Annotated in this window: 57 protein-coding genes and 1 pseudogene (1 of these 58 only partly in view); 28 read left to right on the top strand and 30 right to left on the bottom strand. The window is 65.4% G+C overall.

Features of this window, described 5'->3' with window-relative positions; genetic code table 11:
• From trbL to V7Q42_RS13385, 6 genes are all read left to right on the top strand, one after another.
• On the top strand, window positions 1–895 hold the 3' portion of the coding sequence (trbL, locus tag V7Q42_RS13410; protein ID WP_333824596.1) for a P-type conjugative transfer protein TrbL. Its footprint begins 263 nt before the window's first position; only the last 895 of its 1,158 coding nucleotides appear in the window; the start codon falls outside the window, past its left edge; its stop codon occupies window positions 893–895.
• A gap of 20 nt (window positions 896–915) precedes the next feature.
• Entirely contained in the window at window positions 916–1,578 is a 663-nt protein-coding gene (locus tag V7Q42_RS13405; protein ID WP_333823958.1) for a conjugal transfer protein TrbF, read from the top strand.
• A gap of 23 nt (window positions 1,579–1,601) precedes the next feature.
• Window positions 1,602–2,426, top strand: a complete 825-nt coding sequence (gene trbG / locus V7Q42_RS13400) for a P-type conjugative transfer protein TrbG (RefSeq protein WP_333824595.1) — start codon at window positions 1,602–1,604, stop codon at window positions 2,424–2,426.
• A 2-nt stretch (window positions 2,427–2,428) separates the two neighbouring features.
• Complete coding sequence (locus V7Q42_RS13395; RefSeq protein ID WP_333824594.1) at window positions 2,429–2,881, top strand: conjugal transfer protein TrbH; 453 nt, start codon at window positions 2,429–2,431, stop codon at window positions 2,879–2,881.
• Between the two features lie 11 nt (window positions 2,882–2,892).
• Window positions 2,893–4,182 carry an IncP-type conjugal transfer protein TrbI gene (trbI, locus tag V7Q42_RS13390; RefSeq protein WP_333824593.1) on the top strand — a complete coding sequence of 430 codons (1,290 nt, stop codon included), beginning with the start codon at window positions 2,893–2,895 and terminating at the stop codon, window positions 4,180–4,182.
• 203 nt (window positions 4,183–4,385) lie between these two features.
• Window positions 4,386–5,452 (top strand): IS630 family transposase gene (locus V7Q42_RS13385; RefSeq protein WP_333824592.1). Its coding sequence is split into 2 segments (ribosomal slippage): window positions 4,386–4,872 and window positions 4,872–5,452, totalling 1,068 coding nucleotides; the frame shifts between segments, so codons are not numbered across the junction.
• Between the two features lie 465 nt (window positions 5,453–5,917).
• On the opposite strand, the gene V7Q42_RS13380 is transcribed toward V7Q42_RS13385, so the two are convergent.
• The 5 genes from V7Q42_RS13380 to V7Q42_RS13360 all read right to left on the bottom strand — a co-directional run bounded on the left by V7Q42_RS13380 (window position 5,918) and on the right by V7Q42_RS13360 (window position 15,229).
• A complete protein-coding gene (locus V7Q42_RS13380) occupies window positions 5,918–6,901 on the bottom strand; it encodes an IS110 family transposase (RefSeq protein ID WP_333824591.1) in 984 nt (327 codons plus the stop codon).
• A 505-nt stretch (window positions 6,902–7,406) separates the two neighbouring features.
• Window positions 7,407–9,035 carry a long-chain-fatty-acid--CoA ligase gene (locus tag V7Q42_RS13375; protein ID WP_333824590.1) on the bottom strand — a complete coding sequence of 543 codons (1,629 nt, stop codon included), beginning with the start codon at window positions 9,033–9,035 and terminating at the stop codon, window positions 7,407–7,409.
• A 355-nt stretch (window positions 9,036–9,390) separates the two neighbouring features.
• Complete coding sequence (locus V7Q42_RS13370) at window positions 9,391–11,121, bottom strand: aldehyde dehydrogenase family protein (RefSeq protein ID WP_333824589.1); 1,731 nt, start codon at window positions 11,119–11,121, stop codon at window positions 9,391–9,393.
• The gene (locus tag V7Q42_RS13365; RefSeq protein WP_333824588.1) at window positions 11,118–12,827 is read right to left on the bottom strand and encodes a GMC family oxidoreductase; all 1,710 of its coding nucleotides are present in this window, start codon (window positions 12,825–12,827) and stop codon (window positions 11,118–11,120) included. Before V7Q42_RS13365 ends, V7Q42_RS13370 begins: the two co-directional genes overlap by 4 nt.
• Before the next feature lie 140 nt (window positions 12,828–12,967).
• Window positions 12,968–15,229, bottom strand: a complete 2,262-nt coding sequence (locus V7Q42_RS13360; protein WP_333824587.1) for a fatty acid desaturase — start codon at window positions 15,227–15,229, stop codon at window positions 12,968–12,970.
• A gap of 167 nt (window positions 15,230–15,396) precedes the next feature.
• Here V7Q42_RS13360 and V7Q42_RS13355 point away from each other — a divergent pair, with 167 nt between their 5' ends.
• On the top strand, window positions 15,397–16,404 hold the full coding sequence (locus V7Q42_RS13355; RefSeq protein ID WP_333824586.1) for an AraC family transcriptional regulator: 1,008 nt from the start codon (window positions 15,397–15,399) through the stop codon (window positions 16,402–16,404).
• 48 nt (window positions 16,405–16,452) lie between these two features.
• Here V7Q42_RS13355 and V7Q42_RS13350 read toward each other — a convergent pair whose 3' ends face one another.
• Window positions 16,453–16,596, bottom strand: coding sequence for a hypothetical protein (locus tag V7Q42_RS13350; RefSeq protein WP_333824585.1), 144 nt, complete (start codon window positions 16,594–16,596; stop codon window positions 16,453–16,455).
• Window positions 16,593–17,150: a TetR/AcrR family transcriptional regulator gene (locus V7Q42_RS13345; protein ID WP_333824584.1), complete on the bottom strand. Its 558-nt coding sequence runs from the start codon at window positions 17,148–17,150 to the stop codon at window positions 16,593–16,595. The genes V7Q42_RS13350 and V7Q42_RS13345 overlap by 4 nt, the downstream gene beginning before the upstream one ends.
• Before the next feature lie 108 nt (window positions 17,151–17,258).
• Between V7Q42_RS13345 and V7Q42_RS13340 the strand changes: the two genes are divergently transcribed.
• The 6 genes from V7Q42_RS13340 to V7Q42_RS13315 are packed head-to-tail and all read left to right on the top strand — an operon-like array spanning window position 17,259 to window position 22,758.
• A complete protein-coding gene (locus V7Q42_RS13340; protein ID WP_333824583.1) occupies window positions 17,259–18,047 on the top strand; it encodes an SDR family NAD(P)-dependent oxidoreductase in 789 nt (262 codons plus the stop codon).
• Window positions 18,048–18,097: 50 nt separating this feature from the next.
• Complete coding sequence (locus V7Q42_RS13335) at window positions 18,098–18,967, top strand: alpha/beta fold hydrolase (protein ID WP_333824582.1); 870 nt, start codon at window positions 18,098–18,100, stop codon at window positions 18,965–18,967.
• A gap of 33 nt (window positions 18,968–19,000) precedes the next feature.
• Window positions 19,001–20,422, top strand: coding sequence for an NADH:flavin oxidoreductase/NADH oxidase family protein (locus tag V7Q42_RS13330; protein ID WP_333824581.1), 1,422 nt, complete (start codon window positions 19,001–19,003; stop codon window positions 20,420–20,422).
• Between the two features lie 29 nt (window positions 20,423–20,451).
• Window positions 20,452–21,297 (top strand): alpha/beta fold hydrolase, encoded by an 846-nt coding sequence (locus V7Q42_RS13325; RefSeq protein ID WP_333824580.1) that lies wholly within the window; start codon window positions 20,452–20,454, stop codon window positions 21,295–21,297.
• A gap of 30 nt (window positions 21,298–21,327) precedes the next feature.
• Window positions 21,328–21,696: an SCP2 sterol-binding domain-containing protein gene (locus V7Q42_RS13320; RefSeq protein ID WP_333824579.1), complete on the top strand. Its 369-nt coding sequence runs from the start codon at window positions 21,328–21,330 to the stop codon at window positions 21,694–21,696.
• 60 nt (window positions 21,697–21,756) lie between these two features.
• Complete coding sequence (locus tag V7Q42_RS13315) at window positions 21,757–22,758, top strand: NADP-dependent oxidoreductase (protein WP_333824578.1); 1,002 nt, start codon at window positions 21,757–21,759, stop codon at window positions 22,756–22,758.
• Between the two features lie 94 nt (window positions 22,759–22,852).
• Here the strand turns inward: V7Q42_RS13315 and V7Q42_RS13310 are convergent, their stop codons facing one another.
• Both V7Q42_RS13310 and V7Q42_RS13305 read right to left on the bottom strand, forming a co-directional pair.
• The gene (locus V7Q42_RS13310) at window positions 22,853–23,443 is read right to left on the bottom strand and encodes a TetR/AcrR family transcriptional regulator (protein WP_333824577.1); all 591 of its coding nucleotides are present in this window, start codon (window positions 23,441–23,443) and stop codon (window positions 22,853–22,855) included.
• A gap of 67 nt (window positions 23,444–23,510) precedes the next feature.
• Window positions 23,511–25,904, bottom strand: coding sequence for an MGDG synthase family glycosyltransferase (locus V7Q42_RS13305; protein WP_333824576.1), 2,394 nt, complete (start codon window positions 25,902–25,904; stop codon window positions 23,511–23,513).
• 559 nt (window positions 25,905–26,463) lie between these two features.
• Between V7Q42_RS13305 and V7Q42_RS13300 the strand changes: the two genes are divergently transcribed.
• Window positions 26,464–27,168, top strand: a complete 705-nt coding sequence (locus V7Q42_RS13300; RefSeq protein ID WP_333824575.1) for an autoinducer binding domain-containing protein — start codon at window positions 26,464–26,466, stop codon at window positions 27,166–27,168.
• Between the two features lie 10 nt (window positions 27,169–27,178).
• Here the strand turns inward: V7Q42_RS13300 and V7Q42_RS13295 are convergent, their stop codons facing one another.
• Both V7Q42_RS13295 and V7Q42_RS13290 read right to left on the bottom strand, forming a co-directional pair.
• The gene (locus V7Q42_RS13295) at window positions 27,179–27,523 is read right to left on the bottom strand and encodes a transcriptional repressor TraM (protein WP_333824574.1); all 345 of its coding nucleotides are present in this window, start codon (window positions 27,521–27,523) and stop codon (window positions 27,179–27,181) included.
• Between the two features lie 313 nt (window positions 27,524–27,836).
• Window positions 27,837–28,049: a helix-turn-helix domain-containing protein gene (locus tag V7Q42_RS13290; protein ID WP_333824573.1), complete on the bottom strand. Its 213-nt coding sequence runs from the start codon at window positions 28,047–28,049 to the stop codon at window positions 27,837–27,839.
• Here V7Q42_RS13290 and V7Q42_RS13285 point away from each other — a divergent pair.
• Entirely contained in the window at window positions 27,969–28,391 is a 423-nt protein-coding gene (locus tag V7Q42_RS13285; RefSeq protein ID WP_333824610.1) for a hypothetical protein, read from the top strand. The genes V7Q42_RS13290 and V7Q42_RS13285 overlap by 81 nt on opposite strands.
• An 85-nt stretch (window positions 28,392–28,476) precedes the next feature.
• Here the strand turns inward: V7Q42_RS13285 and V7Q42_RS13280 are convergent, their stop codons facing one another.
• Genes V7Q42_RS13280 through V7Q42_RS13240 form a run of 9 tightly spaced genes read right to left on the bottom strand, consistent with a single transcriptional unit; the run spans window position 28,477 to window position 35,297 of the window.
• Window positions 28,477–30,555 carry a heavy metal translocating P-type ATPase gene (locus V7Q42_RS13280; protein ID WP_333824572.1) on the bottom strand — a complete coding sequence of 693 codons (2,079 nt, stop codon included), beginning with the start codon at window positions 30,553–30,555 and terminating at the stop codon, window positions 28,477–28,479.
• Window positions 30,552–30,902, bottom strand: a complete 351-nt coding sequence (locus tag V7Q42_RS13275; RefSeq protein WP_333824571.1) for a YtxH domain-containing protein — start codon at window positions 30,900–30,902, stop codon at window positions 30,552–30,554. Before V7Q42_RS13275 ends, V7Q42_RS13280 begins: the two co-directional genes overlap by 4 nt.
• A complete protein-coding gene (locus V7Q42_RS13270; RefSeq protein WP_333824570.1) occupies window positions 30,847–31,200 on the bottom strand; it encodes a hypothetical protein in 354 nt (117 codons plus the stop codon). Before V7Q42_RS13270 ends, V7Q42_RS13275 begins: the two co-directional genes overlap by 56 nt.
• Entirely contained in the window at window positions 31,197–31,553 is a 357-nt protein-coding gene (locus V7Q42_RS13265; protein ID WP_333824569.1) for a hypothetical protein, read from the bottom strand. The genes V7Q42_RS13270 and V7Q42_RS13265 overlap by 4 nt, the downstream gene beginning before the upstream one ends.
• 16 nt (window positions 31,554–31,569) lie before the next feature.
• A complete protein-coding gene (locus V7Q42_RS13260) occupies window positions 31,570–31,917 on the bottom strand; it encodes a cation transporter (RefSeq protein ID WP_333824568.1) in 348 nt (115 codons plus the stop codon).
• Window positions 31,914–32,438, bottom strand: a complete 525-nt coding sequence (locus tag V7Q42_RS13255; protein WP_333824567.1) for a hypothetical protein — start codon at window positions 32,436–32,438, stop codon at window positions 31,914–31,916. The genes V7Q42_RS13260 and V7Q42_RS13255 overlap by 4 nt, the downstream gene beginning before the upstream one ends.
• 16 nt (window positions 32,439–32,454) lie before the next feature.
• Window positions 32,455–32,712 carry a FeoC-like transcriptional regulator gene (locus V7Q42_RS13250; RefSeq protein WP_333824566.1) on the bottom strand — a complete coding sequence of 86 codons (258 nt, stop codon included), beginning with the start codon at window positions 32,710–32,712 and terminating at the stop codon, window positions 32,455–32,457.
• A gap of 9 nt (window positions 32,713–32,721) precedes the next feature.
• Window positions 32,722–35,064 (bottom strand): Fe(2+) transporter permease subunit FeoB, encoded by a 2,343-nt coding sequence (feoB, locus tag V7Q42_RS13245; RefSeq protein WP_333824565.1) that lies wholly within the window; start codon window positions 35,062–35,064, stop codon window positions 32,722–32,724.
• Complete coding sequence (locus tag V7Q42_RS13240; RefSeq protein WP_333824564.1) at window positions 35,061–35,297, bottom strand: FeoA family protein; 237 nt, start codon at window positions 35,295–35,297, stop codon at window positions 35,061–35,063. Before V7Q42_RS13240 ends, feoB begins: the two co-directional genes overlap by 4 nt.
• A gap of 393 nt (window positions 35,298–35,690) precedes the next feature.
• Here V7Q42_RS13240 and fldA point away from each other — a divergent pair, with 393 nt between their 5' ends.
• The 3 genes from fldA to V7Q42_RS13225 all read left to right on the top strand — a co-directional run bounded on the left by fldA (window position 35,691) and on the right by V7Q42_RS13225 (window position 37,929).
• Complete coding sequence (gene fldA, locus V7Q42_RS13235; protein WP_333824563.1) at window positions 35,691–36,173, top strand: flavodoxin FldA; 483 nt, start codon at window positions 35,691–35,693, stop codon at window positions 36,171–36,173.
• Window positions 36,152–36,553, top strand: coding sequence for a DUF2023 family protein (locus tag V7Q42_RS13230; protein WP_333824562.1), 402 nt, complete (start codon window positions 36,152–36,154; stop codon window positions 36,551–36,553). The genes fldA and V7Q42_RS13230 overlap by 22 nt, the downstream gene beginning before the upstream one ends.
• 236 nt (window positions 36,554–36,789) lie before the next feature.
• Window positions 36,790–37,929, top strand: coding sequence for a DUF2325 domain-containing protein (locus V7Q42_RS13225; protein ID WP_333824561.1), 1,140 nt, complete (start codon window positions 36,790–36,792; stop codon window positions 37,927–37,929).
• A 100-nt stretch (window positions 37,930–38,029) separates the two neighbouring features.
• Here the strand turns inward: V7Q42_RS13225 and V7Q42_RS13220 are convergent, their stop codons facing one another.
• On the bottom strand, window positions 38,030–38,185 hold the full coding sequence (locus V7Q42_RS13220; protein WP_333824560.1) for a hypothetical protein: 156 nt from the start codon (window positions 38,183–38,185) through the stop codon (window positions 38,030–38,032).
• A gap of 130 nt (window positions 38,186–38,315) precedes the next feature.
• Here V7Q42_RS13220 and hemP point away from each other — a divergent pair, with 130 nt between their 5' ends.
• From hemP to V7Q42_RS13190, 6 genes are all read left to right on the top strand, one after another.
• Window positions 38,316–38,498, top strand: a complete 183-nt coding sequence (hemP, locus tag V7Q42_RS13215) for a hemin uptake protein HemP (RefSeq protein WP_333824559.1) — start codon at window positions 38,316–38,318, stop codon at window positions 38,496–38,498.
• 38 nt (window positions 38,499–38,536) lie between these two features.
• Window positions 38,537–38,863 (top strand): antibiotic biosynthesis monooxygenase family protein, encoded by a 327-nt coding sequence (locus tag V7Q42_RS13210; RefSeq protein ID WP_333824558.1) that lies wholly within the window; start codon window positions 38,537–38,539, stop codon window positions 38,861–38,863.
• 297 nt (window positions 38,864–39,160) lie between these two features.
• Window positions 39,161–39,883 (top strand): ABC transporter ATP-binding protein, encoded by a 723-nt coding sequence (locus V7Q42_RS13205; protein ID WP_333824557.1) that lies wholly within the window; start codon window positions 39,161–39,163, stop codon window positions 39,881–39,883.
• A complete protein-coding gene (locus tag V7Q42_RS13200; protein ID WP_333824556.1) occupies window positions 39,880–40,098 on the top strand; it encodes a hypothetical protein in 219 nt (72 codons plus the stop codon). Before V7Q42_RS13205 ends, V7Q42_RS13200 begins: the two co-directional genes overlap by 4 nt.
• 195 nt (window positions 40,099–40,293) lie before the next feature.
• Complete coding sequence (locus V7Q42_RS13195; protein WP_333824555.1) at window positions 40,294–40,602, top strand: hypothetical protein; 309 nt, start codon at window positions 40,294–40,296, stop codon at window positions 40,600–40,602.
• Window positions 40,599–41,138 carry a hypothetical protein gene (locus V7Q42_RS13190; RefSeq protein WP_333824554.1) on the top strand — a complete coding sequence of 180 codons (540 nt, stop codon included), beginning with the start codon at window positions 40,599–40,601 and terminating at the stop codon, window positions 41,136–41,138. The genes V7Q42_RS13195 and V7Q42_RS13190 overlap by 4 nt, the downstream gene beginning before the upstream one ends.
• Before the next feature lie 168 nt (window positions 41,139–41,306).
• Here the strand turns inward: V7Q42_RS13190 and katG are convergent, their stop codons facing one another.
• Window positions 41,307–43,481 (bottom strand): catalase/peroxidase HPI, encoded by a 2,175-nt coding sequence (gene katG, locus V7Q42_RS13185; protein ID WP_333824553.1) that lies wholly within the window; start codon window positions 43,479–43,481, stop codon window positions 41,307–41,309.
• A 174-nt stretch (window positions 43,482–43,655) separates the two neighbouring features.
• Between katG and V7Q42_RS13180 the strand changes: the two genes are divergently transcribed.
• Entirely contained in the window at window positions 43,656–44,567 is a 912-nt protein-coding gene (locus V7Q42_RS13180) for a hydrogen peroxide-inducible genes activator (protein ID WP_333824552.1), read from the top strand.
• 547 nt (window positions 44,568–45,114) lie between these two features.
• Here the strand turns inward: V7Q42_RS13180 and V7Q42_RS13175 are convergent.
• The 8 genes and pseudogenes from V7Q42_RS13175 to traA form a co-directional block, all read right to left on the bottom strand.
• Complete coding sequence (locus V7Q42_RS13175) at window positions 45,115–45,525, bottom strand: hypothetical protein (protein WP_333824551.1); 411 nt, start codon at window positions 45,523–45,525, stop codon at window positions 45,115–45,117.
• Window positions 45,522–45,791, bottom strand: a complete 270-nt coding sequence (locus V7Q42_RS13170) for a type II toxin-antitoxin system prevent-host-death family antitoxin (protein WP_333824607.1) — start codon at window positions 45,789–45,791, stop codon at window positions 45,522–45,524. The genes V7Q42_RS13175 and V7Q42_RS13170 overlap by 4 nt, the downstream gene beginning before the upstream one ends.
• Window positions 45,792–46,047: 256 nt before the next feature.
• A complete protein-coding gene (locus tag V7Q42_RS13165) occupies window positions 46,048–46,455 on the bottom strand; it encodes a DUF2442 domain-containing protein (RefSeq protein WP_333824550.1) in 408 nt (135 codons plus the stop codon).
• Window positions 46,448–46,687, bottom strand: a complete 240-nt coding sequence (locus V7Q42_RS13160; RefSeq protein WP_333824549.1) for a DUF4160 domain-containing protein — start codon at window positions 46,685–46,687, stop codon at window positions 46,448–46,450. The genes V7Q42_RS13165 and V7Q42_RS13160 overlap by 8 nt, the downstream gene beginning before the upstream one ends.
• A gap of 215 nt (window positions 46,688–46,902) precedes the next feature.
• Window positions 46,903–47,544: a TraH family protein gene (locus V7Q42_RS13155; RefSeq protein WP_333824606.1), complete on the bottom strand. Its 642-nt coding sequence runs from the start codon at window positions 47,542–47,544 to the stop codon at window positions 46,903–46,905.
• A 14-nt stretch (window positions 47,545–47,558) separates the two neighbouring features.
• Window positions 47,559–48,698, bottom strand: a complete 1,140-nt coding sequence (locus tag V7Q42_RS13150) for a conjugal transfer protein TraB (RefSeq protein WP_333824548.1) — start codon at window positions 48,696–48,698, stop codon at window positions 47,559–47,561.
• Between the two features lie 79 nt (window positions 48,699–48,777).
• Window positions 48,778–49,248: pseudogene (gene traF, locus V7Q42_RS13145) on the bottom strand (conjugative transfer signal peptidase TraF); the annotation flags it as partial.
• The gene (gene traA, locus V7Q42_RS13140) at window positions 49,245–52,553 is read right to left on the bottom strand and encodes a Ti-type conjugative transfer relaxase TraA (protein ID WP_333824605.1); all 3,309 of its coding nucleotides are present in this window, start codon (window positions 52,551–52,553) and stop codon (window positions 49,245–49,247) included. The pseudogene traF and the gene traA, both read right to left, overlap by 4 nt.
• A 253-nt stretch (window positions 52,554–52,806) precedes the next feature.
• On the opposite strand from traA, the gene traC reads away from it, so the two are divergent.
• The 3 genes from traC to traG all read left to right on the top strand — a co-directional run.
• Window positions 52,807–53,076 (top strand): conjugal transfer protein TraC, encoded by a 270-nt coding sequence (traC, locus tag V7Q42_RS13135; protein ID WP_333824547.1) that lies wholly within the window; start codon window positions 52,807–52,809, stop codon window positions 53,074–53,076.
• 4 nt (window positions 53,077–53,080) lie between these two features.
• Complete coding sequence (gene traD / locus V7Q42_RS13130; RefSeq protein WP_333824546.1) at window positions 53,081–53,296, top strand: type IV conjugative transfer system coupling protein TraD; 216 nt, start codon at window positions 53,081–53,083, stop codon at window positions 53,294–53,296.
• On the top strand, window positions 53,283–54,876 hold a 1,594-nt coding region (gene traG, locus V7Q42_RS13125), incomplete at its 3' end, for a Ti-type conjugative transfer system protein TraG (protein WP_333824545.1). The genes traD and traG, both read left to right, overlap by 14 nt.

The raw sequence follows: 54,876 nt of genomic DNA, 5'->3' as shown, positions 1-54,876 counted from the left end.
GATCCTGTTCATCGGCCTCTTCGCCTTCGTGCTCGAACAGGGCCCGAGCTTCGCCAAGGCGGTCGTCGACAGTCTCTACCAGATCGGTGCCGGTGGTGGATCGGCGTCTCCTGCGAACGTCTTCAACGCCGGCCTGAAGGTCGCCGCGACCATGTCCGACAAGGCCAAGTTCGGCCTCTTCGAGGACAACTCGCTGGCGATCGCCGCCGTCTTCGCCATGGTCGTGGTCGTCGTCTGCTTCTCGCTGGTCGCCGCGGTCTTCGTCGCCGTGATGGTCGAGATGTATGTCGGGCTCCTCGCCGGCATGATCATGCTCGGCCTCGGCGGCTCCTCCTACACCAAGGATTTCGCGGTCCGCTATCTGACCTATGCCTTCTCCGTCGGCATGAAGCTGATGGCGCTGGTGATGATCGCCCGCATCGGCTCCGACGTCCTCTTGGGGCTCGCCAACGCCTCGAGCGGGTCCGATCAGTTCGTCTCGACGCTGGCGATCGCCGGGATCTCGGTCGTCGTCTTCGTCGTCTCGATCTACGTGCCGAACATCATTCAGGGCGTGGTTCAGGGCACTTCGGTCACCGGCGGCATGGAGGCGATCCGCCACGGCGGCCAGGCCGCGTCCTTCGCCGCCGGCAGCGCCGCGCTCGTCCATGGGGGAGGGCGGGCAGCTGCCTCCGGCTATTCGGCGGCGCGCGCCGGCGGCGCCTCGGTCGGCGCCTCGGTGCTCGCCGGCATGCGGCAGGGATTCGGGTCGACCAGTGGCGCACTCGCCTCCGCCGCCCGCGATCAGGCGATCGGCGCTCCTGGGTCCTATGGCACGTCCACCCTCGGCCTCGCCAACGCCAAGCTCGATCAGGCGCGTCAGAGTGCTGCTGCCACCCGACCGACGAAACCTTGAGACGAGGAGCCGCGAGAGCGATGGCCGACGCCACCCCACCCGAGAACCCCTATCTCGCCGCGCGCCAGGAATGGAGCGAACGCTACGGCGACCATATCGAGGCCGCCCGGAGCTGGCGCCTCGTCGGCATCACGGCGCTCATGATGGCCCTGATCGGTTTCGGCTATGCGCTCTTCCAGAGCACGCAGGTCAAGCTCGTCCCCTACATCGTCGAGGTCGACAAGCTCGGGACGGCGGTCACCGCCGGCACGCCGCAACAGATCGAATATGCCGACCCGCGCGTCGTCCGCGCCACGCTCGGTGCCTTCGTCAGCAATCTGCGCTCGGTCACCCCCGACGCCGTGGTTCAGAAGCAGTACATCGACCGCACCTATGCGCTGCTGCGCACCGCCGATCCGGCGACCGAGAAGGTCAACGCCTGGTACCGGGGCAATTCCCCCTTCGACAAGGCCAAGACCGCGACCGTCGCCATCGAAGTCTCCAACATCGTCGCGCTCTCCAGCCAGACCTACCAGATCGACTGGACCGAATACGAGCGCGACCGCAAGGGCAAGGAGACGGCGAGCCGGCGCTTTCGCGGCATCGCCACCGTCACCCTGACGCCGCCGCAGGACGAAGGCGTCATCCGCCTCAATCCGATCGGCCTCTACCTCAAGGATTTCGAATGGACGGCGCAGCTGTGACCGGCCGGCTTGGAGACCTCGTCATGACCGACAACCGAACGCGCGCGCTCGCCACCGCCGTCGCCCTGATCCTCGTCACCGGCAGCAATGCGGCCTCGGCGCAGTCGATGAGCACCAATGAATCCCGAGGCGCCAGTCTCTCCGCCAAGTGGCGTGAGAGGCCCGGGCTCGTCACGCGCGGGCCTGACGGCAAGGTGATCTTCCTCTACGGCGAGGTGCAGCCCTCGATCGTCTGCTCGCCGCTCCAGGTCTGCGACATCGAGCTCCAGGCCGGCGAAGTGGTTCGCGATGCGCTCGTCGGCGACACCGTGCGGTGGAAGGTCGAACCAGCGACCTCCGGCGACTCCGGCGCACAGGCCGTTCATCTCGTGGTGAAGCCGGCGGAACCCGATCTCGTCACTTCGATGGTCGTGACCACCTCGCGCAGGACCTATCACCTCCAACTGAAGTCGCACCCGACCCAGTACATGGCGCGGGTCGGCTTCGACTATCCGGAGGACGTCGGCGCGCGCATGGCGGCGGTCAACGCCCGCATGGAAGCCTCGACCCTTCCCGGCGCCGGTGTCCCGGCCGAACAGCTGAACTTCGGCTTCTCGATGAGCGGCAGCGCTTCGTGGCGGCCGACGCGGGTCTATTCCGACGGGACGAAGACCTACATCCAGTTCCCATCGACCCTCTCAGGGACAGACGCTCCGGTCCTCTTCGTCGTCTCCGGTGGCGACAACCGCATCGTCAACTATCGCATGAAGGGCGAACTGATGATCGTCGACTACGCGATCGATCGGGCGATCCTCGTCTCCGGGGTCGGATGGAGCCAAGAGAAGATCACCATCGCGAGAGGAGGGTGATCATGCGAGACCACACCGCCCTCGTCCGCCTCGTCACCGTGGCATGTCTCGCCCTGCCGATCGCCGCCTGCCAGACCTTCGGCACCGAGGGTCTGATCGCCAGCTCAGCGCCGGCGGAGATCTCGAACTCGACCGCCGACGCCATCGCCGGCGATCTCTCGGGCCGGCTCGTCGAACTGGTCGGCCCCGGTACCGGGACCATCGTGCTCATGTCCTCCGACGCTCCCTTCGCTTCATCGCTCGAAGGCGCCCTGCGCGCCAAGGGCTATGCGGTCACCCGCGACGGTGCGGCAGGGGAGGGGGCTTCGATCCCTCTCGCCTACGTGGTCACCTCCGGCGACGGCGAGATCCTGGTGCGGCTCTCGACGAGGACCCTCGATCTGACGCGGACCTATCGCGAGACCCCGACCGGGGCCGTGCCGTCGAGCCCGCTGTCGATCCTGCGGCGCGGATAGGGGAGGGGATCATGGTGCAGTCTCTCGATCTCTCCGGCCCCGGGTCGCCGAAGATCCGCCGGCTCAACCGGCTGCCGATCGTCGTCGGTCTCGGCCTCGTCGTGGTGTTTCTCGGGGTGGTGTTCTGGGGCCTGTCGAGCCGCGGTTTCTACGGCCGCGGTCCGACCGGCCCGGAAATCGGCGGGCGAGGCGGCTCGGCCTCGAGCTTCGCCGATCAGATGAAACGCGGCGTCGCCGACGGCATCATCGGTGAACCGGCCGACACTCAACCCTTCCAACCGGCGCCCGCCGCCAAGCCGGCGCCGGACAAGCCCGCCAATCCCTTCGTGGTGAAGCCGCTGGTCGAAGCTCCCGAACGACCGCCGGCCGAGCCGGACAACGCCTGGCGCGCGCGATTGGAACGCGAGGGGCAGGAACAGCTCTTCCGCGAGGCCCAACGCGAGCGCATGGCGCGGGTTCAGGCCGCCAACACCGCTCACGACTCTCCGCTCGCCCTCGATCTGAAGAAGCTCCAGGGCACGACGAGCGGGCAGGGGGGAAGACTGGTGGAGGCATCGCTCGCCAAGGCCGGTTCCGCAGCCGATCACTATGCCGCCGCGCTGAAGGCAGGCGTCGGCGGGCAGATGACCGATCCCAACGGGCAGAAGGCCAAGGAGGAGTTCTTCAATCAGGACCTCAAATCGCTCGGCTATCTCGCCTCCCGAGTCGTCGGCCAGACCTCTCCATTCGAGCTGAAACGCGGCTCGGTGATCCCGGCGACGCTCGTCTCCGGCATCAACTCCGATCTCCCCGGCCGGATCATCGCTCAGGTCGGCCAAAACGTCTTCGACAGCGCCACCGGCTCACGCCTGCTCATCCCGCAAGGCGCCAAACTTCTCGGCCGCTACGATTCCAAGGTCTCCTTCGGTCAGAACCGCGTCCTCGTGGTGTGGACCGACATCGTCTTCCCCAATGGCGCGACGCTGCAGATCGGCGGCATGGCCGGCACCGACGCCGAAGGTTACGGCGGCTTCTCCGATCAGGTCGACAATCACTACTTCCGCACCTTCGGCTCGGCCATCCTCCTCGCCGTCATCGGCGCCGGCATGGACATGGCGATCCCGCAGAACTCGACCCTCTCCAATCAGGAGACCGCATCGGATGCCGCCCGGCGCAATTTCGCCGAGACCTTCGGCCGCGTCGCCGAGCGCACCATCACCAAGAACCTCGACGTCCAGCCGACCATCGAGATCCGGCCCGGCTACAAGTTCAACGTGCTGGTCGACCAGGACGTGGTGTTTCCGGGGAGCTATCGAGGATGAGCGCTACACGATCGTCGCGTCTCGGTGACGGTTTGCAACTGTATGTGACGGTGCTGTAACGGCATGTGACCGTACTCGGCGGATCCACTCCTCATGGATCGACGAGCATTCGCAGAGTAATACCATCGGCCGCCGGGGCTGACTCTCCGGGGCTTTCCGAGGGATTGGATCGCTGATTCCATGGCGCGGGGAGGATTCGCGCCATGGCCGCTGCGGTGAAGCTTCGGACGGACTACTCGGCATCGGACCTGCGACGGCTCGCAGCCACTTCCAAGCACGCCAACCAGAGCCGGCGGTTGCTGTCGCTGGCGGCCGTGCTCGACGGCATGGACCGCGAGCAGGCGGCCCGGATCGGCGGGATGGATCGCCAGACCCTGCGCGATTGGGTCCACCGGTTCAACGAACAGGGTCCCGACGGCCTGCGGGACATCCGCTCGAAAGGGCAGCCGCCCCGGCTGTCGAAGGAGCAGCTGGCCGAACTCTCCGAGATCGTCGAGACCGGCCCGGATCGTGCCGTCCACGGCGTCGTCCGCTGGCGGCGCATCGACCTGAAGAAGGTCGTCTTCGAGCGTTTCGGCGTCGACTACCACGAGCGCACTGTCGGCAAGATCCTGAAGGCGCTCGGCTTCTCCCACATCAGCGCACGCCCCCGTCATCCGGGGCAGGATCCCGAGGTCATGGAGGCGTTCAAAAAAACTTCGCCCGGACGCTGAACGCCCACGTCGGCCATCTGCCGAAGCGGAAACGGATCGAGATCTGGTTCCAGGACGAGGCCCGCATCGGACAAAAGAACGGCATCGTTCGGCAATGGGCACGGCGAGGGACGAGACCACGCCAACCCGCCGACCAGCGCTACGAGAACGCCTACCTGTTCGGCGCGATCTGCCCGGCGCGCGGCGTCGGCGCCGCGCTCGCACTCCCCTACATCGGCACCGAGGCGATGCAGATGCATCTCGATGAGATCTCGACCATGGTCGCGCGAGGATCGCACGCCGTCTTGCTGCTCGACCGCGCAGGATGGCACACCACCGGCAACCTCACGGTGCCCAAGAACGTGACGTTGATCTTCCTGCCGTCGCGATCACCGGAATTGAACCCGGTCGAGCAGATCTGGCAGTACCTGCGATCGAACTGGCTCTCCAACCGCGTCTTCGAGACCTACGCCGAGATCGTCGACGCCGCCTGCGAGGCCTGGCGAAGGCTCGTCGACAGTCCCGAGGTCATCACATCGATCGGGATGCGCGACTGGGCGCATATCGGTCAGGGATGAGGGCCATTGGTATAAGATCGACGCCGGGTGGCGTTCGGGAGCTGCTGACGAACCATCGCTGTTCATCGATTGCCGAGGCCGACGAAATGCGCCCGACCGAGACCAGTCGCTTCAGCACGCATCGCTGCCGGTCTGTCCGTTGCGGTCATCCTCGCCGTCGCAACATCCTGGTGGGCGTCGCGACCGGCGACCCCGGGCGCCTTCTATGCCGCCCCCGACGTGCTCCCGAGCGAACCCGGGCGCCTTCTATGCCGCCCCCGACGTGCTCCCGAGCGAACCCGGCGCTCTGATCCTCATGGAGCCGTTTGAGAAGACGGTTCCTGCCGGCGTCCGAGCCTGGTGCATCGTCTATTCCACCACGCGGCATGACGGATCCACGGCGATCGCCAACGCGGTCGTCGCAGGCTGAGCGCCACTCAGGAAAAAACTGCGAACACCTATGCAATTGAAATATCTATATAGTTTTCAATGAAAATCCCGCGACTTCGGTCGGATACGGACGTCGCGGGGGCAACTGTGTTGTTCAAGCGAGAGCGATCGGCGTGCCTGTCTTGAGCATGGCGTTGAGGATGACGAGGAGCTGGCGGGCGACGGCGATGAGGATGGTCTTCGGCGCCTTGCCTTTCTGGCGCATTCGGTCGCGCAGGGCGACGAGGGCGGGACGTAGCGCGAGGCGGAGAGGGCGGCTATGTAGAGGGCCTCGCGAACCTTCCTTCGGCCTCCCCAGATGCGTCGAGCGCCGCGCCAGGTTCCGCTTTCTCGGGCACGGGGGGCGAGGCCGGCGAGCGAGGCGATGCGGCGTCGACACAGGGTTCCCAGTTCCGGCAACTCCCCGAGGAGCGTGGCGAGGACGGTGGGAACGATGCCGGGAACGGCGGCGAGCAGTCGGGCTTGGCTCGCCAGCGTCGCGTCCTCGTCGATGAGCCCGGCGATGTGTCGATCGAGATCGGTGATCTGGCGGCCGAGGAGGTCGATCATTGCCTCGATTGCGGTGGTGATCTCGTCCTGACCGGCACTGTGTCGGTGCAGCCTCTCGGCCTTGCACATGTCGACCAACTGCCTGCGACGACGTAGGAAATCGGAGAGACGCGAGCGGGCGGCACTCACCGGAACGGTGATCGGCAGCGGCAGGGCGGCTCCCATCCGCGCCAGGACACGGGCATCGACCCGATCGGTCTTGGCGAGGACGCCGGTGGCGCGAGCGAACTCCCGGGCCTGACGCGGATTGACCCGTGAGAACGGGTGACCACGTTCGGCAAGAGCCGCGATCAGATCGCCGTCGCATCCACTGGTCGCCTCGAAGACGACGAGGACATCGCGCCCGAGCGTATCGAGCCAAGACGCGATGGCTTCCGGGGTATTGGCGATCTGGCCGACTTTGCCGGCCGGCAGGAAGTGGAGATCGATGAAGGCACGCGAAAGATCGCAGCCGGCGATGGGCTGCGGCATGGTGAAGGCTCCTGTCCATGCCGTGTGGGATCTGCAGTCCCAAGCAACTGTTCAGGGTTGAGAAGAACGCGGAAGGGGCCCTTGCTCCCGCACGGGATCCGTACCCTCGGGGGGGACGGGCTCCCTTCAGACCATCGTCGCCGTCGCTCCGGGCCGATCAGGATCTCCTGGCGCACCGCTCACCTCCTTGACGACGTCAATAGCGACGTCGTCAACGACGTAAACTATCCCGCACTCATCAGGCCGGCAAGGCGGCCAAGATCGGACGGTTTCGGAAAGAACAGTCTATCCTTTTTCAGACCGCGCGGGCGAAGTTTGGCCGCGGTGGGATAGAATTCGAGCCGATGAAGCCAATCCTCATATGTCCTCGTGATTGTGCGATCCACCGAGACTGCACCGCTCGGCCCGCAGGGTAGTAGCCCGCTTGGCCGCTCGATTCCGCCCAGCCTGCTCTTCGACCCGCCAATCTTGTGGCCCATCGCGGCACGGAAAATCTGCCCCCCCCTCACGCCCCCGGCAACACATACCCCCGGAAGCGCTCGCGCAGGTTCATCTTTTGGATCTTGCCGGTCGCGGTGTGCGGGATCTCCTCGATGAAGACGACGTCGTCGGGCATCCACCACTTGGCGATCTTGCCTTCGAAGAAGGCGAGGATGTCCTCCTTGGTCGGAGACTTCCCGGCCTTCGGCACGATGATCAGCAGCGGGCGTTCGTCCCACTTGGGGTGGGCGACGCCGATCACCGCGGCTTCCATCACGTCGGGATGGGAGACGGCGAGGTTCTCGAGATCGATGGTCGAGATCCACTCGCCGCCGGACTTGATGACGTCCTTGGCGCGGTCGGTGATCTGCATGTAGCCGTTCTCGTCGATGGTCGCGACGTCGCCGGTGTCGAAGAAGCCGTCGGGGCCGAAGTTCTCCTTGCCCTGGCCCTTGAAGTAGCCGCCGGCGATGGCCGGCCCGCGCACCCGCAGGCGGCCGAAGGATTTGCCGTCGCGCGGACGCTCGCGGCCCTCGTCGTCGGTGATCTTCATCTCGACGCCGAAGGGTGGCACGCCCTGCTTGACCTGGAGATCGAGGCGGCCGGCGAGGTCGAGGGCGGCGGTCTCGGGCTTGGGGCCGCAGATGGTGCCGAGCGGGCTGGTCTCGGTCATGCCCCAGGCGTGGGCGACGCGGATGTCGTAGTTCTTCTCGAACTTCTCGGTGATGGCGCGCGGGCAGGCGGCACCGCCGATGATCACCCGCTTCAGATGGCTCAGGCGGAGGTTCTTCGATTCCATCACCTGCAGCAGCATCAGCCAAACCGTAGGCACGGCGGCGGTAATGGTGACCTTGCCGACCTCCAGCAACTCGTGGATCGAGGCGCCGTCGAGTTTGGCGCCGGGCAGCACCAGGGCGGCGCCGGTCAGCGGCGCTGTGAAGGCGATCGACCAGCAGTTGGCGTGGAACATCGGCACGACCGGCATGATCGTGTCGAGGCAGGAGCAGCCGAACATGTCGGCGGTCGCCGCCTGCCAGGCGTGGATGACGTTGGAGCGGTGGGAATAGACCACGCCCTTGGGGTGGCCGGTGGTGCCGGAGGTGTAGCACAGGCCGGCGGCGGTGTTCTCGTCGAAGCTCTTCCATTCGAAGTCGCCGTCGACCTCGGCCAGCCACTCCTCGTAAGGAACGGCGTTGGGCAGGGTGGTCGCCGGCATGTGGGCGGCGTCGGTCAGGACGATGATCTGCTCGATCCCGGGGATCTCGGCGCCGATCTTCTCGACGATCGGCAGGAAGGTCAGGTCGACGAACAGCAGGCGCGAGCCGGCGTCGTTGATGATCCAGACGATCTGGTCGTGGAACAGGCGCGGGTTGACGGTGTGATAGATCGCGCCGAGGCCGAGCAGGCCGTACCACACTTCCATGTGGCGCCAGGTGTTCCAGGCCAGCGTCGCGACGCGGTCACCGTAACCGATGCCGTGCTTCTCGAGCCGCTTGGCGCATTGCAGCGAGCGGGCGCGCAGCTCGGCGTAGTTGGTGGTGTGGAACGGGCCTTCGACCGAGCGGGTCAGGATGGTGCGCTTGGGGTGTTGGGCGGCGGCGTGGTCGAGGATCTTCGTGCACAGAAGCGGCCAATCCATCATCGAACCGAGCATGTCTTCCTCCCGCGTGGTCTTCTTGTGTCTCGTATACTATGCGGCACCAGGGTGACGTTCAGGTCACCGAACTTGAACCCGATCGACTGCGGCTGTCCCGCGCAACTTCGGATGGGGGCGGCAATCGCTCGAAGCGCGCTATGCTCGTCGATCGGTGGGGCGCTCGCCCGGACCCGTGGGCGGATCGCCTCGACGCGCGAGATCCGGCCACGGGTCCGGGCGGGCACCGGATGGAGCGCTGCATGATGCAAGCTCCATCCCCCCACGGGATTGGCGATCCAGCTCGCGCAACATTGACGATTCGAATCCCGTTGCGGAAGAGACAATCAGCTCGGCCAGGCGGCCTCCTCCTCGATCATCCCCGGAGCGCGTTCAAAAATATCCTCGGAAGTTTCAAGACCGAGGGCTTGTACTGGAATTGCGTCAACAATCGTCCGAGCACGTGCTGCCGGCGGTTGGTGATGAACCAGGGCGGGCGAGGCAAGAGCGTGAATCCGAGCGACAAGAGGTTGCGCGGGAACGGTCGCCATGGAGCCTCCACGACGGTTCGCTCGGTCTTCTCCAGCATGAAGGTGTTGTGGACCGTTCCAATGCCCGAGCCGGGATTGCTGATGGCGGCGCCGGGGAATCCGCCCCATGGACAAGCGTTGAGCAGGAAGGCGAGCCCGGTCCAGGCGTTCACGGCGATCGTGCCGTAGCGCAATTCGCCGAGCAAGGTTTCAAACCGCGCGCGTCCGATCGCCCTGATCGTGTGGGGGTGAATGATGACATTCGCGCCCAATGTTCCATACAGTCGATCATTGGCGAAAGTGATCGCCTCGCGCAGATAGGTTTCAGGATCTTTCGCAGGCAAGCTTTTCGTTGTCAGAGCGGGGGCGAAAATCTCGTTGTGAGCGAGCCAGTCCGAATCGCCCTTGTCGAAATTGGCAACGAGACAGGCGGGCGCTCCAGGGCCTCGTTCGATGCTTTCAGCGCCGCCATGCGCCACGAAATCCGCGGATCGCTGCGCGCTTCCGGGGTAGTACCCCTCGCGCTGGCCGGCTCGCGCCATGACGGCATGCACCTCGCGGATCAAGGTTTCCGTCTGGTCCCAGCCTTGCGGAAGGATGAGGGCCTGAAGCGCCACGCAATTATAGCCGGAATTATGCAGCTTCTGCGTGGCAATCTGTTCGGCCTGAAAGAGAATGTCGGCCTTCGACCATGGTCCGGGCACGACGATCGTAGGACATATGGCGCCGAGCTCCGACGTGACGGTCCGGGGATTTCGCGGTTTGCCCGCCCGTCGATTGGCCTCACCCTCCGCTCCCGTTCCCCAGACGATCGCGTCATGGGTCGCGCCGGAGCCGGTGATGTGGATTTCCTCGACCAGCGGATGCTCCACCAGATAAGCGCCAGCGCTCCCCCCGCCGCGAACGATGCGCAGGGCGTTCCTGTCGATCAGCGGTTTCAGCGCCGCGTCGAGGTATTCTGTCAGGTAATCGTTGACCGGATTCATCTTCAGGAGAACCACTTGGTTCTCGATGAAGATCTTCTGGAAGGCGTCCAGTGGACTGATGGCGGCGATATTGCCCGCCCCGAGCACCAGCGCCACCTTGCCCTGACGCTCGACCTCCGGAACATCGTAGGCTGAAGCCGCCTGCAATGATGTTTCCGTGACGTCGCGCTGCATCCAGACTTCGGCTTTCACGCCCGACAGAACCAGCCGGTCCCAGATACCGTGCGGGAGAACGCGCACCGCAAGTTGTCCGTCGCCGAGATGGCGGTAGGGTAGTTCTGCAAGAAACGCCTTGTTCTTCATCCGCGAGAGGGTCAGGATCAGACCGTTGCAGGCGGCCATGACCGCATAGGGTCCTGATATCCATTCCTCGCCGGTCAGAGGCGAACCGGCCGGAATGAGCTTCCGGCGCGCCGCGATTTCGGCCCATCCCTCCGCCTGTTGCATGAGCGATGTCTTGATCGCCTCGAGAATGTCGATGCGCTCGGCGACCGAAACGCGCGCCCAATCGTCTTTGGCCGCATCGAGGACGGCAAGAGCCGTGTCGTAAACGCCGAAATCGACCGGGTTCGGGATTTGCTGGTGTTTCATTGAAGAACCTCGGCAACCTGAAGGCAGGGCACGTCGTCCCGGCGAGCGTCTGACGTCTTGTCGTCGCGCAACGGGGGCGCGGCTCGCGAAGCCGGACCGACGCCTCGGATCATGTCGGCGGCCTTTTCCGCGATCATGATGGTAGGGGCGTTGGTGTTGCCGGAAATGAGCGCGGGCATGATGCTCGCGTCCACGACACGCAGCCCTGCAAGCCCGCGAACGCGCAATTGCGGATCGACCACCGCCATTTCGTCCACGCCCATCTTGCAGGTTCCGACGGGGTGGTAGATCGTGTCCGCGCGCGAGCGAATATGCTCCTCCCATTCGGCGTCCGTCATATTGTCGCGAACGCCGAAAAGTTCCGTCTCCCGATATCTCGCCATGGACGGGGCCATCAGGATCTCACGCGAGATTTTGGCCCCCTTCACCAGCACGGCGAGATCGCGCGGATCGGACAGAAATTTTGGATCGATGCCCGGATCGGCCAGTGGGTCGCCCGATTGCAGGAAGACCTCGCCCCGCGAGTGCGGCCGAAGGGCGCAAACATGGAGAGAAAATCCATAGCCAGGGTGCAATTTACGCGCATGGTCATCGACCACCGAAATCACGAAATGCAATTGCAGGTCCGGGCGATCGACGATCGGGCTCGATTTCAGGAAAGCGGCGCCTTCGGCGAAGGGAGTGGCGATCATTCCCGTCCCGTCGCGCCGCCATTGCACGATATGCTTGGTTAGACCGACAGCGCCGGCAAGGCCAATCCCGAAATTATCCGTGTCTTTGGTCTTGAAGGCCTGGATGAAGTCGAGGTGGTCTTGCAGATTCTGACCAACGCCGGGCAGTTCGTGCACCATTTCGACGCCATGTGGCGTTATGTCCTGCGCGCGTCCGACGCCCGAGAGTTGCAGGAGCTGTGGCGTGCCGAACGCCCCTGCGGCGACAATGACTTCGCGCCTCGCCCGGAGCAGATATTCGGCCCCGCCCTTGCGGTAAAGAACGCCGATCGCGCGCTTGTCCTGGAACACGATGCGCGAGGCCCGCACGCCGGTGAGAACCTTGAGATTGGGCCTCTGGCTCATCACCGGATGCAGATAGGCCGCGGCCGCAGAACAGCGCTCGCCATTGCGTGCCCGATCATGGAACTGGGTCACTTGATAGAGGCCGACACCTTCATTGTCGCCGGTGTTGAAATCGTCGCGCTCGCGCAGCTGCATTTCTTGGGCGGCTTCGATGAAAGCGCGCGTGATCGGTCGCGGGCTTTTCTGCTCGGAAACTTGAAGCGGGCCGTTCACACCGTGAAACTTGTTATCGCCGCGCTCGTTGTTTTCCGAGCGCTTGAAATAGGGCAGCACGCTGTCCCAGTCCCAGCCGTCGCAACCAAGGTCGGCCCAGCCGTCATAGTCCTGCCTTTGCCCGCGCACATAGAGCATGGCGTTGATCGCGGAAGACCCGCCAAGCGCCCGCCCGCGCGGCTGGTAGCCGCGCCGGCCCTTGAGTCCCGGCTGCGGAACCGTATTGAAAGCCCAGTTGTTGATCTTGCCATATCCCGGCATTACCCCGACCACGGCGGCCGGCGCCCGGACCAAGATGCCGTCGCCCCGCCCACCGGCTTCCAGCAGACAGACGGTGACCGAGGGGTCTTCGCTCAATCGTGCCGCAAGGGTTGCGCCTGCGGATCCGCCGCCGGCGATCACATAATCGAATTCCATTGTTTCCTCCCGCGCTGGTTGATCCAACGCTTTTATTTCATGGGCGAATATTCTTGTGTGGGCTCAATTTTGGAACGACTGGCCAGAAATGTCGCAAGACGGCTTCATGGCCAGGGCCAAGGCCTAACCGTCGGCCCGACTTACTCGGCGGGCGTCAAAGCCCAATCGCGCGGATCGTAATCTGTCAGCGCCGCGAGTCCGCTTCGCTGATTGGCGCGCAACGCCAGTATCCGTTCCTCGGACGAAGCGTGGTCGCGGTCCCATTGCATAAGTTTCGGGATCATCAACCGATGCCAGAGCGGTGGGATCAGTGTCACAATGACCGTTGCCAGATAGCCGCCGATCATCACGGGCGCGCTCGGCAAGGGCATGAGATCCTGATAGGGAACTTCGCCCTGGGCATGGTGATGGGAATGCCGGCTCAGGTTGAACATGCCCCAGGAGCTGATCGTGCTGTTGGTGTTCCACGAATGGCGCGGCTCAACGGCTTGGTTCGGCAAACGCACCATTCCATAATGCTCCATGTAATTGACGATCTCCAGGAGCGCTTTCCCCCAGAGCGCGCCGATCGAGAAAAACAGAACGCCTGTCCAGCCCGCCATTGCGAAGGCCACGACGACGAGTGCGGCGCTCATCAGCAAGCCACGGATATAAGCGTTATGGAGAGAGAACACCGGCAGGTGCTTCCGTCTCAGACGGTCCGCTTCGATGTTCGCCGCGCTTATATTGCCTTTGATCGTCGAAGCGACGATGTGGAAATAAACATTGCGGCCACGCGGTGCCGTCGCCGGGTCATGCTCGGTCGAGACATAACGATGGTGACCATAGACGTGCTCGATTGCGAAGCCGACATCGTAGCTGAAAGCCAGCAGCCAGCGACCGATCCACAGCGAGATGGGATCCCATGTTCGGTGGGTTAGCTCGTGGGCGGTAACCGTACCGACAAAGCCAATGAGCAAGCCGAAATAAACCGTTCCCCACAGATAGAGCGTCCATGGCCCGGTTGCGTCGCGCGCCGCTATGGCGTCATAGCCCGTAACGCTCTGCACCAAGCTACCCAGACCAAGAGGATCGCCTGTCGCCAACGACCACAGGAAGCAGATGGAGATCGCCGAAAGCATGGGCAACGCCATCCACAATTGTAACGTCAATATCCATGGCTTGCGGTAATTTGGGGTGACCACATCATCCCCTGCGATCATATCGCCCCCGACATACAACGCGATGAAGCCGAGAAGTCCGACAGCTATCCAAACGCCGCCAGCGAGATAGGCCGCGATTGCCCCGAAGCCCACCAGGTGCAGCAGCATGAATTTCAAGTAGTCCCAGGCCGTGGCAGGGCTTCTCTCTACCTTTGGCAGTCCGACGGCGCCGTAGAAACCGGTGTTCTCAATTTTTTTAACGAAAAAGCGGTCGGCGTGGATTTTGTCCGGCGCAATGCCGCTTGCCTTGTTCGCTTCGATCGCCGCATCGACCATGGCCGGCGGCCCGCAAAGATAGGCCGCCGCAACGCCCGCCGCATGCTCTTTGATGAAATCGGTCGCCAGACCGCGCAGCCCCGTCCATTCGGTGTTGGCGTCGTCATCGCTCAGCACCGGGAGAAAGCGGAAATCGGGCCATTTCGCCGCATAGGCGGCCAACCGGTCGAGCTCGTAAAGATCTTTCCGCTGTCGCGCGCCAAAGATCAGGGTCACGGGACGGCGGTCGCCGTTGCGATCCATTTCCTCAAGCATGCCGAGGATCGGGGCCAGCCCGCTGCCGCCGGCGACGAACAGAACTTTCTCTGCGCCATCGCGCAGATAGAAGTCGCCGGCAGGCCCACGCACGGTCAGCTCGTGGCCAATCACGTCATTGTCGAACACATGGGTCGAGAAGCGCCCACCCGGCACACGGCGGATGGTAAAGCTGGCATGACCGTCCGGATTGGGCGCGGTGGAGAAAGAATAGCATCGCGGCGCTCCCGGGACGGCGGCCAGCGTCACTTCAGCGTATTGACCGGCCTTGTACGCGATGGGCCGATCGAGCTGCACATCGATCCGCACGATGTCGTGCGTAAGGAACTCGCGCCCGACGATACGCGCATGCACAGGGTCGGACGAAAAGGCAGCGTCGACGTCCAGTTCGATGTCGATGTCCGACGTCAATCGGCTCTGGCACGCGAGAATATAGCCGTCTGCTATTTCTTTCTCGGTCAGCAGATAAGCGGTTTCGGTCAGTTCCGCGACCTTGCCGTTCTTGAGCTTGCACTTGCAGGCGCCGCAACCGCCGACGCGGCAATTATTTGGAAACGCGACCTCCTGACGCAATGCAGCCTGCAACAATGTCTCATCCGCGTCGACGGAGATGGAGTTCCCGTTTATCAGGGCCTTGTGCGGCGACCTCTTGCCGAAAAATGACAACACGATACCCTCCCTTGCGATCGCCTGTTTTTGGTTCGACCGGCGTTTTTTGAAAAAGTACGATCGAGCCTACCCGCGGCATAGTGCCGCGGAAGACAAAAGGGGGTCATTTATCGCCAGACTCCAGCCGTTGATTTGACAATCTGGGGTCATTGGTCGCCAATATGCCGATGAAGCGCGCAACAGTAGCGGCGCATCGCCGCACGCCGATCAACTACATTCCTCAGATTGCGCAGCAGGTGGCCGCGCATGGCGTCGATGTCGCCGCATGGCTCGCGCGCGCAGGACTTGATGAATCTTCCCTGTCGCGGTCGGGAAACGAAACCGAGATAGCGACATATCGGGCGCTCATCGACGACGCCGTGGCGTCAACTGGCGAAAGCGGCCTGGGGCTTCTCGTCGGGCGTGGTCTCGCGCCGAGCGCTCATGGCATCATGGGGCTTGCGGCGACCGCTGCGGGCTCGATCCAGGAAGCTATGGAGATTGTCGCGACTTATGTGCCGCTCCGCACGTCGATGGTCGCCATAAGAACGAAAATACATGGAGACACCTTGTGTGTTTCTTTCGACCCCGCCGTGGGCCTCGGGAGCACTGGCCATGTCGTTTCGGAAATCGCCTTGTTTGCGGTGAAGAATATCGCCGACTCGAAGACACTGGCGGGCAGCGCCTGCAAACGCATAGCCTTCCAAATGACCGAGCCGTCACATGCCAAGCTGGCGCGCAGTCTCCTGGGCTGCCCCGTAGACTACGGACAAAACTGGACGGGCATGATTTTCAACCTGAGCGATGCGCAGCGGGTTCTGACGCAGCGCGATACGCTGGTCATGTCGGAGGCGCTGGCCGTCTGCAAGCTTGAGCTAGACCGTCTCTCGTCGGCGCACACGATTACAGCGCGACTCGAACGACTCATGCTTGAAAACAAGAGTTCGTTTCCGTCGTTAAGCGTGTCCGCTCGCCTCCTCAACATGACGCCGAGAACGCTTCACCGTAGGCTCCACGACGAAGGCGCGTCCTACATGGAAATTCTGGACAATGTGCGGTGCCGCCTTGCGCGGGAATATCTGAATGGCCGGAACATGAGCGTGAAGGAAGCAGGTTACCTGCTTGGCTTCACCGACACAGCAAATTTTCGTCGAGCCTATAGGCGGTGGTATGGAGTTCCGCCGTCACAGTTATGAGAGCTAACTATATCTCGTGCACTAACTCATTCGGATGGTTCAGGAACTTTAGTTCTCCCGCAAACGCGAAAGCTGATCGGCGAGAGCTGTGATTTCAGAGAACTCGACCAGCGACTCGATGCTTTTCTGCGCCTCGCGCCAGTAGGGAAGCGCCGCTTCGATGGCTTCGCGTCGCTCACTCGCCAGTGTCATGTTTTCCCTGCCGCTCCTTTCATATCGATCCAGGCGCGCGTTTCGGTGAGAAGTTCAGACGATAGCTTGGGATCATCGATCGACCGCGCCAAGATCAAGGCTCCGACCATGGCGGCCCAGCTTCCAATCGCCGCGCACCGCCGGATCGCACCAGTTTCACCGGGCATCGCATTGGCAAGACTGTCGAGGTGCGCGCCAAGCCGCTCGGCCATGGCAGCCCGCGCTTCAGGCGCCTGGTCGCGCATGAGACCCGCCAGAGCGGCCATTGGACAACCGAGTTCGGGATGCTGGATGTGGGGGATCGAGAGATAAGTGTCGATGAAGGCGCTCAAATCAGTCGTGTCGGACTGGCTGCCCGACGCGAACGCGATCGCTTGAGCAATCAGGTCATCCTTGGATTTGAATTGGCCGTAGAAGCCGCCGTGGGTAAGACCTGCGGCTTTCATTACCTCCGCAACGCTCACTGACGTAAAGCCTTTTTCGCGAAACAACCGCGCCGCCTCGGTCAGGATGCGGATGCGATTCTGTGCCGCCTGCTCCCTGCTCACCTTCATCGCAAAAATCTCCGCGGACACCGATTGACTATTACATTACGGCCATCATATAACGCCATAATGATGATGGTCATCATATATCGGGTTTCTCCCTTGGAAGGCAATCCCATGAGTGTCAATCCCGCAGCCCTGATCACCGGCGCATCAACCGGCATTGGCGCGACCTATGCTGATCGCTTTGCGCGGCGCGGGCATGATCTTGTCCTGGTCGCGCGCGACACGGCGCGACTGGAGGAGTTGGCGCAGCGCTTGCGCTCCGAAACCAGCGTCGCCGTCGACGTCCTTTCCGCCGACCTCGTCGATGCAGCGCAGCGCGCCGCGGTCGAAGCCCGGCTGCGCGACGACACAAAAATAGGCATTCTCATCAATAACGCCGGTGCGAATCTTGGCGGCGCGTTCATCGAGCAGGGCATCGACGATGTCGAAAAGCTTGTCACGCTGAACACGACTGCCTTGGTGCGGCTCGCCCACGCGATTGCCCCGCGCCTCTCCGCGGCTGGTGACGGCGCAATCGTCAACATCGGCTCCGTCGTGGGATTGGCTCCGGAATTCGGCATGCCGGTCTATGGCGCAACCAAGGCGTTCGTTTTGCACCTCTCTCAGGCCCTGAGCCTCCAGCTCGGGCCGCAGGGCGTCTATGTTCAAGCCGTTCTTCCCGCCGCGACTCGCACCGAAATCTGGAAAAAATCCGGCGTCGATGTGAACACCATGTCGGGATTGATGGAGGTTGCCGACCTCGTCGACGCAGCACTCGTCGGCTTCGACCGCCGCGAGGGCGTGACGATACCGCCACTTCACGACGAAGGGCGCTGGGACGCGCTGGAGGCGGCGCGGCAAAGCATGCTTCCCGGCTTCGCTCAGTCCCTGCCTGCCGCGCGCTATCGCGCCGATGCCTGAAGTCCGAGGTCGGACCGTCGAACGATTCACGCTTTCGAGAGATGAAGGCAATGACCGACAAAAGCTTGTTCAACGACGATCAAATTGCTGACTGGCTGTCTGCGCCGACCCAGCATGTCCAGGCGGCCGGCACGCGATTCGCATTTCGACGACTTGGGCCGGATGCGGGCGCTCCTCCCGTGGTGCTTCTCAATCATTGGGCCGCGAACCTCGACAATTTCGACCCTCGGATCGTCGAGGGGTTGGCAACGGATCGTCCGGTCTATGCGATCGACTATCGCGGCATCGGCAAGTCGGATGGCAAGGCGCCGCTGACCATCAAGGAAATGTCGAGCGACATGATCGCTGCGATTCGCGCGCTCGGGCTCGGCCAAATCGACCTCCTCGGCTTCTCGCTGGGTGGCTTTGTCGGCCAGCAGATCCTTTTTGATGCACCAAATCTCGTGCGGCGCGTGATCCTCGCGGGAACGGGGCCTGCGGGCGGGATTGGCATAGCGCAGGTCGGGCCGGTATCCTGGCCCCTGATATTCAAAGGCTTCGCTACTTTCCGCGACCCCAAGATCTTTCTGTTCTTCACATCCAGTCTGAACGGACGCCGTGCCGCCAAGGCGTTCGTCGCGCGTCTGAAGGAGCGAAAGAACGACCGGGACGCGGCTGTGGGATTCGGCCCGATGCTGCGGCAGCTGAAGGCGATCGAGGCCTGGGGTCTCCAGCCCCGGCAACCGCTCGGAACCGTTCGCCAGCCCGTGTTGGTGGTCAACGGCGATCACGACATCATGGTGCCGACCGAAAACTCGAAAGACATGGCGCAGCGCATCCCCGGCGCCAAGCTCGTCTTGTACCCCGATGCGGGTCACGGCGGTATTTTTCAGTACCACGATGCCTTCCTGAAAGAAGCGAAAGCCTTCCTGGCCAACTGATCCTGCCGCGCGGCCTTCACCGAGGACAAGACCATGAATCATCCGACATCGGCCGGGACCGGCGATCCGATTTCGCAGCCGACCGCAATGAAACTGTCTGCCGATGAGCCGCTGCGGATTGACGCCTCCAACGCCTTCGCGGGCGTCGAGCGAAACAACCCGGGCCATCGCCCGATGAAGGACCTGCCAATGCAGACTATCGTTTCCGCAGAGCCAGAGCCGATGACCCATGCCCTGACCCTGCCCAACGGCTCCGTCTTGCGCAATCGTCTTGCTAAGGCAGCAATGAGCGAGACCCTCGGCACTTGGGACAATCGTCCAAAGCCAGGGCTGGTGACACTGTATGGACGCTGGGCGGCATCGGGGCTTGGCCTGATCATTACCGGCAACGTCATGATCGACCGCCGCGCGCTCGGCGAGCCTGGCAATGTCGCAATTGAGGACGAAACCGACTTGCCCATCTTGCGTCGCTGGGCGGCTGCGGCGACTTCACAAGGCGCCGCGATTTGGGTGCAGCTCAACCATCCGGGCAAGCAGGCGACCAAAGGCTTGAACGCCGAAACCGTGGCGCCCTCGGCCGTGCCGTTTCGTGAGGACATGCAAGGCTTGTTCGCCACGCCCCGCGAAATGACGACGGCAGAGATCGAGAACATCATACACCGCTTCGGCAAAAGCGCGGCGGTTTGCAAAATGGCCGGATTTACTGGTGTTCAGATCCATGGCGCGCATGGCTATCTCATCAGCCAATTCCTTTCACCGCATCATAACCAGCGAAACGACGCCTGGGGGGGCTCCCCGGAAAAACGGCGCCGCTTCGTCCTGGCCGTCTATGCGGAGATCCGCCGCCAGGTCGGTCCAGCCTTCCCCGTCGCAATCAAGCTCAACTCCGCCGATTTTCAGCGGGGTGGCTTCAGTGAAGAGGAATCGCTGGAAACGGTTCGGGCGTTGGCGGAAGCGGGAATCGATCTGATCGAAGTCTCTGGCGGCACATATGAAGCGCCGGCAATGAGCGGCGGAATCGACGAAACCAAGAAAGCGTCCACGCGCGCGCGCGAAGCCTATTTCCTCGATTTCGCGGCCAGGGCGCGCGATGCGGCGCCGGGTGTGCCCCTCATGGTGACGGGCGGTTTTCGCACGGTGAAGGCCATGAACGCGGCGCTGGGGTCCGGCGCGCTCGATGTGGTCGGCCTTGCCCGGTTGCTGGCGATCGATCCCGACGCGCCGCGACATCTGCTCGCCGGCCGCGATCCAACCGAGCAGGTGAAGCCGATCCGAACGGGCATCACGAAAATCGATCGCATGGGGATCATGGAGATCTTCTGGTACACCGCCCAGCTGAAGCGGATCGCGAAAGGCGGCGATCCGCGCCCGCGCGAAAGCGGGCTCAAAAGTTTCCTTCGCGCGGTTTTGACAAGTGGTTGGGGCGCGTTCCGCACCCGGCGCGCGCGCGCCTGAGCCGTGCGCATCCTCCAGAGGGATAGAACATGACCGACACCCATCTGACGGCGCCGACCCGCTATGTGGAACTGGACGGCGACCGGTTTTCATATCGCCGGTTTGGCAACGCCGACGGCGCGCGGCCGCCTCTGTTCCTGATGCAGCATTTCCGAGGAGGCATGGATCATTGGGATCCGCTGCTGACCGATGGACTGGCGCAGGGCGGTGAAGTGATCCTTTACAACGGACGCGGGGTCGCGTCCTCGTCCGGAAAGCCGCGAACGCGGATCGAGGCGATGGCCGATGATGCGGCGCTGGTCATACGCGCGCTTGGCCTTTCCAAGGTCGATGTGCTCGGCTTCTCGCTCGGCGGTTATCAGGCGCAGGATCTGGCGCGGCGCCACCCGGACCTCGTGCGCAAGCTGATGTTGCTGGGCACCGGTCCGCGTGGTGGCGTTCCCGACATGGCCCCGGGAGTCAGCGACATCGCGGTCAATCCAGTGCCGACTGTGGACGATTTCCTGTTCCTGTTTTTTGGGCCATCCGAGGCTGCAAAACAGGCTGGCCGAGATTTCTGGGCGAGGCGCCACCTCCGTGAGGACGCGGACCCGCCGACTTCGTCGGCGCTGATGCAGGCCCAGATCGAGGCGAACTTGTATTTCCTGCCCAAGCTCGATCTGGCGGACCCTTTCGCTCATCTGCGAACGATCAGCCAGCCGACATTCATCCTCAACGGCGTCAACGACGTGATGATCCCCACGATCAATTCGTGGCACATGGTCCAGAACATCCCGAACGCGCAGCTCGTCGTCTATCCCGATGCAGCCCATGGCGCGCAATTCCAATATCCGACGCGCTTCGTTCGTCACGCAGTGCAGTTCCTTGAAGAATAGAAGCGGCAAACCGCCAGAAAGGTATTCACCATGCTGAAATTCAAGTTTCTGCTCTGGATGCTGGCAAAACTGCTTCAGCGCGCCATCCGCACGCGGGCAGACGCCGCGCAACACGCGTCGGGCAAAAATGTGTGCTTCCAAATCCGAACGGCCGGCGGCGCCGGCCGCCACTATCGGATCGCAAACGGGCGCGTCACCAGTGGCGCCGGTCTCTCGTCCGCAGCAGATTTCACGCTGACCTTTTCCGATGCTTCGGCAGGATTTCGCATCTTGTCGGCGAAGGACTCTACGGGAGCATTCCTGCAAGGCCTTCACGATGGCGACCTGTCGGTTTCCGGCGATTTCGCCAAGGTCATGTGGTTTCAGCGGCTCACCGATTTTCTGAAACCAGGGAAATGATCCACGCAAACGCCGATCTTCCCCGGAAAACGCCAATCCTCTTACGTAAGGCAGTCGTCCATGAAAGCTCTCGTCTTTAGGCGCTACGGCAAATCCGTTCAGCCAGAATACGCGGATATGCCCCGTCCCGCGCCCGGGCCGGGCGAAATCCTCGTTCAGGTCCACGCCGTCGGCCTGAACCCGATCGACACCATGATACCGAAGGGCACATTTAAACCGGTGCTCAAGTTCAGACTTCCTGCGACGATCGGCAGCGATGTCGCCGGTGTGATCGCGGAAATTGGCAGCGGCGTGACGCGTTTCAAGGTCGGCGACGCGGTCTTCGCCAGCGTCTTTGACTTGAGCCGCGGCACTCTTGCCGATTTTGTCGCTGTCCCGGAACGGGTCGCTGCACATAAGCCCGCGAACCTCGATTTCGTGCAGGCCGCTTCTATTCCAATGGTTGGCCTCACATCCTGGCAGGCTATCGTGGAGCGGGCCAGCCTGAAAAGCGGGCAGAAGATATTCATTCCTGCCGGCTCTGGAGGCATCGGCAGCTTTGCGATTCAACTCGCCAAATATATTGGCGCCAAGGTCGGAACGACAACCAGCACAGGGAATATCGAATTGGTCCGGAGTCTCGGCGCTGATGAAATCGTGGACTACAAGCGCCAGGAGTTCGAGTCTATCCTTCGCGGCTACGACATGGTGCTCGGCACGATCCGAGGGGACAGCATCGAAAAAGCGGTGCAGATCCTCAATCCCAAGGGAATCATTGTCTCGCTGATAGGCCCCCTCGACGCTGCCTTTGCGCGCGGCCGTCGCATGAATCCATTGTTGCGGCTTGTTTTCGGCCTCATGAGCCGAAAGATCATGCGCCTCGCCGGGAAGCGCGATGTCCGTTACTCGTTTCTATTCGTGCGTCCTGATGGGAGCCAGCTTGCAGAAATCGGCAAGATTATTGACGCTGGCGGCATTCGGCCCGTGATCGACAAGACCTTTGTATTCGATAGGGCCAAGGAAGCGCTCGCCTATCTGGAAACCGGCCGCGCAAAAGGCAAGGTTGTCGTTCAGCTGATCTGATGCATAGCAACTGGGCGCCAGGCCAACCATACCTGCGCTCTGTCGCTACCGGGCGCGCAGGAGATCCAGAGGGCAGCCCTTCGCCGGGCAGGCATTAAGCGGGGGGCTGAAGGACGCGCTCGACCAGCGAGGCGATATGCCGGCCGATCGTCGCGGGATCGGCATGGGCGGGTTCGCTGCCTTGCAGGTAGGGGAGGGCCACCGCGATCTGGACATGACCGAGGATCAACGCGACGATCGAGGCGGCCGTCAGACGGGCATCCAGCCGGCGCTCGCCAGCCGTGGCGTCGATCAGCTGCTGGAAGGGCCGTTCAAAGATCGTGGTGGCCAGATAGGCGATCCGGCCTTCGTCCCCATCGAGAAGTTCTCGGAACACGAGCCGGGCAAATACCTCGTCCTCGTACAGCAGACGGGTAAGCCAGGTGACGAATGTTCTGATGCGTTCGGCCGGCTGCCTGGCTTCGCTGAAAATCGTGTCGAGGGCCCCAGCTCGCTCGGAGAGGACGTGAACCAGTGTTTCCCGAACCAGCGTGTCCTTGTCAGTGAAGTGATAATAAAGATTGGCCGGCGTAACGCCCACCTTGTTGGCGACGTCGCGCATGGAGATGGCCGAATAGCCTTGTGCAGCAAAAAGCTTGGCGGCTTCAATCAGGATTGTGTTGTGCGTTTGTGCGCCATCGGCCATGGGGGTATCTTATTGAATGATCTTCATTATCGGTAGCAAGTTCGGTCGGCTTGTCGAGCTGACCGGCTTATACGCCTGTTTCGAGCCTCCCCGATCGCGCGGCGGCCGACCCGGCCGGTTTCCACGGTCGGAAGGGCTTGACGCGCCGGGAAAGGCGTAGGGCCAGCTTCCGGCGCACCTGACGGGAAGAGAGCCGGAAGAAGATGTGCGAACGGCTTGCGAACGAAGCCAAGAACTGCGCCAGGAGCTTGGCGGTGTTGCTGGTCCGGGCCCGGCGGATCGCGGAACCGACGCCGGGTTCATAGGCCAGCATGCCGTCGTAGAGCTGGCGCAGCCGTTCGGCCTGGACGCAGCCGAGCGGAACCACGGCGCGACGCGCCGACGTTGCGAGGCCGGAGACGCGCCGCTTCGGCTTCTGGGCCGCCTGGGAAAGCAGGGCGTGGAGATCGGCAAGCATCGCCCGCTCGATCGACCGGGCGGCTGGTTCCCCGCTGAATCGAGTTTCGGCCGGCGTATCCAGCCCCTCGACGACAAGCCGCCGGCTGCCGTGAAGCAGGATCAGTTGTGCGCAGACACGGCCTTCCAGCGGGTCGACGCCATCGCGGCGCAACGTGTTGGAAAGCGACCGGAGCGGCTGATAGGGAGAGAGGGGAAACCGACTGAACCGATAGTCAGTGTGGCTCCCCGGTACCTGCCGATAGGCGATGAGTTGCACGGTGAGCGCGGCATCCGCGCGCAGGGCGGCATCGGCAGCGTCGAAGCAATCGAGCGGCATCGACGGCAGGCCGAGGCCGGCGTTGGGTGCGTCCATCTGCCAGCCTCCGGCCGAGAGAATCCGGCCGACGAGGTCGGCGCAGTTTTCGGTGCGACGATCCCAGATGAGATGGCCCCGGCGATAGCCCCATTCGATAGCCGCGACCTCCGCCAGCATCGCCGCTTGGCGCGCCGGGGCGATGCCTCTTGCCCTCAGCGACAGGGTCTCACGCCCGTAGGTCATGCCATAAGTGTTGGCATGCACCTGCGAGGGAGAGGGCGAGTGGATGCCGTAAAGATATTCGCCGAGGGTGAGATGCTGCAGGATGGTCGGGTCGCGGTCAGGCCTTGCCAGATGATTGGCGCTGAACACTCTGTCGCCAATGCGTAGGGCGATGTGACCGAACGGATTCTCCATGACGATCCGTTGCGGCGTGCGCGCCGTGGAATAGGAGAGCAGCACCTCGATATCTGCCGGTGCGGTGGCGTCGACCTCCACCAGCGCGGCGTCTATCCCCTCCACCGGCGTGCCGTTTTCCTGACCGAAGTCGGGCGGCAAGGCGTGGATCGACGATGATCCTCCGAGGACGAAATCCAGGATCGGCTCGAGATCGCTGTCCTGCCTATAAGCGGCCTGCGCCGCTCGCATATCGGCGAGGGCTTTCTTGTCGCCGATGAGCCTTCTGACGGTTTCGCCCAACAGAGTTGTCTCCGGCGACACCCACGCCAGGCGGCAGCGGGCGAACATCTCGGCATTTTTCCGTTCGTGCCCGCCGATCACGTCGAGGACAACGGTTGGCGTGCCCAGGCGGAAGGCTTCCGACGGCGTAACGCCGCCGGCCTTGGTGACCACCACGTCGGCCGCTCCGATCAAGCGGGCTGCGGCGGCGTGCGGTACGAGGCCGAGGGGCATCAGCTTCACCGTGGCGGCGAGCGTCGCCGCATGGGCAGAAAGCTTACTTCTCAGCGCCGTGTTGGTGCCGCAGATGGCGACGATCTGCAGGGGATGGTCGAGGGACGCAACTAGGCTGTCGATCATCTGTCGTTGGTCGCCGACGCCATTGCGCCCGGTCATGATCAGGATGGTGAAAACATCCTTTGACAGGCTGTAGTCGGCCAGATCGGTACGACACTCCGTTCGTCCGGCGGTGGGGACGTCGACCGGCATCCCGGTCGACGTGACGCGACTTTCCGGAACGCCTGCCTCCAGCCAGCTCCGCGCCAGTTCGGGATGGGCGACGAAGGTTCGGTCGATCCGTCTGGAGATGCGGGGGAAGTAGCTCACGAAATAGTCGGTATGAACCCATCCTATCGGCGTACTGCCGAGGAGGCCTTGTTCACGAAAGCCGCCCAGAAGCTGCGCCGCGCCATAGTGAGTGGCGAGGATGCTATCCGGCGCCTCGGCCTCGATGAAGGCAAGGACGGCACTGACGTCGTAATTCTGCGAAATGTCGGTCAGGGAGAGAGCATGCGCGCCGCTGTTGCAGAAGGACGCGAACAGCGCATCGAAACTCTGGGGCAGATTGTTGGCGACCAGCCAATAAAGCCTCTCGTCGACAGCCCTCCAGGCGGGGTTCATGAAAGCCCTGATGTCCTTGAAGACAACGCTTGCTGTCGGCTGCCGCTCGACAATTCTCGCTGCGATCGCTTGGGCCACGCTGATATGGCCGTTACCGATCGTCGAATAGAAAACAACCACCTTGGACATCGCTGTGCTCCGCGACGAGTCTCGCCATGCGTACAATCCGATGTCGTCCGCGCTGTTGCAAGAAAATTTACTGAACGTTCGTTAAGTACGATTAATGCGGTGCGGCCCTTATGTCGAGTGTTTTTTTGGCCAGGGTGTCCAGCGAACGCATTCCATTAAATCCGTGCGCGATTTTGATTCATTTACAATTTCGCATTGAGGGGGCAGCCTCCGGACAGACGCAACCATCGATGGTGAGAAGTCGGCCGGAAGTTCCGCTGACGACAACCATGGATGTCAGCGCGCGTGACGGTGCGAAGCAATCGGTGACGCCCATATAACGCGGCGTCACTGGGCTGCCGACTCGCTGCCGGTGAGACGGCACCGAGTGAAGCAGCCGATCGAATTCACCACCGAGTATTCGCTCTCCACGCCGACACTTTGCCTAAACAATGCGCGCCGCCATTCAAGACCCATCCGCCATATTCCGGATCGAGACACGGTGTCGTCGTCTCGCCGCATTCACATGAGGAAGTGACGGCCATAGAGTATTTCTGATTGAAACCCGGAGGACAAAGCAATGGAGGTTTATCTCGACGACCTCCTCGACAAGCTCGAAGCCGCTCACAACGAAAGGTCCCTTCGAGCCGCCCTGCGCGCTTTCACAGATCGCGTCGGTTTCGACTACTTCGCCTTCTTGGAACTACGCGGTCGAAGCGCGACCGCCTTCTCAGACTATCCCGAGGCTTGGCAGTCCCACTACCTCGCCAACGCCTATTCGGCGCGCGATCCCGTTGTCACCGCGGCGCGACGCTCGATGCAGATCACGCGCTGGTCTTACGACGATCCCGCGATTCGTCGGGGATCCCGAGATTGGTCGTTCTTCCACGAGGCGGCCGCGTTCGGATTGCGGTTCGGGCTCTCCATTCCGATCAAGGTCGGCTTCGGCGGAACCTCGATCCTCGCCTTCGCATCCGATCGGCTCCGTCCGGAGAAGGTCCGCCTGGTCGAGCTCGGGCGCGCCCACACCGCCGTCGCCTATCTCCACCTCAAACTCGATCAGTTCGGTGGAGCTGACCTCGTGGCCTTCACTTTCGACCTGAGCCCTCGCGAAACTCTCTGTCTGACGTGGGCCTCCTTCGGCAAGACCATGAAGGACACGGCCGCATTGATCGGTATCGGCGAGCGAACTGTTCGCGGTTACCTCGAGCAGGCACGGGACAAGCTCGGCGCCCGCGATATCAAACACGCGATCCGGATCGCCCTCGAGAACGGCCTCATCTGAAGGGCGTTAATCAACGGCCGGCCTTTCCGTATGGGAGGTCGTCGTCCTCTGGGAGCGTCGGGATCCACCCCAACTCATCTATGAGCATCGAGAGCGCCATCTGCTGGGCCTGTGCCTCGAAGAGCGCCATGCGATAGGCCTCGCGCAGATCCCCCAGTTCGTCCATGTCGGGGTTCGACTCGGCAGCCTTCCGCCATAAGCGATGGTAATGTTCGGCGTTGCGAAGAAGCTCGCGGTGCAGACGCACCGCCTCGATCGTCCGACGCTCGAGATCGTCCTTCGATTGGTCCGTCACGCCATCCACCCGGGGATCGTTGGATCGTCCCTCTTCGGCGTTCTCGTAGCATGAAACCATGAGGCTCGACCACGGTTTGGTCTGCGGTGCGCCCCCGCAGACGTCATCCTTCGACCCCTAGCCGGGGGTTGGAAACCGTGTAGCCGCGGCCCTATGACCTTTAGTACCGAGGCACCTGGACATGCGTCACAGGCCCCCGGCCACAAGCCAGAGGATCTCGGTGCCGAAACGGCCGGCACCAGCCGAGCTACAGGGGTTTCCACGCCCCGGGGCAGCGCGTACTGCCTTGCTCGTCATCATAGAGGGGAGAGAGGGAATCCGCCAGACGGCAGGCGAGCGAGCAACCGTTCGCACGAGAAGAAGTCGAGAGCACTCAAGACAATGGGTTCAGGAGATCCTTCGGGTCGATTTCGAGCGCCCCGGCCAATCGACCCAGAATTGTGATGCTCACGGACACGTCCGAGCGCTCGATCGACCCGACATATCGCGAGCTGAGACCGGCGCGATGCGCCAACTCTTCTTGCGTCAGTTGCCGTTCGTGGCGAATACGACGCAGATTTGCGGCCACGATCTCGTTGAGATTCATGGCTCCAAGAAATCAGATAGGAACGATCATTCCAGGAATGATCGTTCCTATTCGAATCCGGAGATGCTACTTTGTCGCGAGTATGAGATTCGCTTCCCCCAGAAGCTCGAGCGAATGGGCCAGCCGTCGATGGACAACGAAGAGCTCGACAAGTGGCGGCGAGGCGCTTCGGCGGCGGAAGCCGCGATTACGGCCGCCCGACGTTCACGCGACTGGGAACCCCTCGACTTCCTCGCCGCGGCCTTGGGAGTCGGCAACGATCCGGAAGACCGCGGTGCATGGGAGGCGATCTGCGAGGAGCTCTGTCGACCCGGATCGTCGTTCCGATCCATGCAGCGCTGAACCGGCGAACGCTGTCCGACTATCATGTCTTCAAGGATGCTCCTCCCAGGGCGTATCGGAATCGGAAACCAGCGACACTCAAGGTTCAGGCGTGCTCGGCGCGCTTCAGTCGCTGCCTGAGCGATGCCAGCAGGATGCCGATGGTGGTGCCGTTGTGGAGGACGGCGGTGGCGACCGGCGACAGGATGCCGAAGGCGGCCGCGGCGAGGATGGCGCTGTTGAGCCACACCGTCGCACGGTAGTTCCGGCCGATGCGGCGCATCGCCTCGAGGGCGATATCGCGGGCGTCGGCGATGCGTTCGAGGTCGTCCTCGAGCAGGGCGATGTCGGCGGTGAGCCGGGCGATGTCGGCGCCGCACTGCATGGCGATGCCGACATGCGCCCCGGCCAGCGCCGGCGCATCGTTGATGCCGTCGCCGACGAAGGCGATACGGGCACCCTCCGCCGCCAGACGCTCGACGATCGCCGCCTTGTCGTGCGGCATCAACTCGGCGTGAAAGCCGTCGAGCCCGAGGCACTCGGCGAGATCGGCGGCGCGCTCCCGGTGATCGCCGGTCAGCATCAGGACGCGTTTGGCGCCACTCGCCCGCAGCCGGGCGATGGTCGCCGCCGCCGTCGCGCGGACACCGTCGCGAAGCGCCAGGATGCCGATGAGTTCGCCGCCGAAGCCGATGTAGAGCAGCGTCTTGCCCTCGCGGTAGAGCCGATCGATCACCTCCGTGTGCGGGGCGACGTCGATGCCCTCGTCCTCGACGACGAAATGGCGCGAGCCGACGACGATGCGTTTGCCGTCGACCACACTGGCGACGCCGTGGGCGACGATGAACTCGACCTCGCGATGGTCGAAGTGATGATAGTGACCGGTGGCCTGCGCCGCTGTGACGACGGCCATGGCGAGAGGATGGAAATAATGCTCCTCGACCGAGGCGGCGAGGCAGACGAGATCGTCCGGCGAATAGCGGGCATCGAAGGTGACGGCGTCGGTGACCTCGAGCCGACCGGTGGTCAGCGTGCCCGTCTTGTCGAAGACGAAGGTGTCGGCGCTCGCCAGTCGCTCCAACGCCTGCGCGCCCTTGACCAGGATGCCGGAGCGCCCGGCCGCATACATCGCCGACTTGAAGGCGACGGGCGTGGCGAGCTTCAGCGCGCAGGCGTAGTCGGCCTGGAGCACCGAGGCCGCGCGGCGCCAGTCGCCGGAGACGAGGAAGGCGCCGCCGGCGAGCTTCAGCACCAACGGTACGAGGCGGTCGGCGAGCCGCGCCGCCTCGAGCTGCGCCTCGCTCTTGGCGCCGAGGCATTGCTCGACGTAGTCGGCGATGCGGGCCGAGGCGGTCTCGCGGCCGACGTGCTCGGCATAGACGACGAGCCGTCCCTCCTCGACGAGCGTGCCGGAAAGGACCGCGTCGCCGCGCGCCTTGGCGACCGAGACGCTCTCGCCGGTCATCACTGCTTCGTTGACCATCGCTTCGCCGGACAACACCGTGCCGTCGATGGGCACGACGGCCCCGGCCGCGACGACGACGCTGTCGCCGACCGTGACGGCGTCGTGCGGGATCGAGATCTCGGCGCCGTCGCGCAAGATCCAGACAGTGGCGTCGGTCGGGCGCAACAGGCCGGCGAGCATCTCGTCGGCGCGGCGGGCGACACTCTCCTCGAGATGTTCGCCGAGCGTCAGCATGAAGGCCGTCGTGGTGGCGGCAGTGTAGTCGGCGCGGGCCAGAGAGATCGCCACGGCGAGCCCCTCGAGCCCGTGCGAGGTCAGGCCGTTCGCCCGCCAATCCTCGATCGCGTGACCGAGAAGCGGCGCCGTGGTCGACAGTGCCGCCGGCAGGCGCAGGCCCATCGGCACGACATGGACGCCGGCCGTCGCGGCGAGACTGCCGACGACCGCCATCAGGCTCTGATCGGGGCGCCGGCACGCCCCCGCCTCACCCGATGCCGCGCGGCTGCGGAAGGCGAGGCGCAGACGCTCGACGTCGGTGCGCTCTGGATCGAATGTCACGACGAGCGACCGCGCCGCCGCATTGGCGCGAGCCCTCAGCACGCCGTCGACGTCGGTCGCGGTGCGGGCGAGCCGAACCCCGTCGACACCGCAGGGCAGGCGCAGACGCACCCGGCCCGCGACGGCATGGACGACGGCGAAGGGCTCGGCGGCGCAGGTCATGCGATCGGACCCGCCTGTTCGGCGGCGAGTTCGGCCTTCAGGTCCTCGGCCTGCTCCTTCATCTCCTCGAGTCCCGCCGCCATGCCGGCGTAGAGGCGCATCGCCCCCTTCATGATCTTGCCGCGCAGCTCGGCGTCGGAGAGCACCCAGGCACCGGCGGCGCCGAGCGCCAGACCGAGCAGCAACTGTTCGGAGCGGCGCGACGGCAGGAGGCCGCCGAGACCAGCGAGTAGGCCGTTGCCACCGTTCATGCCGGCGCCCCAGCCGTTGCCGTTGCCGCCGAGGCGGCCTTCAAACGCCTTCAGCCGGCGCTGCAGCTTCTTCCACTTCTTGGTCTTGCGGGCCACGTTCGGTCTCCTGTGATGCGAAGAGGGTGGGATCGGTGAGGATCTCGGCGGCCGCGATGGTCGCGGCGCCGACGGCGACGGCGGCGAGCGCCGGGAGGTAGTCGCGACGGCCGAGCGAGGCGGCGGCCGAGGTGCCGGCCGCCAGTGCCGCTCCGCCCTGCAGGGCGCGACGCAGCAGGCGGCGACCGTCGTGCGGCCGGCTCTGCGCTGCCTCGAGAAGTGCCGTCACCACGAAGCCGCGGGCGAAGACGACGCCGAGCGCTTCACGACCGGCGGCACGGGCCTTGCGCCGTTTCATGACGCGGCCTCCGGTGCCTTCTTCGCCGCCTTGCGCGGGGACCGGCGGGCCTTGGGCTTTGCGGCGGGCGGCGCCTCTGCCGGAGCCTCGGCTTCGGCCGTCGCGGACGGCTGGGCGGAAGGCTCGGGCGCGAGCTTCTCACGCAGGCCGGCGGAGGTTCTCTCCACCGCCGTGAGGCCGGAGACGGCCGCTTCGCGCAGGCCGGAGCGGGCGCGATCGAAGCCTTGGCGAGCCTTCTGGCCGATGTCGTCGGCCGATGGCGTGGCGCTCGCATCGAGCGTCGCCGACCTGAGGAGACGAACACCGGCGATGCCGATCACCAGCCCGGTTGCGAAGGTGAGGAGTGGGACCATGGCTGCACCTTTCCTTTCAGACCGTCGCGCCGGCGAAAGCAGCGGCGAGGGCTGCGATGAGCGGGGCCGACGCCGTCGTGCGCCGGCCCGCGAGGAGGTCGACCCAGGCCATCGGTGGAACGGCGGACGGGTCGTAGTCGACGACGCAGGAGCGGGCGAGGAGGTTGACCTTCACCGCGCGGACGCCGACGACGGCGCGCAGTCGTTCCGGCGTAGGGAAGCGGCCGCCGGCGAGAACCGCTGCCGCGGCCGCCTCGTCGGCGAGCTTCAGGCGGATGCGGCCGGGGATGTGATGAGCGATCGTCAAGACTTCGCCGGCGCGCAGCAGAAGATCCGTCGGATCGGTTCGCAGCGGTGCGTTCACGACATCAGCCTCCGGCGATACTGGACGAGATGGAGGGCGAGGACGCCGAGATGGGCGACGCCGAGCGCGGCATGGGCCTTACGGCCGATACCGAGCGCCAGGAGCGATCCGCCGAGGGTGGCGAGCATCGCGACGTTCACCGGCACGCGGATTCTGCGATAGGTCGTAGCGAAGCGGGTGCGTGCCGACGGGCGTGGCGGCGCGGCGGTATCGACCCGAGGGGCGTTCCGCTCGTCGAGATCGGGATCCTCGATCGACGGCTCGCCCCCCTCGAACCCGGCGATCTCGACCAGGGAAGTCCAGGCGAGGTCTTCCGCCTCGCGCGGCGTCAGGACGGCGCCGTCGTAGAGGACGAGGATCCCGGCGGTACGCGGGTTGCCGGTCACCGAGGTGACGCCCGGGCGCGCGGCGAGCGCCTCCACGACGCTGGTGACGACGGTCGCTCGGCCGAGCGCGGCGTGGCGAAGCCGCAGGCGACCGGGGACATGGGACGCGATCGAGGCGGTCCGGTTGCGCATCATGGAGCAGCCTTTCCCTTCACTGGTTTCGGAATCCGGGCGCGGGCGAGCTTGCGCCCTCCCGCCATTCCCAGATCTCCGTCGCGTGGCAGTCGTGGCCGGAACAGCTGCCGCAACGCGCCGTCTCCGCCAGCCGGGCAACGCGCCCCTTGGCTTCGAACCGTCCCAGCGCATCGCGCACCGCGGCGGGATCGGCGTCGAAGTGGAGCGCCAGTTCGTCGAGCGAGGCCGAGCCTCGCTCGACGAGATGCGCCCTGAGCGCGGACAGGGTGAGCATCCGATCCTCCTATTCCGCCGGCTGCGCCATCAGGCGACGGACCTGGAGCCGTCCGACCGCCCACATCGATCCGACCGCGACGGCGAAGCTCGCCGCCACGATCGTCAGCCAGAAGGTCGCCGTCGCCGGATCGCGGGGGTAAGTCGCCGCCTGATAGAAGCCGACCGCCACCAGCCAACCGACGGCGCTGTTCCAAACCGTGGAGAAGGCGGTCCAGCCGAGGCCGAGTTCGTGCCGGATGGCGCCGAGCGCGGCGACGCAGGGCGTATAGAGCAGGATCAGCAGCATGTAGGCGAAGGCCCCGGCGAGCCCGTCGAAGCGCGCCTGCATGGCGCCGAAGGTGCGACCCGCGACCTTCAGCTTCTCGGCCGCCGCCGCCTCGTCGCCGACATAGCCGACGTCGATGCCGAGCGGATCGAGCAGTGCCCCACCGAGTTCGGAGGCCTTGGCCGGGATGGTGGCGACGGCCGCTTGCAGCTTGTCGGAGAGCGAGGCCGGCGCCTCGTCCGCTTCCGCCTTGGCTTCGCCGGCCTCGTCCTCGCCGAGCTGGGCGTAGAGGGCGTTGAGCGTGCCGACGACCGCCTCCTTGGCGAAGATGCCGGTGAAGAGCCCGACCGCTGCCGGCCAGTTCTCTTCACGCACGCCCATCGGCTCGAATACCGGCACCAATTCGCGACTGATCACCGCGAGGACGGAATCCTTGGTGTTCTCCTTGCCGATCGAACCGTCGGTTCCCATGGCGGCGAGCACGCTCAGCACCATGACGATCGGCACGATCACCTGGCCGGCGCGGAAGATGAAGTCGGAGAGCCGCTGCCAAGCCTGGAGGAGCACGGTCCGGCCGGTCGGCACGTGATAGGGCGGCAGCTCCATGACGAAGGGTGTCGGCTCGCCCGGCAGCAGCGTCGACTTCAGGATCAGGCCGGTGAGCACGGCGAAGCCGAGGCCGGCGAGATAGAGGGCGAAGACGACGTTCTGTCCGCTCGTCGGGAAGAAGGCGGCGGCGAAGAGGGCGAAGACCGGCAGCCGCGCGCCGCAGGAGACGAAGGGCGCCATCATCGAGGTCATGATGCGGTCGCGGCGGCTCTCCAGCGTCCGCGTCGCCATGATCGCTGGGACGTTGCAGCCGAAGCCGACGATCAACGGCACGAAGGATTTGCCCGGCAGACCGATCGCCCGCATCAGCCGATCCATGACGAAAGCCGCCCGCGCCATGTAGCCGGAGTCTTCGAGGACCGAAAGAAACAGGAACAGGCAGGCGATGATCGGAATGAAGGTCGACAGCGTCTGGATGCCGCTGCCGAGGCCCTTGGCGATCGCCTGCAGCCATTCCGGCGCGCCGATCGCGGCGAGGCCGTTCCCGACCGCGTCGACCGCGATCGCCCCCATCGCCTGATCGAAGAAGTCGACGAAGACGCCGCCGACCGAGATGGTGAAGAGGAACATCAGATACATCATGAAGAGGAAGATCGGCACGCCGAGGAAACGGTCGAGCACGATCCGGTCGAGCATCTGGGTGAACGAGGCGGAGAGCCGCCGCGTCCGGCGATGTGCCGCCTCCATCAACGCCCCGACCAAGCGATAGCGGCCGTCGGCGACGACGATGTCGGCCTCGTCGCCGTCCTGCTCCTCGATCGCGGCGCGGGCGGCGGCGATCTCCGCGTCGAGCCGGCCGGCGGCGAGCGCCTCGGCGCGGTCGTCGCCCTCGATCAGCTTGAGCGCCAGCCAGTCGGCGGGGATGCCGGAGCGGGCGGCCTCGGTGACGAGCTTCGGCGCGAGATCGGCGACGCCGGCGCGAACCGATGCCGTGTGGTCCGGCCGCAGGCGGGGCGCGCGCGCCGCCGACACCGCCTCGGCGACGGCGGTCTTCAGGTCCTCGGCGCCGAGGCCGCGGCTGGCGACGAAGGGGACGACCGGACAACCGAGGGCGCGCGACAGCGCCGTCGCGTCGATCGCCACGCCGCCACGCTCGGCGAGATCGACCATGTTGAGCACGACGACGATCGGCACGCCGAGTTCGCAGAGCTGGGCAGTCAGGTAGAGATTGCGTTCGAGGTTGGAGGCGTCGACGATGTCGACCACCACCTTCGCCTCGCCGGAGAGGACGTAGTCGCGGGCGACCCGCTCGTCCTCCGCACCGCGCCCGACGGCGCCGATCATGTAGACGCCCGGCAGGTCGACGAGATCGTAGATCTGCCCATGGAAGGCGTAGGAGCCGACCTTCTTCTCCACCGTCACCCCCGGCCAGTTACCGACCTTCTGGGTGGCGCCGGTGAGGAGGTTGAAGAGCGTGGTCTTGCCGCAATTGGGATTGCCGACGACGGCGACGGTATGACGTTCGCGCCCACTCATGACACGCGCTCCAGCTCGAGGACGGAGGCCTCGTCCCGGCGCAGCGTCAGGGCGAAGTCACGGACGGAGATCTCGATCGGATCGCCGAGCGGCGCGACCCGCTTCAGCGTGAAGGCGACACCGGGCGTCAGCCCCATGGCGAGGAGCCGTTGGCGATAGCCGCGATCGCCGCGCGACAGACCGACGATGCGGGCACTGTCGCCGGGCTTCATCGAACGAATGGAAAGGGACACGATCGCTCCTCCTCGCGACGATCATCGTCGGGCGCAATGAGCCCTGGCGATGTCGTCGGGTTGTCGGGAGCGTGGCCGGGTGGCTGGCGAGGTCGATGCCCAAACTGGCTGCCTGCACGCATGCGGAACCTGCGCCGCCTCAGCACCGTCGGCCATGATGCAAATCAATCGCGCTCGCGATCACCATCGTTTCCGGCCGGTGAAGTAGGGGCGGCGAACCATGCCCGACCGACGACCTCCTCCCACGTCGTAGTGTCGCCAGTCCCGCTCTCTTAAAATATGCAATTGCAAGTCATTCGCAATTATTCAATGATGGTCTTGCCCACGCTTCGCCGCGACTCTGCCCCCGCGCAGGGTCGAACCCGCCTACGCACACCAGGACGAGAAGACGGTATGAGCGTGAATGTGATCTACGGCTCCGATGGCGGAGCGACCAAGGCGGTGGCCTCGCGCATCGCCAAGCGCGTGCAGGGACGTGTCATCGACATCAAGGACGCCGCAACGGCGGACTTCGAAACCTGCAACCTGCTGATCCTCGGCTCGCCGACCTATGGCAACGGTGACCTCCAGGCCGACTGGGAGGCCCATCTCGACAAACTCCAGGAAGCGAACCTCGCCGGGCGCCGCATCGCGCTCTTCGGCACCGGAGATCAGGAGACCTATCCGGAGAGCTTCGTCGACGCCATGGGCATCCTCTACGACATCGTGGTCGAGCGCGGGGCGACGGTGGTCGGCTTCACCGACACGACCGGGTATTCCCACATCGCGTCGACCGCCGAGCGCGACGGCCGCTTTGTCGGCCTGGCGCTCGACCCCGATACGCAGTCCTCCAAGACCAACCCGAGGATCGAGGCATGGATCGCCGCTCTGATCTGACGGCGGCGACGCTGAAGATCTTCTATCACCATCTCTACGAACTCGCCAAGGGGCTCCGCCCCTTGGCCATGATGACGCTGTCGTCCGAGGGGGCCGGCACCGTCGTCACCGAACTCGTCGGCTCGGGCACACCCCATCATGTGCAACGCGCCTGTCGCAACAAGGTCAATGTCGTGTTCGGCCGCCCGTCGGCCGTCGCCACCGCGCGACGGCTGCTCGAGCGACGCCTCTGCGATCTGACCGACGAACAGGACTTCATGTTGGGCATTTTGCTCGGCTACGACCGCGAGCAGCAGTGCCTGCGCTATCTCGCACGGGTGGAAACGGCGGCAGTTCAGCCGGCCGAACCGGCAGAAGCCCCCGTGGGCGTTCTCCATTGAGCATCGGCCGGAGACCAGAGTGAGGAGATCGCGTCATGTGTCCGAAGTGCCGTAGACCGGATGGTCTGATCAGGCGTTCCAACGGCGGCGGCGCGACCGAAGTTGCGGTCATGGCCGGATCGCCGACTTCGGTGTTCGCGCCATCGGCCGACCGATCGGCGGCGACGCTGCCGCTTCCCGTGGCGGAGGGGCATGACCCGGTATCGACGCGTTCGCGCGAAGGGCGTCGACGGCGTTTGTGGGAATTGCCCAACGGCTGGCAGTGTTCCGTCATCGGCACCTGTCTACGCCTCGGCGACCTGCGCCGCACCGCCGTCCGGCTCGGTCTCTACGTCGGCGCCGAAACGCTCAACGACTACGAACTCCATGGCTATTTCGTCCATGACGCCAAGATCGACGGGCGTGTCGGGCGCATCCTCCAGAAGATGTTGGAGAGCGAGCACGAGGGCACCGTGCGGCGGTTCTCGCGCTGCCGCGACGTCGCCGAACTGGGAAGAGCCTGGGACGAGGCGGTAGAGAAGGGCGAAGTCGCTTCGGCCTACTGGGCGGCGATGACCCACCCGGCCCTCGACGAGGCGCTCGAGACGCGGCTCTTCGGCGAGGTCCACATGGTGTCGCACCTCACCGGCGCCTCCCATCGGGGAGAGTTGCGGGCGCTCGCGACGCTCACCCGCGAGCGCGACCAGCTCTCCGACAGATTGCGTCGCTCGGAACTGGACCGCCTCGAGGCGGTGACGTCCCGCGACGCGGAGATCGGCCGCCTCGTCGGGTTACTCGGCGAAGCCGAACGCGCGGCGACCGTGGCCACCACCGAATGTGCGCGATTGAGCGCCCAAATCGACGGCGACGAGATCCGGCGACTGACTCTGTCGGTGGAGGAGGCGACGCGTCGCCTGGTGGCGATGGAACGCGACCTCGACGAGAAGGGAAGGCTCCTCTCGGAAGGCACCGCCGAACGCCGTCGGCTCCAGGACGAGAACCGCGATCTGCTGATGGAGCTGGCGCGTGCCGAACGGGCCCTCCAGACGATCGCTCCGGAGACCGAGGAGAGCGCCGATGAGATCCGGGTCGATCTCGCCGGGCGGCGCATCCTCTACGTCGGCGGCCGGAAGAGCACGGTGTCCCACGCCAAGCGCCTGGTCGAACGCTGCAACGGTTGCCTGCTCCATCACGACGGCGGGCTCGAACAGTCGGTCGCCGAGTTGGAGAACACTCTGATGGGGGCGGATGCCGTCGTCTTCCCCGTCGACTGCGTCAGTCACAACGCCATCAACTGTGTGAAGCGGTTGTGCGAGCGCCGCGCCATGCCGTTCCGCGCTCTGCGCTCGAGCGGCCTCGGTTCGCTCGTCGATGTCCTCGGAGATCTCGCCTCCTGACCCCCGTGGGCAGGCGAGCCTCGTGGCGGGTCCGGTGCGCCCTCACCGGATCCGCCACGCCACACTCGTCACGAGCCGTCCCGGCGCCGCCGAAGCGACGTCATTCACCGGCGACTTCGGCGATCACGCGATCGACGAGACGAAAGACGCCGGCGATGACACCGCAGAAAGTCGCTTGCTCGGTCGGCGGTGTCCTTGCGCCCAGACCCTCGGAACGATCTGCGTCGGGCACATCCGTGATCATGCTGATCTCCATGAGGTGTCGTCGTTGTTGCGACTGCTTCGCAATAGCAATATAACAGAACTCGATGATCGGAGAAGCCCTCCCGGTCGCAGCGGCATCACTTCGGGAAGGGGGTGTCGCGACATCGTGGAGCTCGCCAAGCATGACCTCAAAGGAACGTCGACCGGTCGATCCCGACGACACTCGACGCGGCGTCGAGATCGGCCCGCCCGTCTGGTCCATCGAGACGCTGGTCGGGCAGGGGCGCGAGGCGCTCATCCTGCACGAGGGCGACACCTATCGGCTGCGCATCACTTCGAAGCGCCGCCTGATCTTGACCAAGTGACGGTCCCCGACGGCCCTGTCCGACAGAAAGTAACCGCCATGTTCATCGCCATGAATCGCTTTCGCATCGCCGAAGGCCGCGAGGTCGAATTCGAGACCCGCTGGAAGGCGCGCGAGAGTCGCTTGCTGCAACAGACCGGCTTCCTCGGCTTTCATCTCCTGCGTGACGCTACACGCGGCGATCACACCCTCTACGCCACCCACACCGTCTGGGCGAACCGCGCCGCTTTCGAGACCTGGACGCGGTCGGACGATTTCGTCGCCTCCCATCGCGGTGCGGAGAGCTTCGCCGCCCTGATGACCGGGCCGTCGGAATTCGAAGGGTTCGACGCGGTCTTCACCATCGCCGCGCCGGATGTCGGCTGACGGTTCTCGGCGAACCGACCTCGGTGACGGCGAAATCCCGTCGTCCCGATCGGGAGAAACGCGATGCGCGTGTTCTTCGGCAAGACGCCCGAGAGTCCACGAGATCGCGACCTACCCGGCGAAGCTTCGCCCCGCCGAAGCGAACCGATGCAACCGCCATTGACCGGCGTGCAGAAGGCCGCTTTGGTGGCGGCTCGAAAAGGGCCGCTGTTCGCCGTGGGGCTGGGATGGCGGGCCAAGGGAGGGCGAACGACGTTCCGCGCGCCCCTTGGGCCGATCCCGAGGAGGCGACGCGCGATGCTCGTCTGTGAGGGTCTGTTACGTCGCTGGCAGAGCCGCGACGGCGTCGTCGTCGGGCTGGACGAGGTGACTCTCGGTTTCGAACGCGGCAGCTTCACCGTGCTGGTCGGCCGCTCCGGCTGCGGCAAGACCACTCTGTTGCGCCTGCTCGGCGGACTGCTGCAGCCGTCGTCGGGGACGATCCGGCCGACCGATCCGACGCCGCCGCCGCCGCGCATCGGCTTCGCGCTGGCCGGACGCCTACCACGCGGCGAGGTCGCGGCGCAGGTCGAAGCCGCCCTGGCGATGATCGGCCTCACCGGCGTGGAGCGTGTCCTGCCGCATCGGCTGTCTGGCGGCATGGCGAGCCGCGTCGGCCTCGCCCGCGCCCTGGTCAGCGATCCCGACCTGCTGCTGCTCGACGAGCCCTTCGCCTCACTCGATGCGCTGACCCGCCGCCGGTTGCAGATGGATCTGGTCGATCTGTGGACGGCGCGCTGGCCGACCGTCGTCTTCGTCACTCACGACGTCGAGGAGGCGGTGCTGCTCGCCGACCGCATCCACCGCATCGAGCGCGGCCGCATCGCCGCGACCCTCACCGTCGACCTTCCCCGCCCACGCCGCGCCGACGACCCGACGGTGGTGGCACTCCGCGCCGAAATCCTCGCCGGCCTCGAGGCGGACACGCTTCCCGTCGCCAGCGACGCCGCATCTGAGCTCCACAGGAGCTTCAACCGATGAGAATCCCCTTCCGCTTCGGCGCGCTCGCCGTAGTTCTCGCCCTCATCGCCGGCCCCGCCGTCGCCGCCGAGAAGCTCGACAGGATCGCCATCACCTCTGTCGCCGCGCCCTTCGGCGTCAAGCCGAGCGCCCGGAGATCACGTCAGGTGCCCAGCAGGCGCTGGCGTTGGCCGCCGCCGAGCAGAAGATCTCGCTCGACGACGCGCGCCGCATGATGCGGCTGGTACGACTTCACCCTGAAGGCCACAGATCGGGACGTCGCCAATCTCGCCGCCGACCAGGAGTTCATGATCGAGGCCGGGATGCTCAAGAAGCGCATCGACGTCGGCAAGGACCTGATCGCGCCGATCACCTTCACCCTCGACTGAGACGACCCGCGAACGGCGGACGGCATCGTCGACTGCGTCGAGATGATCACCCGCGCCCGCACCCGCGGCCGCCTGACCGTCGATCCGCAGGCCGGTCCGCCCGACGTCCTGCCGGCGCCCGGCGGACGCTTCTGGTTCGAAGTGGCGATCGCAGGCCGCCGCCGCGGCTACGCCCTGCGACCCGGTTTCTTCGGCGAGGACTTCGTCGCCATGATCGCCCGTCACCAGGATGGACGCGGCACGCCGGAGGAACTCGAACGCTACCAGATCGCCAAACACGCCCTCATCGGCCGGCTGCTCGGCGCCCCGGCCGATGCCCTCTTCACCTCGACGGAGATCGTCACGCCATGACCTCGACCTGGAACGCTCCCATCCGAATCCTCGATCACGGCACCGAGCTGGCGATCACTTACGACGACTGCATCCGTTACCACGGCCGCACCAGCATCGGCGGCGTCGCCCTGGGCTTCCGCCTGCTGCAGCTCGCGCTCGCCGATCTCTCGCCCGGCCGCGTGCCGGAGCGCGCCGAAATCTCGCTGCGCACCGCCTTCCCCGGCCCCGGTCTGCGCGACGCGATCGAGATGGTGACGCGGGCGGTGAGCCGCCGCGCCTATGTCGTCGACGAGGCCCTGGCGCCGCTCGACGCGCCCGACGCGCCCGAAGCGGTCGCCGGGCGTCTGTGGTTCGAGATCACCATCGCCGGGGCGAGGCAGACCTATGCCGTGGTCGACGGGGCGATGAGCGAGGAGTTCGTCCGCATCGGCCGCGCCTCCAAGCACCCCGGCTTCGACGCGGCGAGCGCCGCTCGCTGGCTCGAACTGCGCGAGGGCCTCGCCGCGACGATCATGGCCGGCGCACCGGAGGCGGTGCTGCGGCGGCCGGCCTGATCGCCGACCTTCCGGGCAGGAGACGAGAGCGGCTGGTCGAGGAGCAGCATCGTCACGACCCTCACCGGTGATCCGGCGGGTGGACGGCGGGCGCCGCCGGAGACCGGCGACGGCGGTGGGAAAGCGAGACCTCCCCCCGGCTCGTCGGCCGGGGGGAGGCGAGGGGGATCAGGCGACGTCGAAGCGATCGGCGTTCATCACCTTGGTCCAGGCGGCGACGAAGTCCTTCACGAACTTCTGGCGATTGTCGTCCTGGGCATAGACCTCGGCATAGGCCCTGAGCACCGAGTTCGAGCCGAAGACGAGGTCGACCCGGGTGGCCGTCCACTTCGTCGCACCGCTGCGGCGGTCGCGAACCTCGTAGAGGCCGCCGCCGACCGGCACCCAAGTGTTGGCCATGTCGGTCAGATTGACGAAGAAGTCGGTGGTCAGAGCGCCGACCCGGTCGGTGAAGACGCCGTGCTTCGTGCCGCCGTGGTTGGTGCCGATGACCCGCATGCCGCCGACGAGCACGGTCATCTCGGGGGCGGTGAGGCCCATGAGTTGGCTGCGGTCGAGCAGCAGTTCCTCGGCGGAGACGACGTAGTCCTTCTTCAGCCAGTTGCGATAGCCGTCGTGGATCGGCTCGAGCACCGCGAAGGAGGCAGCATCGGTCGCGTCCGCCGTGGCGTCACCGCGTCCGGGAACAAAGGGCACTTCGATCGCGACGCCGGCCGCCTTCGCCGCCAGTTCGACGCCGACGTTGCCGGCCAAGACGACGACATCGGCGAGGCTGGCGCCCACCGCCGTCGCGATCGCCTCGAGGACCGCGAGCACCTTGGCGAGGCGTGCCGGCTCGTTGCCGACCCAGTCCCGCTGCGGTGCGAGGCGGATGCGGGCGCCGTTGGCGCCGCCGCGGAAGTCGGACCCGCGGAAGGTGCGGGCGCTGTCCCAGGCGGTGGCGACGAGATCGGCGACGGTGAGGCCGCTCGCCACGATCTTCGCCTTGGCCGCGGCGACGTCCCAATCGGTGCGACCGGCGGGAACCGGATCCTGCCAGATCAGGTCCTCCTTCGGCACGTCGGGGCCGATGTAGCGCGCCCTCGGCCCCATGTCGCGATGGGTCAGCTTGAACCAGGCCCGGGCGAAGACCTCGCTGAAATAGGCCTGATCCGCACGGAACCGCTCGGCGATCTTGCGGTAGGCCGGATCGAACCGCATCGCCATGTCGGCGTCGGTCATGATCGGCTTGCGACGGATCGAGGGATCTTCGACGTCGACCGGCATGTCCTCGTCGGCGATACCGATCGGCTCCCATTGCCAGGCACCCGCCGGCGACTTCTGCAGCCACCAGTCGTAGCGCAGCAGCAGGTCGAAATAGCCGCCGTCCCACTTGGTCGGATGCGTCGTCCAAGCGCCCTCGATGCCGCTGGTGACGGTGTCGCGGCCGGTCGACCGGGTCGTGTGGTTCATCCAGCCGAGGCCCTGTTCGACGATGTCGGCCCCCTCCGGCGCCGCGCCGAGGGCTTCGGCGCGGCCGTTGCCGTGGGCCTTGCCGACGGTGTGTCCGCCGGCGGTCAGCGCAACCGTCTCCTCGTCGTCCATCGCCATCCGGGCGAAGGTCTCGCGCACCTGCGCCGCCGTCTTCAGCGGGTCGGGCTTGCCGTTGACGCCTTCCGGGTTGACGTAGATCAGGCCCATCTGCACCGCGGCGAGCGGGTTCTCCATGGTCGTGGGATCGGCGACGTCGCCGTAGCGGGTGTCGGACGGCGCCAGCCACTCCTTCTCGGCGCCCCAGTAGACATCCTTCTCGGGGTGCCAGACGTCGGGTCGGCCGAAGCCGAAGCCGAAGGTCTTCAGCCCCATCGACTCGTAGGCGACGGTGCCGGCGAGCGCGATCAGGTCGGCCCAGCTCAGCCGGTTGCCGTACTTCTTCTTGATCGGCCACAACAGGCGGCGCGCCTTGTCGAGGTTGGCGTTGTCCGGCCACGAGTCGAGCGGCGCGAAACGCTGGTTGCCGGTGCCGGCGCCGCCGCGGCCGTCGGCGACACGATAGGTGCCGGCGGCATGCCAGGTCATGCGGATCATCAGGCCGCCGTAGTGACCCCAGTCGGCCGGCCACCAGTCCTGGCTGTCGGTCATCAGCGCCACGAGGTCCTGCCTCAGGGCGGCAAAGTCCAGCTTCGCGACTTCGGCGCGGTAGTCGAAGCCCACCCCCATCGGGTCGGTCTTGCCGTCGTGCTGATGCAGAATGTCGAGGTTCAACGCCTTCGGCCACCAATCGGTGTTCGAGGCTTCGCTCGAGGTGATCCCGCCGTGGACGACCGGGCATTTGCCGGTCGACTTCGTCTCATTTCCGCCCATCGTGGTCTCTCCGACGTTGGTTTCGGTCGTGTTCGGCGGGACGTTCATCGTCTCGTCGAGAGGTTTGCCCGTGGCTCGCTTGCCGACGCCGTCGCGCGACCGATGGACCCTGACTAGCATCGCCATTCGATAAAGAAAATTTTCAATTTCAAATCACTATGATAAGCATGGCAAATGACGGACATCACCCTGAAGCACCTTCGCTATTTCGAAGCGCTGGCCCACCACGGCCATTTCGGCCGCGCCGCCGAGGCCTGCGCGATCTCGCAGCCGGCGCTGTCGCTGCAGATCAAGGAACTCGAGGAGATCCTCGGCTCGCCGCTGGTCGAGCGGGGAGCGAGACAGATCCGTCCGACGGCTCTCGGCGACGCCATGGCGGTTCGCGCCAGGGAGGTGTTGCGGGCGGTCGAGGAACTCGAGGAGATGGCGCGGGCGTTCCGCGATCCCTTCTCCGGCCGCCTGCGCCTCGGCGCCATCCCGACCGTGGCGCCCTATCTGCTGTCGGGCGTGGTCCGGGCGCTCGCCGATCGGTATCCCGGCATGGACGTCCGACCCCGGGAAGCGGTCACGCGAACCCTGGTCGAGGAACTCCTCGGCGGGCGACTCGACGCGGCGCTGGTGGCTCTGCCGATCTCGGAGCCCTCCTTGGTCGAGCACGCGTTGCTCGAGGAGGAATTCGTCCTGGTCCGCCCCACACGAGACGCCGATGCGCCCGTCCCTAACACGGACGAGCTGCGCGGCATTCGCCTGCTCTTGCTCGAGGAGGGACATTGTTTCCGCGAACAGGCGATCGCCTACTGCCGCATCCCGGCGGGGACGGTCCGGGACACGATGCAGGGGAGCTCGCTCTCGACCCTGGTCCAGATGGTGGACGTCGGCCTCGGCGTGACGCTCATCCCGGAGATGGCGGTCAAAGTGGAATCACGCGCCGCCGCGGTCGCGGTGGCACGACTGCCGGTGCCCCAGCCGACACGGGTGATCGGTATGGTCTGGCGGCGCACCAATCCGATGGCGGATCATCTCAAGACGATCGCCGGGGTCGTCCGGCAAGTCGCGCATGAAACGGGCTTGTCGGGCGGTGGATGATCCGACCCTACTCGCTCGGCATGCGACCCGAAAGCCCCTGTCGGAGAACGTGGCCGATTCCTGGGCGGGGAGTGCCCCCACGTCCTCGATCGATCCCTTTGCGGTCGTCGGACAGGTTCACCGACTTCGTCTCACCGAGATCGTGGATTCGTAGAGAGCCGCTCCGCCACCGGCGTGACCAGATCGAAGAGCCCGCGCCGCATTGCGCCGAGATCGCTCGGGTCGAGGCCGCAGCAGGGACGGCACCGGTCGGCCTTGACCGACTCTCGTTCCTCCGGCCGGGTTACGATCTCAGACCGCGGCTGAACGGACCCCATGCGTGCGGTATGTCACCACGAGGATTGTTCGAACAGCTGCACCAAAAATAATTTAGACCGACAAATGCGTAAAACATTATTAGTCATTATATATTCCAAATATTAATGCATATATTTTAGATAAATACACAATATATTCCATAATAATACTTATGCGAATCGCAGCAACAGCATGGGCGGGGAGTATTTTCCATCAAAATGACTCTCCAGAACGCCTCAACATCTCTTCATCAAGCCCTTTCAACTCCTGTCGACTTTTTCCGCCTTGCGATGAACTCTCGCATCAGAGGCAGAAAGAACGCCTTGCTGAACTTTCCGATCGGCGGATCCGATTCGAGGTAGAATGACCTTCCGACGATGTCGGAATTGTACTCGTCGAGGATGATCCAGAGGCGCAAGTCGCGATCGAGGCCGGCGCGCTGCTTTTCGATGGTCGGGATCTCCACCGCGAACCGCTCGGGCTCAGGTTCTTTGGTGGTGATCGGAAAGAACAAGATCAGATCACCAGCGGCACGGGCGAGCCGAACCCCGACGGCGACGGGGCGGGACTTCCGTCCTTCCGTCTCCCCTTTCGTCGCTTCGCGCGCCCATAGATAGGGGTAACGAACAACGCAGGCGGTTTGAATATCGTCGTAACTCACGGGCGAACTGTCTCGTCGGCGCTCGCATAGACCTCGACGGCCGTCTCGAACTCATCGAGAAGCGCAGACGGCATCGTCTCGATCGTGCCGACCGTTCGCGTGTCTGCTCCGCGCTTCAACCGCTCGAAGTCCTCGATCGCGAGCAGCACGAGGCGAGGCTTGTTGCGCTGGGTGATGGTGACGGGATGGCGCAACGCCTCGGCAATGATGTCGCCGGATTTCCGCGACAGGTCGCTCGTGGTGTAGGTGCCGGACGTTTTGGGCATCGCGTCACTCCTCATTGCTGTATTTGTCGCATTTTACAGCGGGCCCGCTCTCCGCACAATGTCTGCCTGATCGAACCGGGGTGGAAACAAGATTCGGAGAAGATCCGCTGCAAACGGCGATTATTCTGCCCGGTAGACACCGCTTCCGGGCTTTATTGACTACGTCTCGGCGCGGGTCCAAGCCGGAATCGAGAAGAGCTGTGATGAATCGAGTTCCACTCGTCAGCCTCGCATGTCCCCGAGACCGCCGCGATCCTCAACCGCTGGCGGATTTGCGCGGCCGCCCTCCCTTCGCGCCATTGATGCGCGACGCGTTGGCCTTCGCGGGAGACGTCACCTGCCCGGCCCGGCGGGCCATGTAGGCCTTCGTGCCGAAAATGCCGGCCATCAGTCCCGGCAGGGACAGGTCGACGTCGAGGGCCTCCCAATGCAGGCCGTAGCCCTGGCCGAGGATCTCGATCTCCTCGAGTTGGGCATCGGTCGCGTGCTCCAGGCCTTGCGCCATGGCCGGGGGAAACGTGAACGTACAGCCGTTCGTCAGTTCGACGACGATGCGACGAACTTGCGCATCGTAGCGAGCGACAGCTGCGCGAGGTTCGGTCTCGCGCGCCAGACGGCCGCGCTCGAGAGCAGCATCGATGATCCGGTCGGACAATTCAGCCATGGATTTCCCTCCATCGGGCCAGAAAGTCGTCGCGTCGCTCTGCAACGAGGCGAACCGCCTGACGGACTTCCGCGCGCTTCATTCCCTCGACCCAGATCAGCTCCGGCGCATCATCGGGACCGACGAGATTGATCTTCGCGTGACCGTCGCCGAAGACGTGCACATGCGCCGGTTCGTGGTCGTCGAGGTAGATGACGACCCGCAGTCCGTGGGCTCGGAATATGGTGACCATGAGAATGAATAACCCATCTTGTTGGGTTTTTCAAGATCGACGACCAAGACATCCCAATCGACTCCGAACAGCGACGAGACGAGGCGGGTTCCAACAGTCTCGGCAGAATTTCATCGCGACTGTTGGAACCTGCCTCGCCAACGGACGACGCGTGATGCACCGTCGCGAGAAAATCGGCATGGTTCGCCACCGAGCCGCCCTCGCATCGAGAGGGTTCAAGGCTTCCGATTCCGCCCCACGCCCGTCAGATCGATCCGCATCTCCGCACGACGGGGATCCTCGTCGAACTGACGCGCCCCCGAAGGCTGCGTCGCGGCCGAGCGGGCGGCCCGAGGTGTCACCTCCCTGATCGGCAGTCCCTCATCCTCGCCGCCGTTCGACGGCTTCCGGGCCGGATGCTCCGCTCCCAGCTGTCCCGGATCGGGTTCCAGAAACACCGCCTTTCCCTCGAAGGTTCCGGTCCGCCAGGCGAGGATGGCGTCGTCGAGCGCTTCCGGCACGGCCGCGCCGTACCACTTCACCACGATGCGCCAGACCTTGCCGAAGAGCGTCGTGCCCATCCGCAGGTTGGCGCAAGCATCGAAGAGATCCGCAGCGATCTCGGACGGGTCCTTCACTCCGACGCCGGCCGGGAACCGAGTGATGCCGACGCGCACCTCGGCCTCGCCGACGAAGCGACGAACGAGCGCCAGGGCTTCGTCCGGCGTCTTCGGCGGTGGCACGAGGATGACGCGATTGCCGGATCTGATCGACAGAGCGAGTGGGTCGTTGGTTCCGACCTTGTCGAGGAACGCCTCGACGATCGCCGGCTTCAGTGCCGGATCGGTGCAGGCGTGAACGAGTGCGGCATCGACCACGTGCCTCTCCTGCCTCAGCGGTTGAAGGAAGCGACGAGCGGAAGCCCGAAGAGACGGGCCCAGGCGGTGCTGCTCGCCGTCTGGATCGCGGCGATGTTCGTGCCGGCGGTCCACCAGCCGTTGCCGATCGCGACGATCAAATCCGGCTTCTGCGCCATCGACTGCAGGATCGGCCAGACGAGAAGCTGCTCGTAGCAGACGAGCGGCGCGACACGTCGTCCGCCGATCCCGAAAGCGGACGCGCCGAAGAACTCGGCCCGCGCTCCGCCGGGTTCGCCGAGCCAGCTCAGCCACGGCCGCCACATCGAGACGGGCACTGGCATTCGCTGCCGATGGACAATCCAAGCACCGTCGTGGTCGATCGCCACCACGACATTGTCGTAGCCGTCGCGGTGGACGACGGTCGCCCCGGCGACCACCTCGACGTCGAGATCTCGCAGTCGATCGCGCCAGAACGCTCCGATGGTCGGGGTCCAGAGACCGAGAGCGTTCTCGGGGAGGACGACGACCCGTGCGCCGGCGGCCGCGGCCCCGCGCACCGCCGTGATCAGGGCTTCGTGCTGGTCCATGCCGAAGTCTCGCCCGAGCGCGCGGCCGAAGCGCAGATCGAGGCCGATCCATCCCTGAAACCCCGGCGGATCGGTCCAGGTCATGGACGACCACAGCGTCAGGCCCGCAACCAGGGCCAGCGCTGCCGGCCGCGCTCGCGTCGTCGCCGTGAGCATGAGCGTCGCCGTCGCGCCGAGGCCCCACCATCCCCATGCCGGGAACAGAATGCCGGCGGCGGTGATCGGATGGGCCCAACCGACGATGCCGAAGGGAGGCACCGCCATCAAGACGGCGGCGACGGCGTAGCGCACCACCCTCCCCCATCCCGGCCGGCTCGACCAGAGCCCGGCATGGACGCCCACGAAGGCGAGCGCGGCGCCGATCCACAGAGCGACGCCCAACAGGACGCTCGTCCCGAAGAACGTGACGACGCCCTGCGGCAGTCCCCGTGATGCCGCGAGGAAGTACGCCGTCGCGACCGCCGCCGCCGTCCACCTCGATCGCGACAGCCCCCACAGCGCCGGGAAGACCAGCGCCACCGGCAGCGTGCGCGGGTCGCCGTTCCACCCCACCATGCCGGCGGTTCCCGCCGCGACGACCAGCACGACGGATCGCGTGGCCTCGAGGAGCGAAGGTGAGCACCGGCACGGCGCGGCCGAGAACCCCTTTGGCCGGAACCGGCCCGAAATATCTCGAGTCATAGGACCCCACGAAGTCGGAGTGGAGATAAAGGTGGCCGGCCGGTACGACCCCACCGGACCAGGGCGTCAGCGCCCTGCCCTCGCCGTCGACGGACCGGAGATCGGAATGCGCCAGCGGCCGCCCGTCGATCGCGACCGAGCTGCCGATACCGATCATCTGCCCCTCACGGGCAGCGACGACCTTGATCAAGGGGCCGACCCATCCGGGGCAGAGCCCCCTGCGGAGATAGCCGCGCGCCGCCGCCTGCTCCAAGACGGCACTGCGCGGTGGGCAGACGAAGACGAGATCACCGACGGCCACGGGTCGATCGAGCGGTACGATCCGCCACAGACCGAGCGGATGGCTCGGCGTCGGATTGAGGCGAAGGCCGCCCCATCCACCGCCGATCGCCAAGAGGGCGGCGAAGAGACCGCCGACGATCAGGGCGAGGTGTGGTCTTCGGCTTCTGGTCATTGCAAGACCTGCCCCGGCTTCTGCGCTCGGCGCAGCGCCTCCGCCTGCTTCATGGCCACCGCCGTCCGCTCATGCGCGGCGAGCTGTTGTGCGGTCCGCATCGTCGGCCAGGCCGATGCCAGTTGCTCGCGTTGAGCCGGGGACAGGCCCGACGCCAGCTTCTCGAAGATCGGGCCGATGGGCTCCTTCGCCCTATCGTTCAGGAAGGCCCGCTCACCGAACCGCTTCGTGACCACCTTGGCGAAGCCGTTGATCTCGGCCTTGACCATGCGATCGGCGAGCGCGAACTCGAGCCCCGCCGGCAGGTCGTTACGATCGATGGCGTCGCGCACTCGCTCGAGCATCCGGGCGGCTTCCGCCGACAATGCCGGGATATCGAGCGCGGCACGTTGCCGGATCGCTCGTTCCTCGGCCTCGAACTTCGTCTCGGCTTCTGCGCGAAGGCGCAGCCAACGCTCGAGATCGCGCCTCAGAGCCGGCACATTGACTTCGGCTCGGCGACGGTCGTCCCGGTCGGCCTTGCTCGCCAACAGCCCGGTCTTGCCGCGCAAGGCCCCGAAGGTCTCGGGGCGGGTCGCCAGACGCTCCAGCGTCGTGGTCGCGGCCGTCGGATCCTTCGACATCTTGTCGAGATCGAGCGCGCGGAACGCCGCCTCCGGATCGGCGAAGACGAAGCGGAAGCGGTTGGTGACCTCGCCCCACTGCTTGCCGACGCCAGGGTCGGCGAGAACCCGGGTCTCGACCGCAGAGCCGAGCGTCTCGGTGAATGTGGTGATACCGGCGACCATCGGGCGCAGCTCCTTCTTCACGGTGTCTTCGGGGGAGTGTGGGCGGGTGGCGAGACCGAGTTCGCGACCGAAAGCGGCGAGGCGTCGGCCGAGATCGGCGAGCCGCTGCTTCTGCCGGATCGTCCACTGGATGCGATCGCGTACCAACGTGCGAGCGACGCGGACGAGGTGCAGACCGCGGGCTTCGGCGAACCGCAGCGCAGGGCCGTAGAAGCCACCACGGGCGTAGTCGAGCGTCGTCTCCTTCGCCCGCCGTTGCGACAGGATCGCGCCGAGGCCGCCCACCGTCTCGAAGGATCGCCGGCCGTAGTAGAGGGTCGCATCCTCGCGATGGCGGGTCATCGCCACGTAGGCGAGATGCCGGTCGAGCGACAGCGTCGCCAGCACCTTGACCCGGTCGACAGTGGCCCCTTGCGCCTTGTGGATCGTCGTCGCGTAGCCGTGGTCGACGTCGGTGTAGAAGCGCTGGTCGATCTCGATCCGACGACGGTTGGCGCCCTCGCCGATCTCGGCGGTGAAGCGCCGAGGCTCCGACGCGACGATCTTGCCGATCATGCCGTTCTTGACGCCGAGCGATCCCTCGTTCCTCAGGAACACGATCTGATCGCCGACGTCGAAGCGCCGCTCGCCGTCCGCGGTGCGGAAGAGGTGACCTCGACCGACGAGGTCGCGTTCGACCAGTCTGGCGCGCGCCATGTCGTTGAGGGTGCGGACGTCACGGCGCAGATGGGCGAGGATCAAAGTCGACTTCGTCGGATCGTGCTCGCGGTTCCAATCGGCGATCAACGTCGCGATCGCCTCCGCCTTGACCGCGGCGCCGATGATCTTGCCCTTATCGCGATAGGATCGAAGCGCTTCGGCGACGCGGCCGCGCGCCAGATCGAGCGACGCCGTGCGCATCCACGGCTCGCGTTGACGATGGATGGTCTCGAGCTCGGCGTAGCCGATCCGCTCTGTCAGTGCGCGAAAGGCGGCGCCGGCCTCGATCGGCTGCAACTGGTCGGGATCGCCGACGAGCACGAGTTTCGCGCCGGCGTTCGCCACCGCTTCGACGAAGATCGCCATCTGGCGCGACGACACCATGCCGGCCTCGTCGAGGACGAGGACCGTCTTGTCATCCAGAAGGTCCCTTCCCTTCGCCCAACGCAGTTCCCACGACGACAGCGTGTGCGAGGTGATGCCGGCTTCCGTCTCCAGCCCTTCCGCCGCCTTGCCGGCGAGCGCCGCACCGACGACGCGGTAGCCGGCCGCCTCCCAGACCTCGCGCCCCGCCGTCATCATCGTGGTCTTGCCGGCGCCGGCGCGACCGACGACCGCGGCGATGCGCTCGGACGAGGTGACGTGTTCGATCGCCGTCCTCTGTTCCGCCGAGAGCCGAGTGTGCCGTTCGAAGATCGCCGCCCGCTCCGTCGCCTTCACCTCGAAGCCCACGGTGTTCGCGAGGTGTGTCGCCCGGCACGCCATCTCCGCCTCGAGGCGGATCAACTCGCGCGTCGTGTAGCGAGACGGCGTCCGTGCCCCGCTCGCGAAGTCGATCGTCTCGGCCTCGAGCCGCAGAACCTCGGGGCTCTGCAGGATGCGAGCGAGAAGGGTCTGGAAAGTCGCCGCGTCGTCGATCCAGCGATGGAGGATCTTGGCGACGTCGCGCTGGTCGAAGACGCTCTTCTCCCGCGAGATCAGATCGAGGACGATCTCGGGGCGGCGCTCGATGCGTCGGACATTCTCGGCACGACGGTCCTCGAAGGCCCGCAGTCGGTCGAGTGATGGTCCCCTGCCCTCTCCGCCCTCCTTGCGCTCGATCGCCTTCGCCGCCACGCCGACGTGGGAGGTCGGGGCGAGGTCGAGGCCGCGCTCCGCGTAGGAGCGACCGTCGACGCGCACGTCGAGACCGGCGAGCGCCAGATGCCGGTTCTGGAGATCGAGCCAGGCCTGGCGCTGCTCGAGGAACTCGGATCTGTCGCCGGACCACAGCCGATAGACGAGCTTCCCCGCCGCATTGCGTAGCGGTCGCCCGTCCTCACCGATCACCGCCACCTTCTTGCGTCCAAAGCCGTCCTCGGTCAGCGGTCGCAACGTGGTCATCAGGTGGACGTGCGGATTGCCGGGATCGTCGTGAAAGACCCAGTCGGCGACCTGCCCGCGCCCCAGCACCTGTGTCTCGACGAAGGCATCGACCAAGGCGATGTTCTGCTCGCGGGAGAGCTCCACCGGCAGAGCGACGATGAACTCCTTTGCGAACTGCGCATCGGCTCGCTTCTCGAAGGCTTCGACCCGGTTCCAGAAGGCTTCCGATGAGCCGGCAACCGAGCGGTCGGCAACGAGCGCCCTCGCCCAGGCCGGTGCGTTCGGTGGCAGGAGGAACGCCTCGTGGATCATGCCGCGCTTGCCGGTGTAGTCGACTGTGCGCGCCTCGGCTTCGTGCTCCATCCGGGCGCAATGGCGATAGGCCGCCGCCAGCACGACGCTGCGACCGCCGCCGCGGCCGATGAGCTGGGGAGTGAAGTGGGTGATGGCCACGGCGGTCGAGATCCCGGAGATGAAATGCACATAGGGTTCGTCGGGAACGGCCGGACCTTCGGGCAGTCGAGCAGCACGTCGCGCCTCGCGACGTATTACTGCGCCCTTGGGTAGCCGTTCTCGTCGAACGGCGGGATGATCTCGGAAACGGTCGGGTCTGCCGACCCGGCGTTTTTGACGGGGTGCGCTTCGCGCTCTCCCGACGGACTCTCGCGCGACCGAAGACCGATCGAGCGAGAAGGACCGCAGCCCCATGAAGAAGCCGTCGTCGAAGATCCGCGACGAGATCGCCCGACTGCAGGAGCAGTTGAAGGCGGCCGAGACCCGCGAGGCCGAACGGATCGGCCGATTGGCCCTGAAGGCCGGTCTCGGGGAGATCGCCATCGAAGAAGTCGAGCTGATCGCCGCCTTCGAAGCGTTGGCGACGAGGTTTCGGACGGGAGGAGGGAAGCGCGAACGGCCCGCCACGGCGCCGACGCCGATCCCGGTTGGCGCGCCTCAGAGCCGCGATGGCGAGGGCTGAGCGGATGAATCGAGCGAGCCAGTCCGAGGCGCGAAAGAAGGACACCCGGGAGAAGATCCAGCTCGGCGGCCTGATCGTCAAAGCCGGCCTGCGCTGGGAGAAGCGCGCCCTCCTGCTCGGCATCCTCATCGATGCCGCCGCTCGCCTGAAGCACGATACCGCCGAGCGCAAGCGACTGACGGCCTTGGGCACAGAGGCTTTCGGCAATGACCCCGAATAGGATCGCCCTGTTCCTCACGCCGCTCGTGCTGATGGTCACCGTCTGCCTCGCGACTTCGGGGACAGCGACGTGGGTCGCGGCTTTCGGCAAGACCGAGGCGTCGCGGCAAATGCTCGGGCGGATCGGCCTTGCCCTCCCCTACGCGCTCGCTGGCGGCATCGGTGTCGTCGTCCTCTTCGCGGCGAACGGCGCACGCTCGATCCGAGCGGCTGGTTGGGGCGTCATCGCGGGTACGGTGATGATCGTCGCTATCGCTGGCGTTCGAGAGGTGGTTCGACTTCAGATCCTCGCCGAGCAGATGCCGGTCGGCCGCTCGCTCCTCGCCTCGGTCGATCCGGCGACGGGAGCAGGTATCGCCTTCGCCATGCTCTGCGGCATCTTCGCACTGCGCGTCGCGCTCCGAGGCAACGCCGCTTTCTCGGCGCCCGCGCCGCGCCGCATCCGTGGTACCCGCGCCGTCCATGGCGAGGCCGATTGGATGAAACTCACCGAAGCCGCACGGCTCTTTCCCGAGACCGGTGGCATCGTCGTCGGCGAGCACTACCGGATCGATCGGGACGGCGCGTCGAGCGAGGCGTTCCGTGCGCGAGATCCCGGAACCTGGGGCGCCGGCGGCAAGGCCCCCCTCCTCTGCTTCGACGCTGCCTTCGGCTCGTCGCACGGCATCGTCTTCGCCGGCTCCGGCGGCTTCAAGACGACATCCGTCACAGTGCCCACCGCCCTCAAATGGGGCGGCGGCCTCGTGGTGCTCGATCCTTCCGACGAAGTGGCCCCGCAGGTCTCCGATCATCGCCGCCGTGCCGGTCGCACCGTCTTCGTCCTCGACCCCAAGACGCCGGAGATCGGCTTCAACGCCCTCGATTGGATCGGCCGGTTCGGCGGCACCCGCGAGGAGGACATCGCGGCCGTCGCCGGCTGGATAGTCACCGACAATCCACGCCTCGGTTCGGTCCGCGACGACTTCTTCCGCGCCGCCGCATTGCAACTCCTCACCGCGCTGATCGGCGACGTCTGCCTCTCCGGCCACACGGCCCCACAGGATCAGACCCTGCGTCGCGTCCGCGAGAACCTCGCCGAGCCGGAACCCAAGCTGCGCGAGCGGCTACAGGCGATCTGGGACCGCTCGACGTCGGCCTTCGTGCGCGAGAACGTCGCGCCCTTCATCGCCATGACGCCGGAGACCTTCTCCGGCGTCTACGCTTCCGCCGCCAAAGAGACCCACTGGCTCTCCTATCCGAACTATGCAGCCCTCGTCTCCGGCTCGAGCTTCACGACCGACGAGTTGGCGGAGGGCGCGACCGACATCTTCATCGACATCGACCTGAAGACGCTCGAAACCCACCCCGGCCTCGCCCGCGTCGTCATCGGCGCATTGATGAACGCCATCTACAATCGCGACGGCACCGTCGGCGGCCGCACCCTGTTCCTCCTCGACGAGGTCGCCCGGCTCGGGTATCTGCGCATCCTCGAGACGGCGCGCGACGCCGGTCGCAAATACGGCATCACCCTGGTGCTGCTGTTCCAGTCGATCGGGCAGATGCGCGAGGCCTATGGCGGGCGCGACGCCACCTCGAAATGGT

This window comes from Pinisolibacter sp. (assembly GCF_036782435.1).
Lineage (GTDB): Bacteria > Pseudomonadota > Alphaproteobacteria > Rhizobiales > Ancalomicrobiaceae > CALBKH01.
The sequence above is the reverse complement of the archived record's forward strand: the minus strand, read 5'-3'. Positions and strand labels throughout refer to the sequence as shown.

What these genes read in the sequence shown, in the direction of transcription:
- V7Q42_RS13320 (WP_333824579.1), top strand. Translation starts at nt 21,328, where the DNA reads ATGCTGAAATTCAAGTTTCTGCTCTGGATGCTGGCAAAACTGCTTCAG.
- V7Q42_RS13370 (WP_333824589.1), bottom strand. Translation starts at nt 11,121, where the DNA reads ATGAAACACCAGCAAATCCCGAACCCGGTCGATTTCGGCGTTTACGAC.
- V7Q42_RS13345 (WP_333824584.1), bottom strand. Translation starts at nt 17,150, where the DNA reads ATGAAGGTGAGCAGGGAGCAGGCGGCACAGAATCGCATCCGCATCCTG.
- V7Q42_RS13330 (WP_333824581.1), top strand. Translation starts at nt 19,001, where the DNA reads ATGAATCATCCGACATCGGCCGGGACCGGCGATCCGATTTCGCAGCCG.
- V7Q42_RS13220 (WP_333824560.1), bottom strand. Translation starts at nt 38,185, where the DNA reads ATGGAGATCAGCATGATCACGGATGTGCCCGACGCAGATCGTTCCGAG.
- V7Q42_RS13270 (WP_333824570.1), bottom strand. Translation starts at nt 31,200, where the DNA reads ATGAAACGGCGCAAGGCCCGTGCCGCCGGTCGTGAAGCGCTCGGCGTC.
- katG (WP_333824553.1), bottom strand. Translation starts at nt 43,481, where the DNA reads ATGGGCGGAAATGAGACGAAGTCGACCGGCAAATGCCCGGTCGTCCAC.
- trbI (WP_333824593.1), top strand. Translation starts at nt 2,893, where the DNA reads ATGGTGCAGTCTCTCGATCTCTCCGGCCCCGGGTCGCCGAAGATCCGC.
- V7Q42_RS13340 (WP_333824583.1), top strand. Translation starts at nt 17,259, where the DNA reads ATGAGTGTCAATCCCGCAGCCCTGATCACCGGCGCATCAACCGGCATT.
- V7Q42_RS13290 (WP_333824573.1), bottom strand. Translation starts at nt 28,049, where the DNA reads ATGAATCTCAACGAGATCGTGGCCGCAAATCTGCGTCGTATTCGCCAC.
- V7Q42_RS13190 (WP_333824554.1), top strand. Translation starts at nt 40,599, where the DNA reads ATGACCTCGACCTGGAACGCTCCCATCCGAATCCTCGATCACGGCACC.
- fldA (WP_333824563.1), top strand. Translation starts at nt 35,691, where the DNA reads ATGAGCGTGAATGTGATCTACGGCTCCGATGGCGGAGCGACCAAGGCG.
- hemP (WP_333824559.1), top strand. Translation starts at nt 38,316, where the DNA reads ATGACCTCAAAGGAACGTCGACCGGTCGATCCCGACGACACTCGACGC.
- V7Q42_RS13180 (WP_333824552.1), top strand. Translation starts at nt 43,656, where the DNA reads ATGACGGACATCACCCTGAAGCACCTTCGCTATTTCGAAGCGCTGGCC.
- V7Q42_RS13250 (WP_333824566.1), bottom strand. Translation starts at nt 32,712, where the DNA reads ATGCTCACCCTGTCCGCGCTCAGGGCGCATCTCGTCGAGCGAGGCTCG.
- V7Q42_RS13170 (WP_333824607.1), bottom strand. Translation starts at nt 45,791, where the DNA reads ATGCCCAAAACGTCCGGCACCTACACCACGAGCGACCTGTCGCGGAAA.
- feoB (WP_333824565.1), bottom strand. Translation starts at nt 35,064, where the DNA reads ATGAGTGGGCGCGAACGTCATACCGTCGCCGTCGTCGGCAATCCCAAT.
- V7Q42_RS13335 (WP_333824582.1), top strand. Translation starts at nt 18,098, where the DNA reads ATGACCGACAAAAGCTTGTTCAACGACGATCAAATTGCTGACTGGCTG.
- V7Q42_RS13350 (WP_333824585.1), bottom strand. Translation starts at nt 16,596, where the DNA reads ATGACACTGGCGAGTGAGCGACGCGAAGCCATCGAAGCGGCGCTTCCC.
- V7Q42_RS13325 (WP_333824580.1), top strand. Translation starts at nt 20,452, where the DNA reads ATGACCGACACCCATCTGACGGCGCCGACCCGCTATGTGGAACTGGAC.
- V7Q42_RS13315 (WP_333824578.1), top strand. Translation starts at nt 21,757, where the DNA reads ATGAAAGCTCTCGTCTTTAGGCGCTACGGCAAATCCGTTCAGCCAGAA.
- V7Q42_RS13160 (WP_333824549.1), bottom strand. Translation starts at nt 46,687, where the DNA reads ATGGTCACCATATTCCGAGCCCACGGACTGCGGGTCGTCATCTACCTC.
- V7Q42_RS13210 (WP_333824558.1), top strand. Translation starts at nt 38,537, where the DNA reads ATGTTCATCGCCATGAATCGCTTTCGCATCGCCGAAGGCCGCGAGGTC.
- V7Q42_RS13395 (WP_333824594.1), top strand. Translation starts at nt 2,429, where the DNA reads ATGCGAGACCACACCGCCCTCGTCCGCCTCGTCACCGTGGCATGTCTC.
- V7Q42_RS13195 (WP_333824555.1), top strand. Translation starts at nt 40,294, where the DNA reads ATGATCACCCGCGCCCGCACCCGCGGCCGCCTGACCGTCGATCCGCAG.
- V7Q42_RS13265 (WP_333824569.1), bottom strand. Translation starts at nt 31,553, where the DNA reads ATGGTCCCACTCCTCACCTTCGCAACCGGGCTGGTGATCGGCATCGCC.
- V7Q42_RS13230 (WP_333824562.1), top strand. Translation starts at nt 36,152, where the DNA reads ATGGATCGCCGCTCTGATCTGACGGCGGCGACGCTGAAGATCTTCTAT.
- V7Q42_RS13305 (WP_333824576.1), bottom strand. Translation starts at nt 25,904, where the DNA reads ATGTCCAAGGTGGTTGTTTTCTATTCGACGATCGGTAACGGCCATATC.
- V7Q42_RS13355 (WP_333824586.1), top strand. Translation starts at nt 15,397, where the DNA reads ATGAAGCGCGCAACAGTAGCGGCGCATCGCCGCACGCCGATCAACTAC.
- V7Q42_RS13300 (WP_333824575.1), top strand. Translation starts at nt 26,464, where the DNA reads ATGGAGGTTTATCTCGACGACCTCCTCGACAAGCTCGAAGCCGCTCAC.
- V7Q42_RS13285 (WP_333824610.1), top strand. Translation starts at nt 27,969, where the DNA reads ATGCGCCAACTCTTCTTGCGTCAGTTGCCGTTCGTGGCGAATACGACG.
- V7Q42_RS13380 (WP_333824591.1), bottom strand. Translation starts at nt 6,901, where the DNA reads ATGCCGCAGCCCATCGCCGGCTGCGATCTTTCGCGTGCCTTCATCGAT.
- V7Q42_RS13255 (WP_333824567.1), bottom strand. Translation starts at nt 32,438, where the DNA reads ATGATGCGCAACCGGACCGCCTCGATCGCGTCCCATGTCCCCGGTCGC.
- V7Q42_RS13205 (WP_333824557.1), top strand. Translation starts at nt 39,161, where the DNA reads ATGCTCGTCTGTGAGGGTCTGTTACGTCGCTGGCAGAGCCGCGACGGC.
- V7Q42_RS13280 (WP_333824572.1), bottom strand. Translation starts at nt 30,555, where the DNA reads ATGACCTGCGCCGCCGAGCCCTTCGCCGTCGTCCATGCCGTCGCGGGC.
- V7Q42_RS13295 (WP_333824574.1), bottom strand. Translation starts at nt 27,523, where the DNA reads ATGGTTTCATGCTACGAGAACGCCGAAGAGGGACGATCCAACGATCCC.
- V7Q42_RS13405 (WP_333823958.1), top strand. Translation starts at nt 916, where the DNA reads ATGGCCGACGCCACCCCACCCGAGAACCCCTATCTCGCCGCGCGCCAG.
- traC (WP_333824547.1), top strand. Translation starts at nt 52,807, where the DNA reads ATGAAGAAGCCGTCGTCGAAGATCCGCGACGAGATCGCCCGACTGCAG.
- V7Q42_RS13165 (WP_333824550.1), bottom strand. Translation starts at nt 46,455, where the DNA reads ATGGCTGAATTGTCCGACCGGATCATCGATGCTGCTCTCGAGCGCGGC.
- V7Q42_RS13375 (WP_333824590.1), bottom strand. Translation starts at nt 9,035, where the DNA reads ATGCTCGGTTCGATGATGGATTGGCCGCTTCTGTGCACGAAGATCCTC.
- V7Q42_RS13365 (WP_333824588.1), bottom strand. Translation starts at nt 12,827, where the DNA reads ATGGAATTCGATTATGTGATCGCCGGCGGCGGATCCGCAGGCGCAACC.
- V7Q42_RS13200 (WP_333824556.1), top strand. Translation starts at nt 39,880, where the DNA reads ATGAGAATCCCCTTCCGCTTCGGCGCGCTCGCCGTAGTTCTCGCCCTC.
- trbG (WP_333824595.1), top strand. Translation starts at nt 1,602, where the DNA reads ATGACCGACAACCGAACGCGCGCGCTCGCCACCGCCGTCGCCCTGATC.
- traD (WP_333824546.1), top strand. Translation starts at nt 53,081, where the DNA reads ATGAATCGAGCGAGCCAGTCCGAGGCGCGAAAGAAGGACACCCGGGAG.
- V7Q42_RS13310 (WP_333824577.1), bottom strand. Translation starts at nt 23,443, where the DNA reads ATGGCCGATGGCGCACAAACGCACAACACAATCCTGATTGAAGCCGCC.